At 68.4% G+C, this 55,658-nt stretch carries 55 protein-coding genes and 1 tRNA gene (2 of these 56 running past the window's edge); 24 read left to right on the forward strand and 32 right to left on the reverse strand.

Annotation, left to right across the window (positions count from 1 at the left end):
- Window positions 1–94, forward strand: partial view of an NUDIX hydrolase gene (locus CFREN_RS10265; protein WP_209652123.1) — the final stretch only. It extends 458 nt beyond the left edge of the window; the window shows 94 of its 552 coding nt (coding positions 459–552); its start codon lies beyond the left edge, outside the window; its stop codon occupies window positions 92–94.
- Between the two features lie 689 nt (window positions 95–783).
- The gene (locus tag CFREN_RS10270) at window positions 784–2,529 is read left to right on the forward strand and encodes a hypothetical protein (RefSeq protein WP_209652121.1); all 1,746 of its coding nucleotides are present in this window, start codon (window positions 784–786) and stop codon (window positions 2,527–2,529) included.
- On the opposite strand, the gene CFREN_RS10275 is transcribed toward CFREN_RS10270, so the two are convergent.
- Window positions 2,513–3,022: a hypothetical protein gene (locus CFREN_RS10275; protein ID WP_209652120.1), complete on the reverse strand. Its 510-nt coding sequence runs from the start codon at window positions 3,020–3,022 to the stop codon at window positions 2,513–2,515. The genes CFREN_RS10270 and CFREN_RS10275 overlap by 17 nt on opposite strands.
- A complete protein-coding gene (locus CFREN_RS10280; RefSeq protein WP_209652118.1) occupies window positions 3,019–3,903 on the reverse strand; it encodes a hypothetical protein in 885 nt (294 codons plus the stop codon). The genes CFREN_RS10275 and CFREN_RS10280 overlap by 4 nt, the downstream gene beginning before the upstream one ends.
- Before the next feature lie 497 nt (window positions 3,904–4,400).
- Here CFREN_RS10280 and CFREN_RS10285 point away from each other — a divergent pair, with 497 nt between their 5' ends.
- Entirely contained in the window at window positions 4,401–5,210 is an 810-nt protein-coding gene (locus CFREN_RS10285; protein WP_209652116.1) for a hypothetical protein, read from the forward strand.
- Between the two features lie 187 nt (window positions 5,211–5,397).
- On the opposite strand, the gene CFREN_RS10290 is transcribed toward CFREN_RS10285, so the two are convergent.
- The 4 genes from CFREN_RS10290 to CFREN_RS10305 form a co-directional block, all read right to left on the reverse strand.
- The gene (locus tag CFREN_RS10290; protein ID WP_209652113.1) at window positions 5,398–5,676 is read right to left on the reverse strand and encodes a DUF1540 domain-containing protein; all 279 of its coding nucleotides are present in this window, start codon (window positions 5,674–5,676) and stop codon (window positions 5,398–5,400) included.
- Between the two features lie 197 nt (window positions 5,677–5,873).
- The gene (gene rsmA, locus CFREN_RS10295; protein ID WP_209652111.1) at window positions 5,874–6,809 is read right to left on the reverse strand and encodes a 16S rRNA (adenine(1518)-N(6)/adenine(1519)-N(6))-dimethyltransferase RsmA; all 936 of its coding nucleotides are present in this window, start codon (window positions 6,807–6,809) and stop codon (window positions 5,874–5,876) included.
- Window positions 6,810–7,949, reverse strand: coding sequence for a resuscitation-promoting factor (locus tag CFREN_RS10300; protein WP_209652109.1), 1,140 nt, complete (start codon window positions 7,947–7,949; stop codon window positions 6,810–6,812). It lies immediately after the preceding gene.
- 305 nt (window positions 7,950–8,254) lie between these two features.
- Complete coding sequence (locus tag CFREN_RS10305) at window positions 8,255–9,094, reverse strand: TatD family hydrolase (protein ID WP_209652107.1); 840 nt, start codon at window positions 9,092–9,094, stop codon at window positions 8,255–8,257.
- A 37-nt stretch (window positions 9,095–9,131) separates the two neighbouring features.
- On the opposite strand from CFREN_RS10305, the gene CFREN_RS10310 reads away from it, so the two are divergent.
- Entirely contained in the window at window positions 9,132–9,938 is an 807-nt protein-coding gene (locus CFREN_RS10310) for a DUF1707 domain-containing protein (protein WP_209652105.1), read from the forward strand.
- Window positions 9,939–9,942: 4 nt separating this feature from the next.
- Here the strand turns inward: CFREN_RS10310 and metG are convergent, their stop codons facing one another.
- On the reverse strand, window positions 9,943–11,796 hold the full coding sequence (gene metG, locus CFREN_RS10315; protein WP_244979488.1) for a methionine--tRNA ligase: 1,854 nt from the start codon (window positions 11,794–11,796) through the stop codon (window positions 9,943–9,945).
- A 170-nt stretch (window positions 11,797–11,966) separates the two neighbouring features.
- Here metG and CFREN_RS10320 point away from each other — a divergent pair, with 170 nt between their 5' ends.
- Window positions 11,967–12,428 carry an ankyrin repeat domain-containing protein gene (locus CFREN_RS10320; protein ID WP_209652103.1) on the forward strand — a complete coding sequence of 154 codons (462 nt, stop codon included), beginning with the start codon at window positions 11,967–11,969 and terminating at the stop codon, window positions 12,426–12,428.
- An 81-nt stretch (window positions 12,429–12,509) separates the two neighbouring features.
- A complete protein-coding gene (locus CFREN_RS10325) occupies window positions 12,510–13,832 on the forward strand; it encodes an aminodeoxychorismate synthase component I (RefSeq protein WP_209652101.1) in 1,323 nt (440 codons plus the stop codon).
- Here the strand turns inward: CFREN_RS10325 and CFREN_RS10330 are convergent.
- From CFREN_RS10330 to rsmI, 5 genes are all read right to left on the reverse strand, one after another.
- A complete protein-coding gene (locus CFREN_RS10330; RefSeq protein ID WP_070521684.1) occupies window positions 13,816–14,154 on the reverse strand; it encodes a hypothetical protein in 339 nt (112 codons plus the stop codon). The two genes, CFREN_RS10325 and CFREN_RS10330, sit on opposite strands and share 17 nt — an antisense overlap.
- Entirely contained in the window at window positions 14,154–14,744 is a 591-nt protein-coding gene (locus tag CFREN_RS10335; RefSeq protein WP_070521687.1) for a hypothetical protein, read from the reverse strand. The genes CFREN_RS10330 and CFREN_RS10335 overlap by 1 nt, the downstream gene beginning before the upstream one ends.
- Before the next feature lie 103 nt (window positions 14,745–14,847).
- A complete protein-coding gene (locus tag CFREN_RS10340) occupies window positions 14,848–16,500 on the reverse strand; it encodes a BCCT family transporter (protein ID WP_244979487.1) in 1,653 nt (550 codons plus the stop codon).
- Between the two features lie 68 nt (window positions 16,501–16,568).
- Window positions 16,569–18,377, reverse strand: coding sequence for a BCCT family transporter (locus CFREN_RS10345; RefSeq protein ID WP_209652099.1), 1,809 nt, complete (start codon window positions 18,375–18,377; stop codon window positions 16,569–16,571).
- A 214-nt stretch (window positions 18,378–18,591) separates the two neighbouring features.
- Entirely contained in the window at window positions 18,592–19,554 is a 963-nt protein-coding gene (rsmI, locus tag CFREN_RS10350) for a 16S rRNA (cytidine(1402)-2'-O)-methyltransferase (RefSeq protein ID WP_209652097.1), read from the reverse strand.
- Window positions 19,555–19,592: 38 nt separating this feature from the next.
- Here rsmI and CFREN_RS10355 point away from each other — a divergent pair, with 38 nt between their 5' ends.
- Complete coding sequence (locus CFREN_RS10355) at window positions 19,593–21,125, forward strand: dolichyl-phosphate-mannose--protein mannosyltransferase (protein ID WP_246580223.1); 1,533 nt, start codon at window positions 19,593–19,595, stop codon at window positions 21,123–21,125.
- Between the two features lie 73 nt (window positions 21,126–21,198).
- Here the strand turns inward: CFREN_RS10355 and CFREN_RS10360 are convergent, their stop codons facing one another.
- The 7 genes from CFREN_RS10360 to CFREN_RS10390 all read right to left on the reverse strand — a co-directional run bounded on the left by CFREN_RS10360 (window position 21,199) and on the right by CFREN_RS10390 (window position 27,153).
- Entirely contained in the window at window positions 21,199–22,026 is an 828-nt protein-coding gene (locus CFREN_RS10360; RefSeq protein WP_209652094.1) for a zf-HC2 domain-containing protein, read from the reverse strand.
- Window positions 22,027–22,037: 11 nt separating this feature from the next.
- Window positions 22,038–22,442: a DoxX family protein gene (locus CFREN_RS10365; protein WP_070521696.1), complete on the reverse strand. Its 405-nt coding sequence runs from the start codon at window positions 22,440–22,442 to the stop codon at window positions 22,038–22,040.
- 95 nt (window positions 22,443–22,537) lie between these two features.
- A tRNA-Ala gene (locus CFREN_RS10370) sits at window positions 22,538–22,610 on the reverse strand.
- A 98-nt stretch (window positions 22,611–22,708) separates the two neighbouring features.
- Entirely contained in the window at window positions 22,709–24,091 is a 1,383-nt protein-coding gene (sepX, locus tag CFREN_RS10375) for a divisome protein SepX/GlpR (RefSeq protein ID WP_209652091.1), read from the reverse strand.
- Between the two features lie 79 nt (window positions 24,092–24,170).
- Window positions 24,171–24,884 (reverse strand): GNAT family N-acetyltransferase, encoded by a 714-nt coding sequence (locus CFREN_RS10380; RefSeq protein ID WP_244979486.1) that lies wholly within the window; start codon window positions 24,882–24,884, stop codon window positions 24,171–24,173.
- 23 nt (window positions 24,885–24,907) lie between these two features.
- Entirely contained in the window at window positions 24,908–26,158 is a 1,251-nt protein-coding gene (glp, locus tag CFREN_RS10385) for a molybdotransferase-like divisome protein Glp (protein WP_070521704.1), read from the reverse strand.
- Window positions 26,158–27,153 carry a UTP--glucose-1-phosphate uridylyltransferase gene (locus CFREN_RS10390; RefSeq protein ID WP_209652089.1) on the reverse strand — a complete coding sequence of 332 codons (996 nt, stop codon included), beginning with the start codon at window positions 27,151–27,153 and terminating at the stop codon, window positions 26,158–26,160. The genes glp and CFREN_RS10390 overlap by 1 nt, the downstream gene beginning before the upstream one ends.
- A 61-nt stretch (window positions 27,154–27,214) precedes the next feature.
- On the opposite strand from CFREN_RS10390, the gene CFREN_RS10395 reads away from it, so the two are divergent.
- From CFREN_RS10395 to mscL, 3 genes are all read left to right on the forward strand, one after another.
- Window positions 27,215–27,907, forward strand: coding sequence for a 5-formyltetrahydrofolate cyclo-ligase (locus tag CFREN_RS10395; RefSeq protein ID WP_209652087.1), 693 nt, complete (start codon window positions 27,215–27,217; stop codon window positions 27,905–27,907).
- A gap of 153 nt (window positions 27,908–28,060) precedes the next feature.
- Entirely contained in the window at window positions 28,061–28,699 is a 639-nt protein-coding gene (locus tag CFREN_RS10400) for an SAF domain-containing protein (protein WP_209652085.1), read from the forward strand.
- Between the two features lie 230 nt (window positions 28,700–28,929).
- Complete coding sequence (mscL, locus tag CFREN_RS10405; RefSeq protein ID WP_209652083.1) at window positions 28,930–29,367, forward strand: large-conductance mechanosensitive channel protein MscL; 438 nt, start codon at window positions 28,930–28,932, stop codon at window positions 29,365–29,367.
- A 314-nt stretch (window positions 29,368–29,681) separates the two neighbouring features.
- On the opposite strand, the gene CFREN_RS10410 is transcribed toward mscL, so the two are convergent.
- The 6 genes from CFREN_RS10410 to CFREN_RS10435 form a co-directional block, all read right to left on the reverse strand.
- On the reverse strand, window positions 29,682–30,263 hold the full coding sequence (locus CFREN_RS10410; protein WP_070521718.1) for a MogA/MoaB family molybdenum cofactor biosynthesis protein: 582 nt from the start codon (window positions 30,261–30,263) through the stop codon (window positions 29,682–29,684).
- Between the two features lie 90 nt (window positions 30,264–30,353).
- Window positions 30,354–31,778 (reverse strand): S1C family serine protease, encoded by a 1,425-nt coding sequence (locus CFREN_RS10415; protein WP_244979485.1) that lies wholly within the window; start codon window positions 31,776–31,778, stop codon window positions 30,354–30,356.
- A gap of 84 nt (window positions 31,779–31,862) precedes the next feature.
- A complete protein-coding gene (locus CFREN_RS10420) occupies window positions 31,863–33,524 on the reverse strand; it encodes a HAMP domain-containing sensor histidine kinase (RefSeq protein ID WP_224370373.1) in 1,662 nt (553 codons plus the stop codon).
- Entirely contained in the window at window positions 33,524–34,216 is a 693-nt protein-coding gene (locus tag CFREN_RS10425) for a response regulator transcription factor (protein ID WP_070521723.1), read from the reverse strand. The genes CFREN_RS10420 and CFREN_RS10425 overlap by 1 nt, the downstream gene beginning before the upstream one ends.
- A gap of 140 nt (window positions 34,217–34,356) precedes the next feature.
- The gene (rpmF, locus tag CFREN_RS10430; RefSeq protein WP_035119544.1) at window positions 34,357–34,530 is read right to left on the reverse strand and encodes a 50S ribosomal protein L32; all 174 of its coding nucleotides are present in this window, start codon (window positions 34,528–34,530) and stop codon (window positions 34,357–34,359) included.
- Window positions 34,531–34,548: 18 nt separating this feature from the next.
- On the reverse strand, window positions 34,549–34,818 hold the full coding sequence (locus CFREN_RS10435) for a type B 50S ribosomal protein L31 (RefSeq protein WP_035119546.1): 270 nt from the start codon (window positions 34,816–34,818) through the stop codon (window positions 34,549–34,551).
- 609 nt (window positions 34,819–35,427) lie between these two features.
- On the opposite strand from CFREN_RS10435, the gene rpmB reads away from it, so the two are divergent.
- The 6 genes from rpmB to CFREN_RS10465 all read left to right on the forward strand — a co-directional run bounded on the left by rpmB (window position 35,428) and on the right by CFREN_RS10465 (window position 38,351).
- The gene (gene rpmB, locus CFREN_RS10440) at window positions 35,428–35,664 is read left to right on the forward strand and encodes a 50S ribosomal protein L28 (RefSeq protein WP_035119548.1); all 237 of its coding nucleotides are present in this window, start codon (window positions 35,428–35,430) and stop codon (window positions 35,662–35,664) included.
- Window positions 35,665–35,829: a 50S ribosomal protein L33 gene (rpmG, locus tag CFREN_RS10445; protein WP_209652081.1), complete on the forward strand. Its 165-nt coding sequence runs from the start codon at window positions 35,665–35,667 to the stop codon at window positions 35,827–35,829. It begins immediately after the preceding gene.
- Window positions 35,830–35,832: 3 nt separating this feature from the next.
- Window positions 35,833–36,138 carry a 30S ribosomal protein S14 gene (gene rpsN / locus CFREN_RS10450; RefSeq protein ID WP_035119550.1) on the forward strand — a complete coding sequence of 102 codons (306 nt, stop codon included), beginning with the start codon at window positions 35,833–35,835 and terminating at the stop codon, window positions 36,136–36,138.
- Window positions 36,139–36,153: 15 nt separating this feature from the next.
- Complete coding sequence (rpsR, locus tag CFREN_RS10455) at window positions 36,154–36,405, forward strand: 30S ribosomal protein S18 (protein ID WP_035119551.1); 252 nt, start codon at window positions 36,154–36,156, stop codon at window positions 36,403–36,405.
- Between the two features lie 241 nt (window positions 36,406–36,646).
- Window positions 36,647–37,585 carry an AEC family transporter gene (locus tag CFREN_RS10460; RefSeq protein WP_209652079.1) on the forward strand — a complete coding sequence of 313 codons (939 nt, stop codon included), beginning with the start codon at window positions 36,647–36,649 and terminating at the stop codon, window positions 37,583–37,585.
- 52 nt (window positions 37,586–37,637) lie between these two features.
- On the forward strand, window positions 37,638–38,351 hold the full coding sequence (locus CFREN_RS10465) for a TIGR03089 family protein (protein WP_209652077.1): 714 nt from the start codon (window positions 37,638–37,640) through the stop codon (window positions 38,349–38,351).
- A gap of 90 nt (window positions 38,352–38,441) precedes the next feature.
- Here the strand turns inward: CFREN_RS10465 and CFREN_RS10470 are convergent, their stop codons facing one another.
- From CFREN_RS10470 to CFREN_RS10490, 5 genes are all read right to left on the reverse strand, one after another.
- Complete coding sequence (locus CFREN_RS10470; protein ID WP_209652075.1) at window positions 38,442–39,347, reverse strand: hypothetical protein; 906 nt, start codon at window positions 39,345–39,347, stop codon at window positions 38,442–38,444.
- A 124-nt stretch (window positions 39,348–39,471) separates the two neighbouring features.
- A complete protein-coding gene (locus tag CFREN_RS10475) occupies window positions 39,472–40,233 on the reverse strand; it encodes an ABC transporter ATP-binding protein (protein WP_209652073.1) in 762 nt (253 codons plus the stop codon).
- Window positions 40,234–40,312: 79 nt separating this feature from the next.
- Entirely contained in the window at window positions 40,313–42,022 is a 1,710-nt protein-coding gene (locus CFREN_RS10480) for a DUF222 domain-containing protein (RefSeq protein WP_209652071.1), read from the reverse strand.
- Window positions 42,023–42,359: 337 nt separating this feature from the next.
- Window positions 42,360–43,136, reverse strand: a complete 777-nt coding sequence (locus tag CFREN_RS10485; protein ID WP_209654538.1) for a response regulator transcription factor — start codon at window positions 43,134–43,136, stop codon at window positions 42,360–42,362.
- A gap of 41 nt (window positions 43,137–43,177) precedes the next feature.
- Entirely contained in the window at window positions 43,178–44,578 is a 1,401-nt protein-coding gene (locus CFREN_RS10490; protein ID WP_244979483.1) for a sensor histidine kinase, read from the reverse strand.
- 130 nt (window positions 44,579–44,708) lie between these two features.
- Here CFREN_RS10490 and CFREN_RS10495 point away from each other — a divergent pair, with 130 nt between their 5' ends.
- The 6 genes from CFREN_RS10495 to CFREN_RS10520 all read left to right on the forward strand — a co-directional run bounded on the left by CFREN_RS10495 (window position 44,709) and on the right by CFREN_RS10520 (window position 50,696).
- Window positions 44,709–45,821 carry an ABC transporter ATP-binding protein gene (locus CFREN_RS10495; RefSeq protein WP_209652068.1) on the forward strand — a complete coding sequence of 371 codons (1,113 nt, stop codon included), beginning with the start codon at window positions 44,709–44,711 and terminating at the stop codon, window positions 45,819–45,821.
- 214 nt (window positions 45,822–46,035) lie between these two features.
- Window positions 46,036–47,292, forward strand: a complete 1,257-nt coding sequence (locus CFREN_RS10500; RefSeq protein WP_070521751.1) for an ABC transporter substrate-binding protein — start codon at window positions 46,036–46,038, stop codon at window positions 47,290–47,292.
- Between the two features lie 131 nt (window positions 47,293–47,423).
- Entirely contained in the window at window positions 47,424–48,374 is a 951-nt protein-coding gene (locus CFREN_RS10505) for a carbohydrate ABC transporter permease (RefSeq protein WP_239252448.1), read from the forward strand.
- Window positions 48,371–49,213 carry a carbohydrate ABC transporter permease gene (locus tag CFREN_RS10510; RefSeq protein WP_209652064.1) on the forward strand — a complete coding sequence of 281 codons (843 nt, stop codon included), beginning with the start codon at window positions 48,371–48,373 and terminating at the stop codon, window positions 49,211–49,213. Before CFREN_RS10505 ends, CFREN_RS10510 begins: the two co-directional genes overlap by 4 nt.
- A gap of 97 nt (window positions 49,214–49,310) precedes the next feature.
- Window positions 49,311–49,526, forward strand: coding sequence for a hypothetical protein (locus tag CFREN_RS10515; RefSeq protein WP_209652062.1), 216 nt, complete (start codon window positions 49,311–49,313; stop codon window positions 49,524–49,526).
- A 108-nt stretch (window positions 49,527–49,634) separates the two neighbouring features.
- Complete coding sequence (locus CFREN_RS10520) at window positions 49,635–50,696, forward strand: S41 family peptidase (protein ID WP_244979482.1); 1,062 nt, start codon at window positions 49,635–49,637, stop codon at window positions 50,694–50,696.
- Window positions 50,697–50,723: 27 nt separating this feature from the next.
- Here CFREN_RS10520 and purE read toward each other — a convergent pair whose 3' ends face one another.
- Both purE and CFREN_RS10530 read right to left on the reverse strand, forming a co-directional pair.
- Entirely contained in the window at window positions 50,724–51,248 is a 525-nt protein-coding gene (gene purE, locus CFREN_RS10525; protein WP_209652060.1) for a 5-(carboxyamino)imidazole ribonucleotide mutase, read from the reverse strand.
- Between the two features lie 70 nt (window positions 51,249–51,318).
- Window positions 51,319–52,608, reverse strand: coding sequence for a 5-(carboxyamino)imidazole ribonucleotide synthase (locus CFREN_RS10530; RefSeq protein ID WP_425321480.1), 1,290 nt, complete (start codon window positions 52,606–52,608; stop codon window positions 51,319–51,321).
- 68 nt (window positions 52,609–52,676) lie between these two features.
- On the opposite strand from CFREN_RS10530, the gene CFREN_RS10535 reads away from it, so the two are divergent.
- Together CFREN_RS10535 and CFREN_RS10540 are read left to right on the forward strand one after the other, a co-directional pair.
- Complete coding sequence (locus CFREN_RS10535; RefSeq protein WP_070521757.1) at window positions 52,677–54,185, forward strand: DUF1846 domain-containing protein; 1,509 nt, start codon at window positions 52,677–52,679, stop codon at window positions 54,183–54,185.
- A 115-nt stretch (window positions 54,186–54,300) separates the two neighbouring features.
- Window positions 54,301–55,658, forward strand: partial view of an RNA/DNA-binding domain-containing protein gene (locus CFREN_RS10540; protein WP_070521760.1) — the 5' portion only. It continues 406 nt past the right edge of the window; only the first 1,358 of its 1,764 coding nucleotides appear in the window; its start codon is at window positions 54,301–54,303; its stop codon lies off the right edge, out of view.

Consider the following 55,658-nt stretch of genomic DNA (forward strand, 5'->3'; position numbering starts at 1 on the left):
GAACCGGGAGCATTCCGATTACATGTGGGCCACCCGGGAGCAGTTGGCGGAGCTGCCGTTGGCCTGGCACGTCAGTCGCGTTTTGGGACTATGACGCCGAATACTCATCCCCCAGGAACGAATAGACGCTTCTCCTGGCGGCTTCGCGTCTCAAACTTCCAAATTTCAGCGAGCGCCCCCATTCAGGGACAGGGAAGAACTTTAGGTTGCAGATCTCAGCCACTTGAAGATGATTGACCTATGGGCCCGATACATTCGAAGGCGACCGCCCCAGTTAAGGAAGCGGCCAAGGCCGGTGACTCACCGGAGCCGCCGAAGTGGACGGTGACCCCCGAGGTGTCCAAACACTTCGGGTCAACGTTGAAGCGCTATCCATCGGAACGGGACGATCGCGCGAACCGATTCAGAGTCGTCCTGATGTCCGTGATCCTGCCCGTCCAAGTCCCACTCGTTGACAATCAATCGCGGCAAAATAACCAACGCCCGAACATTGGCGGATACTTCCATCGGGGACGATACCGTGGCATGTCGTCAATCGAGTTCCCGCACTTGGACGAAAATGGAACCGTCGATTCAAAACGTCGCGACAAGCTTTCCGCCCCTCACCAAGATCCCCAAAGATGGCTTTCCCGTCGCCTGTGGTCCGCTACAGGAGGAATGCGGGATACTCCGATAGTCACAATCGGAGAAAGTCGCATCTCAGACCCAGCCCGATCTCTAACAGACGCGGGCCACACCGCTGAAGATCCGACGTTCTACAGTTCCAGCCGATGGAATACCGCAATGGACAGCCATTGCGTGACGTTCAAAGATTACCGAATCGCCTTCCTTCCCGAAGAGAGAGACAGGTCAGACAACCCAGTTTCCGGTTTCGTCAGTTTGCGAGCAGTCGAGACGCTGCGATTCACTGGAGACGACCGACATCATAGTGACGATTTCGTCGTAATGCACATCGCGATCGAAAATCCTTCCCCAACCGACGTGATTCAGTTCGCTCAGAGCTTGCGAACAGGCGAAGTAATGGATTCCCTCCAGCCCTCGCCCGATATCGTCAGGAAATCTGGGAAAATCAACCACACGAAGGCATTCACAGTTTTCGACCTGGGCGAGAAAGAAACGCATAAAGGGAATTTTCGTAAGATTTCGGCACTTCAGCTCCTTGAGTATCACGCCAAACTTGCCGTGATCGGGGAGAACCCGCCCTCTCAAATCGGCAAAGATCCCGAAACCGACAACGAGGAGATCGCCAACAACAGCCCCACAGTAGGCGCCTCCGCAACACCGGCAAATAAGCCATGGTATCGCGCACTCAACGACGGAACATTCGAAATAGACGAGACCGTCACATCGCCGAACGGAAACGTAAAATTCCACTTTAGTTTGGACGCTGGCTACACGACGGTCGCCGAAGAAAATCGCTCGGCAAACGACGCATGGGATCGTCGGCGCATCTTCACGTTGAGCTGCGCTATCCCCTACCCCGATGTCGGCCTACCTTCGTGCCCCATGTCCGAACTCGCGGGATTCGAGTACTGCTCCGAAGAGTGGACTCCTGAACGCCAGTGGTCATATGTCTTAGCTTCGGGGTGCCGTCCAACGTCCGCGCTGCCGCCGGACGACGCCGACGGCGCCAAGGCGCATGCCGTTGCCGCACCCGCGGGATGGACGGACAGTGCCACCGAGTTTGGCTTTGCCACCGTGCGCACCGCCGGGTGCTTTTCGCTTCACCCGGACCCATTTCGACTTTGCCAAACGAGGTACGTGGAGCTGGCGATCCTGGCCATAAGGCAGCTTTACGCACTAGAATTCCTTTCCGAAGAGGAAGCGCAGATTCCAGGGTTCGCTTCCGCGGCAGACGGAACGCATATCAATCCCTATGGAGACAGTTGGTCTATTCCCGCCTCTAACCACAGCTTGAACAAGACGGAAGAGTCCATTGCCGCCATCAATCACGAACTAGCCCGGGTCCAGCAAGAACATTTGGATTTCCGGCGTGAACTTTGGTTTTCTCACATCCCTCGCCGTCCTGCGGCGACACGTTTTCTAAACGCCGTGCAAGAACAGCTCGGCGTTCCGCAGCAGCTCGAGGAACTAAGTGAAGGCTTATCACTCCGCTATGAGATTTTGACAAGTCTCGCGCGCGAGCATGAGGAACGCGAACGCGTAGCGAGGCAGGAACAAAAGGAAGAAGACCGCCTACTTGAGGCTAGTCGGGAGTCGAAGAAGAGAGAGCAGATTGCAGAACAACGTCGAAGGCGAGAGGAAGCCGAGGAGCGCAGTCGTCGCCAACTCGATCTCAGTTTGGCTTTGGTTTCGATCCTCATCGCGATTCCCTCATTCAGCGCGATTACGGCGGGCCCTTCGTTAGCGACTCTCAGCGGCACCGTCGGTATCACGCTCGTCATCGCCGTACTTATCGTGTGGGCCTCACGAAAAGGGTGGCTGACGAAGTTCACGCGGGTGCTCTTCACCCGCGATGACGGTGAAAGAGCCGACATATGGGAACTCGAACCTAGAACCCCGCAGTGATGCCGGTTTTCACGTCGACGTCGTCTCGCCAACGATCGAGTCTGGCGCGTCGCTCCTCCGTCGACAGCCGGTCTCGGAATACGCCACGGCGGCGCAAGAACCTGTATCTCTCCGAATCGGGAATCGGCGCATCGTGGTCCGCGTCGCCCCACACGACGACTCCGTTGATGCACTCCGGCTCGCCGATGACGGTCGTCTCCACGGCGCTTTCGCGCACTGCCAGCACAACGGCTGCGACATCGGCGACGATCTGCGCTGCGGTGGCCGCCGCGGATTCGGCGTCGGACACACCCCATCGACTGTCCCTTCCTTCCACGAAAACGTCGGCGACTCCGGTGTGCGCCGCGGTATCAAACTCGAACTCCGCCCGGGGAAACCGGGCGAGGTGGTGACCCAGCTCCGCCCCAACCCCGTTCTTCAGAACGGCGCCGACAGCGTTCTCCGCCGTCACGCGAAATCCGACGCGCACGCGCCACACATCCATGCTGGTCACGCTGGGGTCCCGCCGAACGACTCACGATTCTCGTCGTCCCAATCGAGGATCGCCCGAACGCCGGCGTCGCCTATGAACTCAGCGGCGTCGCTGCTGTCGACGCGGCAACCCTTCAGATCCTCGGCCCCGTCCCCGAGGCAGGTCAGATCCAGCCACATCACGCGGAGCACGTCGCGGCCATTGATCCGGTACCTGACCACGGCATACGCCAGCTCCGGTTCATCGAAACCGTCGAGCCAGTGATACCCGTCCAGGTCGCCGCGGTGAGACTCCCGGTCACCGGATGCCAGCGCCCAGTGCAGATCCTCGAGCCACGCGATCGCCTTCGCCCGGTTCTTCTCCGTCAATCGCTTCAGCTGGTCGCGCTTCCGGGTGCGCGCCCTGCGCATCTCGTCGGTGACCCAGCCAGCGAACATCCGCGCAACCGTCTTCCGCAACCCCTCTGCGGTCTTAACGGTTTTCGTCATCGCCGCGGCCGACCCCAACTTCGAGACACCCACCGGCACGGGGGAACCGTCTGCGCCGAAAGCCTCGATAGCCCAGCCGGCACCACCGGCCCGGGTTCGACCCGAACGATGCCCCAGCTCAATTACCGTGTACGACAATCTCAACGTCTCGCCGGTTTCCGCGAGGAGCGTGACGCGTGTGCCGTCGTCGTCACGCCACAAGGACCTGAGATTCGGCAGCTCCGGACGCATCTCGTCGACGACGTCGAAGGCGTCGGCCACCCCGAAATCGTCGGGGCGAAAGTCGAGGTCGGCGTCCGGGCAGATGAGCCCGCTGTCGGCGAACGAGTCGTCGCCGCAGGCATCCGCGAGCATATCGCGAAGCGCCCCCGCGCGGGTGAACAATCGGTCGTTGGTTTCATTCGTGAAAGTCATGCCCCGAAGTTAGAACACGGTCCGGATGACCTGGCCGGAAAGAAGGCCAATCATTCGAACATGCCAGTTCACGGACAGTTTTCACCAAACGGCGACGTGCTGCCCCGATGGGTGCGCCCGTCTTTCACTCGCACCGGGCGGCGCCCAGGAACCCGCCGACCCGCACGGGAGCCGCCCCCACCACCGGAGCCGATGGGGCCACAGAAGATACCGGGCTCGACGGCCATGCACTCCCCGAGGTCGTGCTGAACCGGGAGCATTCCGATTACCTGTGGGCCACCCGGGAGCAGTTGGCCGAGCTGCCGTTGGCCTGGCACGTCGACCGGGTGTTGGGGCTGCGTCAACCGCCCACCGACGAGTAGACGCACCACCGACGAGCAGGCACCACCGACGAACGGGCACGCCACCGACCAGCAAGTAAGCGCAACCACCCCCTCCATTGACAGCCAAAGACAATGACTTTAGGCTAGCCTCACCTTGACCACGATGGAGGTTTCATGGACCCCGCATTCTCGCACGGTGAGGGCCTCGGACGCCGGATGCTCGGCGGCGCCGGGGCCCTGTCGCTGACCCCCTACCGGGTCGACGTCGCCGCGACGATTCCGGTCGTGTCGCACCGACTCAGCGACGGCGGCCGGTTGATCGTCGTCTGCCCCGCCGCGGATGCGCAGTACTACGGGGATGCGGAAGTTCGGGTCGACGGCGTGAAGAAGGCCCCGGAGTTGGCGGCCGACATCACCGTCGCGGGTCTTCATGCGCTCGGGCGGGTCGAATGGCTGCCCATCCGCGACGATTCGGTCGACGCCGACGCCTCTTTGGCCGGTCTCGGCTTCCACCCGAGTTCCCCGGGCTCGTATGTCCTGGGCGTGGTGGAGCTGGACAGGGCCTACCTGCATGGCCCGTGCGGCGTGGTCAAGCTTCCAGTGGACGAACTTTGCCCCCATCCCGGAGATCTCGAGCTCACGTCGCGCGAATTCGACGCCCGCGACGAAGTCGGCCGGCTGTCGCAGGAGCAGCTTCGTCAGCTGCTGTCCGACGCCTTGGTGGGCTTCGTCGACGGCTTCCGCTGCTCGGAGTTCGAGCTGGATCCCTCCGCTTCGCTGCACGCCGGCGAGGCCCTGGGCGGCGAGGTCTGGGTGTCGGACATCGACGTGGCCGGTTTGATGCTGTCGACCATCTACGGCACTCGGCTGACCAGCGTTTTCATTGACTTTCCCGAAGAGATCCGGGAATTTTCGGACTTGGTCGGGGCCGTTTCGGCCCTGGCCGCCACGACCTCGGCCCGGCACGCATCGCCGCGTATCTGACACCGGGTCGAGGGGCGCGCGGGGTTCTTCGCCGAACCCCGCGCGTTTCCCATTTCCCAGTTCCCGCCCCCAATCCCCCATTTTCCCCGCCAACCCCGGTTTCCCCATCCCCGCTGGCCCCGCGACACGACGAAGGCCACCGGGCCCCGCCGGAAGAAGCGGGTCCGATGGCCGTCGAAAATCGTGGTCAGCGTGCTTCGTAGCTGGCACACAGCGCCGTGTCACCGGTGACGCTGATGTCGTCCAGTCCGCACATGAGATCTTGGTTGTGCGCACAGTCGAGGCGCTTGCACGCCCCCACTTGACCTTCGGCATTCGCCAGGCCGGCGCGAAGGTCGACCGTGGCGAAGGTGGTGCAGGCGGCGTCGCCGTCGCCGCCGACGTTCACCGCGAAGGCCGTGCAGCCGCCGTTGTTGAAGGAGCAGGCGGTGGTGGCGCAGGAAGAAATCTTGGTGATGGTGGACATGGTGCGGGTCTCCTCGAGATCGTAAAGCGATGATCGATGGTTCCGCGTATCTGACACTTCCAAGAATAGCCCCCTGACCAGGAAAAACAAGCAAGGGCAGCCTTCACTGTCAACGTTCAGGTACCTTGTCCTTGCCTCCGGATGAGCCCCGCCCCGACTCCCCGTCGACCACGGTCCCCGAGCTGTGATCCGCCAAGCTACAGCCCCGCGAGCCGGACGAAATCGGCGACGCCGAGCTTTTCGCCCCGCAGCTTCGGGTCGATGCCGGCGGCGACGAGGGCCTCTTCGGCGGCGGCGCCGGAGCCGTACACGCCGGACAGTGCCGCGCGGAGGGTCTTGCGGCGCTGGGCGAACGCGGCGTCGATGAGCGGCCACACCTTCGCCCGCGCTTCGTCGGTGACGGGCCACGGGGCCTCGCCGGCGGGCGATTCCTCGCCGTTCGGCCCGGGCACGCCGAAGACGTCGATGCGCACCAGTCCGGAATCGACCTTCGGCACCGGCCAGAACACGTTCGGGCCGATGACGCCGGCGCGCCGCACGGTGCCGTGGAAGGCGGCCTTGACGCTGGGCACGCCGTAGATCTTCGACCCCGGCTCGGCGGCCAGGCGCTCGGCGACCTCGAGCTGCACCATCACCAGCACCCGCCGGATCGACGGGAATTCGCGCAGCATGTGCAACAGCACGGGCACCGACACGTTGTACGGCAGGTTCGCCACCAGGGCGGTCGGCTCCGGGAACTCCGTGTCGTCTGCGGTGCCCGCAGTGCCCGCACCGTCGTGCTTTCCGACGATGTCATCTCGCGTCACCGTCAACGCGTCCTTCACGACGAGGTTGAGATGACGTCCCGGCGCGAATTCCCCGACGGTCGTCGGCAGGCGTTCGGCCAGTCGAGGGTCAATCTCGACGGCGGCCGCGCGGCCGCAGTGTTCGAGCAGACCCAGCGTCAGCGATCCGAGGCCCGGGCCTACCTCGACCGGGTAGTCATCCGGCGACAGGTCGGCCGCGGCGATGATCCGACGCACCGTGTTGGGATCGTGGACGAAATTCTGGCCGAGCTTCTTCGTGGGCTGCAGGCCCAGCTCGTCGGCGAGCCGACGGATCTCGACGGGCCCGAGGAGACGGACCTCGGCCACTTAGAGCAGTCCCAACTGCGCGGAGCACGCCGGCCAGGCGCCCCAACCCTGGGAAGCCTGGACCTTCTCGGCCACGGCGATCTGCTGCTCGCGGGTCGCCTGACCCGCGGTCGGGGCGTACTGGCCGCCGCCGTGGGCGGTCCAGGTCTGCGGGTGGAACTGCAGGCCACCGGAGAAGCCGTTGCCGGTGTCGATGCTCCAGTCGCCGCCGGACTCGCACTGCGCCAGCGCGTCCCACACGGAACCGTGGGCCACGGCCGGGGCGGCGCCCGGGCGGGGCTTGGTGCCCTGGCGGACGACGGTGACGGACGGGGCGGTCCGCTCGTGCTCCGAGAGAACCTCGCGGGACAGCTCCTCGCCGTCGCGGGACAGAACCTTGACCTTGAGCAGCTTGACGCCCGGGGCGCCCTCGGTCTCGACGACGCGCTCGTCGTCGTACATCTCCGGGTCCTCGATGATCTCCTCCGGGGAGGGGATCTCGACGTCCTCGGTGAGGACCTGGTCGATGAAGCGGGACACGTCGATGCGCAGTCCCTCGGTCACCGGGGTTTCCGGAGCCGGGGTGACGGTCTCGCCTTCGCCCAGGACGATGCCGCGCTGCTCGAGAACATCGGCGACGGTGGCGGCGGCCATCTGCAGGCGGCCCTCCCGGCCGGAGTCGTTGAGGACGACGTCCTTCGCCGTGACGATGTCCAGCTCGATGCCCTCGGCCGGAATGCGCTGCGACGACGGCGCCTTCACCGAGTCGGCGGCCTTGACGTTCGGCAGGGACGCGATGAGCTCCTCGACCGTGACCGCGGTGGTGGTGGTCTCGGTGGTGCGGCCGTCGATGGTCAGCGACACCGGCTTCGCGGAGCGGTAGACCAGCGTTCCGCCGTCCGAGATCTCGCCCTGGCGCACGACCCGGTCGCCGTCGCCGAGCTCGACGCCGGCCTTGTTCAGGATGCGGGTGTCATCGCCGAAGATCGTGGAGATCTGCTGGATCTCGCCGTCGACGTCGACGGTGACGCTCTTCTGCGCCGCCGCAGCCGTGCCGCCGCCGGCGACCAGCGCGACCAACAGGCCACCGGTGGCGACGCGCCTGGTTGTGGTGGCCTTGTTGTTCAGCTGGTTGACGCGGCTCTTGGAGTGCTTGCTCACGGTACTGCGGTTCCTCTCGATGATCCCCGGGGCGGTCGGGCGGGCATGGGCATGGCCCGGCGTTCCGGTGACGGTTCGCGCGGGCCTGGTGCGGGCGAAAAATGCACCCCGATGGAAGTACTTGGGTCACGTTACGGTAAAGGACCCTCGAAAGTCCACCAAATGCCCAGGTTGATCCGCAAATCGAACGTAATTCGCGCCACAGCTGCCGCAATCGTCCCGTTATACGACCATGCGGCGAAACCGCTGGGGCGACTGGGGCGGATGTGACGAAGACTCCGGCGGCGCCGCCACGCCGCGCTCACCTACGGGGCGGGCACCTCGATGCCGTAGATCCGCTCGGCGTTGGCGGTCAGCTGCGCCGCCATCTCCTCGGCCGGCACTCCGCGGGCCTCCGCCATGCAGCGGGCCTGCCAGCCGACGAACGCGGGCTCGTTGCGGGCCCCCCGGTACGGCTCGGCGGTCATGTACGGCGCGTCGGTCTCCACCAGCAGCTGCTCCGCGGGCGCCTCCGCCACCGCCAGCCGCAGATCCGAGTTGCGCTTGAACGTGACGTTGCCCGTGAACGACAGCACGTACCCGCGCTCCAGGGCCTCACGCGCCACCTCGATGGGCGAGCTGAAGCAGTGCAGGATCACCGGCCCGTCGAACCCGTCGAGCTCCCGCATGAGGTTGTCGTCGGCCTCGCGGTTGTGGATCATCAGCGGCTTGTCCACCGACTGCGCCAGCTCCATGTGCCAGTGCAGCGCCTCGATCTGGACGTCCAGCGGCGCGCAGTCGTCCATCTTGCCGATCCAGTATTCGTCCAGGCCGGTTTCCCCGATGGCGACGACCCGCTCTTCCGCAGCCAATTCGGTGAGCCTCGTGCGGGCGGCGTCGTCAAGCTCGGTCGCCCGGGTCGGATGAATCGCCGCAGCCGCCCACACCCGCGGATGCGACCGTGCCGCGGCGACGGCCAACTCCGTCTCCGGCAACCCGTCGCCGATGGTGCACACGCCCGCCACGCCGGCGGCGACGGCGCGGTCCATCAACTCGGCGATCGCCGCCTCATCGCGGGCACCGCACGACGCCAGGTGCGTGTGCGCGTCGAACAGCGGCGCGACGTACGGGGCCGGGCTTGCGACGGGGCGCTTCTTCTTTCCCATGGTCGCCCAGTGTAGGCCCGCCGATATCATTGGCCACATGACGGCCGGCCACGGACAGTTCCCAGCAGACGACGCCAACTACCGCATCAGCGACGCCGAACGCGAAGCGGCGATGGCGAGTCTGGGCCGCGCGTTTTCCGAGGGCCGCCTGACCATCGACGAATACGACGACCGCGTCCAGCGCGTCGCATGCGCCGACACCGGCGCCGACCTGGTGCCGCTTTTCGACGACCTGCCGCCTTCCCGCAGGGGCGGCGTGCCCGGACAGGCGCCCGCCAAACTCTACGCCGGGGAGGAAATCGACGCGGCGTATCAAAGCGGCAAGAAAACCCGGCTCGGACTGCTGGGACTGACGACGGTCGGCACCACCGCCGGGGCCATCGTCTGGTCCTCCATGATCGCCTCTCCCCTGCCGACCGTGCTGTTGCTGCTGATTCCGACGGTGTGGCTGCTGTTGTACGTAATGAAGATCGGCCCCGACTCCTGGCACGTCCCCAGCCCCCGGGCCGTCGAACGGCAGCGCCTGCGCGAGCTGCGGTCCGCCGAGAAACTGCGCGCCGCCGAACACAGGGCCGCGGAACAGGAACGCGCCGCCAAGCAGAAGATCCTCGAGGAGGAGCGCCTCGCCGAACTGCGCCTGGAGCGCAAGGCGCGGACCGAGCAACTGACCAGCCGCGCCATCGGCTTCATGAGCCGCGCCCTGGACGGCGGAACCGGCGGCGGCCGGGATCGCGACGGCGGAACCGGCGACGACCGCAACGACGGCGACCGCACCGGCGGCACCAGCGGAGCAACCGACGGGAAATCCGAGGGCAGCCCCGACAACCCCTACCGCCGGGGTTGACCGGTTACTGCTCCGGGTTGACCGGCGCCCACTCCGGGCCGGTCTCGGCCAGCTCCGGGTCGAGCTTGGCGAACAGCGGCTTCGGCTTCGACAGCGGCGTGCCCGGCACCATCTCCACGCGGCCCCAGGTGGCCAGCTGGTCGGAGTAATCGCCCATGATCACCGGGTACGTGCGACCGGCCGCGGGCAGGTCGACGCCCACCGGCTCGACCGGCATGTCGTCTTCGACCTCGCGGATCTCCGGCATCGCCGCCCACACGCCGTCGCGGCCGAGGGTCTCGTGGACCTTCTGCGCCGACGCCGGCAGGAACGGGGTCAGCAGCGTGTTGCAGTCCGACACCACCTGCAGGGCCGTCCACAGCACGGTGGCCAGACGCTCGCGCTGCGACTCGTCCTTCGCCAGCTTCCACGGCTCCTGCGCGGCGATGTAGGCGTTCGCTTCGCCGACGACGTGCATCGCGGCCGTCACGGCGGTGCGGAAACGGGATGCGCCCAGCGCCTTGCCGGCCTCGTCGAAGGTGCGCTCGGCCAAATCAAGCAGCGCGACGTCGTCGTCGAGCAGCGTGCCCGGCTGCGGGACCTCGCCGAAGTTCTTGTGGGCCATCGACACCGTGCGGTTGACCAGGTTGCCCCAGCCGTTGGCCAGCTCGTTGTTGACGCGGCGGACGAACTCGTCCCACGTGAAGTCCGTGTCCTGGTTCTCCGGGCCCGCGACCGCGATGAAGTAGCGCAGCGGGTCCGGGCCGAACTCGGCGAGGAAGTCCTTGACGTAGATGACCACGCCCTTCGACGACGAAAACTTGGAGCCCGACATGGTCAAGTACTCCGAGGACACGACCTCCGTGGGCAGCGCCAGCTCGCCGAGCTCCCCGGCCTCGCCGCCTCGCGACCCGGCTCCCGCGTAGCCGAGCAGCTCCGCCGGCCAGATCTGCGAGTGGAAGGTGATGTTGTCCTTGCCCATGAAGTAGAAGGACTCGGCGCCCTTGCCGTCCTCGCCGCCGCCGACGTTCCAGAACTCGCGCCACGCCTCCGGCCGGCCGACGCGGTACGCCCACTCGATGGACGCCGACAGGTAACCGACGACCGCGTCGAACCAGACGTAGAGCTTCTTCGCCTTGTCGTCCGACCAGCCGTCCAGCGGGATGGGCACGCCCCAGTCGATGTCGCGGCTCATGGCGCGCGGACGGATGTCCTCCAGCAGGTTCAGGGAGAACTTCAGCACGTTGGGGCGCCAATCCTCGCGGCCCTTCAGCCACTCCGACAGGGCGTCGGCAAGCGCGGGCAGATCCAGGAGGAAGTGCTCCGTCTCGACGAACTTCGGCGTCTCGCCGTTGATCTTGCTCACCGGGTCGATGAGATCGGCCGGGTCGAGCTGGTTGCCGCAGTTGTCGCACTGGTCGCCGCGCGCGCCGGATGCGCCGCAGATGGGGCAGGTGCCCTCGATGTAGCGGTCCGGCAACGTGCGCCCCGTCGACGGCGAAATGGCGCCCATGGTCGTCTGCTTGACCATGTACCCGTTGTCGTGCAACCCGCGGAACAATTCCTGCACCACCGCGTAGTGGTTGCGGGTGGTGGTGCGGGTGAACAGGTCGTAGCTCAGCCCCAGGCCCGCGAGGTCCTCGACGATCTGCCGGTTGTACCGGTCGGCGAGTTCCTGGACGGTGACGCCCTCCTTCTCCGCCTGGACGAGCAGCGGGGTGCCGTGCTCGTCGGTTCCGGAGACCATCAGCACCTCGTTGCCCGCCATGCGCTGGTAGCGGGCGAAGACGTCGGACGGCACGCCGAATCCGGCGACGTGACCGATGTGGCGGGGTCCGTTGGCGTACGGCCAGGCGACGGCGGTGAGGATGCGAGACATGATGTCCAGGGTAAACCATGGTCCGGACCGGGTCGCGCAGTGCGCCCTCCTGCCGGGGCGGGTGCGCCCCCTTTCCTCCCCTGTGGCCGGGGCTCGGTTTCCGTGGGAAAATCCCGCGGATGGCGCGGTGCTCCGCGCATGGCCGCCGACGACATCGAAAGGAGCCGGACATGCCCGACCAGAAGCCCGTCGATTACGGGGTGTTCGTCTCGTTGCTCGGGGCCGAGCCCGGCCCGGGCCTCGACGGGATGCTCGACGAGTTCGTCGCCGACCATGGCGTCGATTGCGTCGACTGGGACGGGCGCACCCTGTTGATGAACGCGGTGACCCGCGGCCGCCCGGACCTGGTCGCGGGCCTCGTGGCGCGGGGCGCCGACGTGGACGCCAAGGACGGCAAGGGTTTCCGGGCGCTGCATTTTGCGGAGCTGGAGGGCGACGTCGCCTGCACCGAGCTGCTCGCCGACGCCGGCGCCGACCTCGACCCGCGGGATGGCTGGGGCAATACGCCGCTATGGCGGGCCGCGATGACTTTCGACGCGGACGCGCCCGTGATCGTCGTGCTCCTGGCCCGTGGCGCAGATCCGGCCGTCACCAACGACCATGGGGTCGCGCCCGCAGACCTGCTCGTGTAGCCACCGCCCCGCCACGGCCCCTGCGCCGAGTGCCCCGGGGGCGCCTCGACGGCCCGCCCAGCCCCGCTACCATCTTCATCCGTGATCCCCTCGCCCGCGCAGTTCGTCGCCCATCTCGTAGCCGTCGGCCATCGCCCGGCGGCGGTGGTCGGCGATTGGTTCGGGCATGGGGCGGTGGTGGCGCCGGATCTGGTGGCTCGCCGCACCCCGCTCGCCGACGCTTTCCCCGCCGGCCCCGAGCCGACGGATGGGGCGACCGCGAGGGATTCGGCGCGGGATTCGGCGCAGAGTTCCACGCCATGGCATTTCGGCTGGCTCCCCTACTGCCCGCCGGAGGTGGAGCCCGCCGCCTTCGCGGCGTCGACGCGCGACGTGGTGGTCTTCGACGACGGCAGGTGGTCCATCCCGGATGGTTCCGGCGTCGACCCCGAGTGGTTGACCGCCGTGCTTTCCGACGCCGCCCACGCCGCCCACGCCGCCCACGCCCACGATCCCGCCATCGAATGGGACGGCGGCGACCGCGCCGCCCACGAACGCGGCGTCCTCGATTGCCTGGCGGCCATCCGCGCCGGCGACGTCTACCAGGCGTGCGTGTCGACCAGGTTCCACGGGACCGTGACCGCACCCGAGCCCGCGCCCGCCCCCGCCGCGGAACCCGCCGCCGAGCCCGCCACCCCGAACCCGACCGTGCGGGCCGCTGCGGCGTGGTGGGCGCGCCGCGTCGTCAAGCATGAACCGGTGCGCGCCGCCTTCCTCGCCGGAACCGACGCCGACGGCCGGGACGTCGTGGTCGCGAGCCTGAGCCCGGAGGAGTTCCTGGTGCGCGACGGGGCGACGGTGCGCGAATCGCCGATCAAGGGCACGGTGCCGCTGAGCGCGGACCCGGCGGAGCTGGCGGCGTCGCGCAAGGACGTCGCGGAGAACATCATGATCGTCGACCTCGTCCGCCACGACCTCGGCCAGGTCGCCGTCACCGGTGGCGTGCGCGCCACCGACCTGCTGGCGGTGCGGCCCGCCCCCGGCGTGTGGCACCTGGTATCGGAGGTGACCGCCGAGCTTCCCGGCGGACTGCCGCACGCCGACCTCATCGACGCCTGCTTCCCGCCCGCCTCCGTGACCGGCACCCCGAAAATCCGGGCCGCGGAACTGTTGTCGGAATGGGAGCCGGTCGAGCGCGGCGTGCATTGCGGCGCCATCGGGGCGTCGACGGGCGAGATGCTGGAACTCAACGTCGCCATCCGGACCGCAGAGTTCCGGGGCCCGGGTTCCGTGCTTCACGACGCCAATGCGGACACCATCACCGTGGAAGTCGGCGTCGGCGGTGGAATCACCATCGACTCCGACCCCGACGCGGAGTGGGCGGAAATCCTGGCGAAGGCCGCACCCCTCATCGACCCTGCTTGACCGCCCGCCGGACCGAATCCACGACCTGCACCAGGGCAGCGATGGCAACGCCCACCACCAGGAACGCTGCGAAGACCCGGTACCACCGCACGACGGTCAATTCACCGGCGTCGCTCAGGCAGTAGTAGTCGAAGCTCACCGCCGTCTCGCCCGGTTCCGGGTGCGTCACGTCCCGAACCGTATGGACCTCGCCGCCGTCGCCGCCGCACAGCAGGAACGGCACGTGCTCGAAGAAAGCCGGATAGATGGGGAGGATGATGATCAGGGGCACCAGCAACGGCAGCACCCGGATAATCACGAAGATCCCGATGTCCCGCGCCATCAGTGCACCCCCATTCCGGCGCCGGTGGCCGGGTCGAACGACATGCTCGCCGAGGACCGCTCCGACGACGCCGATCCGCTCAACGGGGGAACGATCCGCTCATCGGCGCGATCACCCATGGTCAGCAGCGTCGCGGTGAGGCTGAAGCTTTCCGCCGGCTCGCCCAACTCTTCCGCCATGGCGAGAAACATCGGGCGGGGATCCCTGATCATGGCCGGAACATCGGCCGGCAGGAAGTGCGGGGACGGTTCGGTGTTCGACGGCGTCGTCCAGAGACTGCGCCCGTCCCATCGCACGAGGTCGCACTCGTCCGGGTTCGACGCCATCGACACTTCGCCATGTACGGCGTGAATCGAGTTGAGCGACAGGGTCCGCAGGCGAAGATCCTTCACGGTGGAATACCCCGCGTGCTCGGCGAAGCGGGACAATGCGTCGAGGATGAACCGGTCGCTGAACCCGCCGCCCCGGCGGAAGACTTCCGCGACCAGCTCGTTTTCCTCCACCGACCCCAAACACGCGGTCAGCGTCGACGTGGCCACCGCCGCTCCACCGAGGGCGAGAAACCCCCGCCTGCCGATCAGCACACCCATGCCCCTTTCGCCGAGACATCGAGAAACATCACATTTCCCGATGAATCTATCGGGTAGACGCGATTGGCGCAGCGCAGAGAGGTCCGCGGAGCGCCCCCCGGGCTCAGCGTCGAGTCTCCTTGCGGGCCCGCTTCCGTGCCTTTTGCTCGGCCTTCTCCCGCGTCCGCTGCTCCCGCAACATGCGCAGGTACACCGTGCGGGCCGCCTTCTCGTCCAGGCGGCTGGGGTCGTCGGCCACGCCGCGGATCAGCGACACCATCAGCGCGATGACCACCAGCAGGAACGGGGATCCGGCGACGATGATGATCGTCTGCAGCGAAGACAGGATGTCGGTGCCGCCGGACAGCAGCATCGCCACGGCGATGATGGTGGTCATCAGGCCCCACACGCCCGTCACCCACGGCGTCGGGTTGACGCGGCCACGCTGACTCATCGTGCCCATCACCGTCGACGCGGAGTCGGCGGTGGTGATGAAGAACGTCGCCAGCAGCACCATGGCGAAGCCCGACACGACGCCGGTCCACGGCAGTTCGCCGAACATCGCGAACAGCATCGCCTCGGCGGTGCCGTCGCCCCAGATCGACCGGCCGGTCTGCTCGAACTCGATGGCGGTGCCGCCGAAGATGGAGAACCACAGCAGGGTCAGCGTCGACGGCACCACGACGATGCCGACGACGAATTCGCGGATCGTCCGGCCGCGCGAAATGCGGGCCAGGAACATGCCGACGAACGGCGTCCACGACACCCACCACACCCAGTAGAAGATCGTCCACGAGCCCAACCAGTCCCCCGCGGTGCCGTCGGCGGACGCCGCGGACCGCGCGGTCATCTCGAACAGTTGGTCCAGGTAGGACCCGAGCGCCATGGGGATCGTGTCGAGCTGCGCGACGGTCGGCCCCGCGACGAGGACGAAGGCGGCGATGGCGGCGGCCGTCCACATGTTGAACTTCGACATGATCTGCACGCCCCGGGCCACGCCCGACATCGCGGAGGCCAGGTACCCGATGGCCAGCACGCCGATGACGGTAAGCATGACTCCCAGGCCCGGATCGGCGATCATCCCGGTGGCGCGGAAGCCTTCCGCGATCTGGGAGGCGCCGAGGCCGAGCGACATCGCGGTGCCGAAAACGGTGGCGAAAATGGCCAGCACGTCGATGAGCTTGCCCAGCCAGCCGCGGGCGCGGCGGTCGCCGATGAGCGGGGTGCATGCCGCCGAGATGAGCTGCGGGCGGCCCATGCGGAACGTGGAGTAGGCGATGGCTGCGCCGACGACGGCGTACGTGGCCCACGCGATCGGCCCCCAGTGCAGGAGGGTGTGGGCGAACGCGTCCTCCGCGCTGCCCGCCGCGTGCCCCGGCACGCCGTTGCGATAGTGGTACAGCGGCTCGTAGCCGCCGTAGAACAGCAGGCCGATGCCCATGCCGGCGGCGAACATCATGGCGATCCAGCCGGTGGTGGAAAACTCCGGTTGCTCGCCGTCGCGCCCCAACCGGATGTGCCCGAGCGGCGAAAACGCCAGGGCGATCATGGCGATGAAGAACACCACGGCGGCGATGATGAACGCCCACCCGAGCGTGTCGACGAGCCACGTGAACGCCGCAGAGGACGCTCGCCCGAAGCCCTCGGGCACCGCGATGGCCCACACGGCGATGGCGAGCACGAGGATCAACGCCGGCGCCGCCACACCCCAGTCGATGGCGCGTGCCGCGGATTCGCCCGCCTCGTCCCGCTTCGCTTCTTCCTCGTGCCCGTTCATCTGCCCATGTCCCGTCAGTCTCGTTGCCAAATCTTCGCGACCGGTGCCCGGCGGCCGGTTCCCCGCGTCTAGTTCTTCGCGGACTCGGCGCCGGACTTCGCTCCGACCTTCTTGACCCGATTGGCGCGGGCGGCCCTGCGCCCCTCGGCGGCCGCGGCGATGCGACGCTCGCGCGCCAACTTCAGGGCGAATCGGCGCTGTTCCTTGTCATCGAGGTACAGCGGGTCGTCGGAAAGCCCCTTCACCAGCGCGAACATCAGCGCAATGATGACCAGGACGAACGGGCTCGCGGCGAGAATGGTGACGGACTGCAGGTTGGACAGCGCATCCTCGCCACCGGTGAGCAGCAGCACGACGGCGATGAGGGCGGTCGCGATGCCCCACATCGCGGTGACGGGACGCGACGCGGTGAGTCGGCCGTTCTGGCTCATCGTGCCCATCACCGTCGACGCGGAGTCGGCGGAGGTGACGAAGAACGTCGCCAGCAAAATCATCGCGATGAACGCGGCGACGCCGCCGAGCGGGAACGAATCCAGCAGCGCGAACAGCTGGCCCTCGGCCGCGCCGTCGCCCCAGATGGACTGGCCGATCTGTTCCAGGTGAATCGCCGAACCGCCGAAGATGGCGAACCACACAAGGGACACCAGCGACGGGACGAGCACCACGGAGAACACGAACTCGCGGATCGTGCGGCCACGGGAGATGCGGGCCAGGAACATGCCGACGAACGGCGACCACGACACCCACCACGCCCAGTAGAAGATCGTCCAGCCCGACAGCCACTCGCCGGCGGTGCCGTCGGCGGAGGCGCCGGTGCGGGCGGCCATCTCGAAGAACTGCGACAGGTAGGAGCCCGCGGCGGTCGGGATGGTGTTGAGGATGACGACGGTCGGCCCGGCGACGAGCACGAACACCGCGAGAACCAGGGCGGCGACCATGTTGAAGTTCGAGATGTACTGGATGCCCTTGCTCACGCCCGACAGGGCCGAGACGAGGAACGCCAGGCCCAGCACGATGATGATGCCCAGCATCAGCCACGTGCCCGGGTTGTGCACCAGTCCGGTGTGCTCCATGCCGGCGGTGATCTGCAGCACGCCCAGGCCCAGCGACGCGGCGGTGCCGAAGACGGTGGCGAAGATCGCCAGCACGTCGATGACCTTGCCCAGGAAGCCCTCGGCGTTGCGCACGCCGATGAGCGGCACGAACGCGGCGGAAATCAGCTGACGACGGCCCAGGCGGTAGGTGCCGTAGGCGATGGACAGGCCGACGATGGCGTAGATGGACCACGGGTGCAGGGTCCAGTGGAACATCGTGGAGGCCATGGCCGTGCCGACCTGGTGGGGGTCGCGGCCCGGCACGCCGTCGCGGTAAAAAGTCAGCGGCTCGGCGACGCCGTAGAACATCAGGCCGATGCCCATGCCGGCGGCGAACATCATGGCGATCCAGCTGACCGTGGAAAATTCGGGTTTCTCGTCGTCACCGCCGAGGCGGATGTGCCCGAACTTCGACAGGGCGATACCGAAGATGAAGAAAATGAAAACGGTGCCGGCGAGCACGAACAGCCAGCCGGTGTTCTCGACGACCCACGCCAGCGCGGTCGAGGCGAAATTCGCGAAGCTGTCGGGCCACGCCAGACCCCACACCACGATGGCCAGGATGAGGCCGGCGGCGGGGATGGTGACGGCGAAGTCGACGCCCGAACCGGAGCGCCCGTCGGAATCTTCGCCGGGCAGATCATGGTCGGCGATGGCCGGCGGCGGCACGACGGGGCCGGAGGCCACGCCCGCGGCGTCGCCGAACCCGGAGGCTTCGAGATTCCCTTCCGTCTCGTGCGTTGGCCCGTGTTCGGGCCCGTGTTCACGGTCAGAGGTGGTCATGCAATCACCATGACGCCCTTTGACCTGCGATTTCAAATGAAAATCACGTAAATCTCAGGTTTTGCCAAGATTTGACGTGCTTTACGACGAGGCAATGTTTGACATATTCGCTGGTCAAACGGTTCTGCGGTGAATGCAAATCACGATTGCTTAACGATATCGGCGCCCCGCCGCATTTACACGCATATCGGGGTGGTCACGGGGCGGCGCCAACTCAATCGTCGTCGCCGAGCCCGTCGGCGAAGTCATCGTCGTCGGAGTCCCGGGCCGCCCGGGCGTCGAGCACCGCCTGGTAGAGCTCGCGGTGCTTGACCAGACCGGCGGTGCCGGCGACCGACCGGCACGCGTCCTTCAACCGTTCGCCGCCGGAAACGCGGAATTCGACCTCCTCGACCAGGTCCTCCGGATTGACCGGGGCGGTGGAGACGCCCGCCCCCTCGAGGACGACGGTGATTTCGCCGCGCACCCCGTCGGCGGCCCATGCGGCGATCTCCTCCAGGGTGCCGCGGCGGGTTTCCTCGTACATCTTGGTCAGTTCGCGGCACACCGCCACGCGGCGATCGCCCCCGAGAATGTCGGCGGCGTCGGCCAGCGTCGACGCCAGCCGGTGGGGCGATTCGAAGAAGCAGCATGCCCGTTGCTCGGTGGCCAGCGACTGCAGCCAGTCCCGGCGGGCGCCCGGTTTGCGCGGGGCGAAGCCGTCGAAAATGAACCGGCCGACCTTCAGACCCGACAGGGCCAGGGCGGTGGTCACCGCCGACGGTCCGGGCAGGCAGGTCACCGGCAGGTCCGCGTCATGCGCGGCGGCGACGACCGCCAGGCCGGGGTCGGAGACGACGGGCATGCCGGCGTCGGTGACCACCAGGACGCGCCGGCCCGACCGGGCGGCGTCGAGAAGCTGCTCGATGCGCTGCTCTTCGTTGTGGTCGAAGTTGGAGACGACCCGCCCGCGGATCTCCACCCCCAGCGCCGACGCCAGCTGGCGGGCCCGGCGGGTGTCCTCGGCGGCGATGACGTCGGCCTCGCCCAACGCCGCCCGGAGCCGGTCGGTGGCGTCGCCGATGTTGCCCAGCGGCGTGGCGGCCAGGGTGATGCCCGGTTGGAGGCCCCGGTTCCCCACGTCTCCCGGCGGGGCGTCGCCCGTCGGAATGCGGTCAGTGTCGCCGTTGGAAGCCATGGACGCGATCCTATCGGCCCTTGCCTATCATCGTGGGCGTGACCCAGCCTCTCCTCGAGCCGCAGACCGACGGTGCCGAACCGGTTTCGCCCCGGGAGCCGCGCGTGCCGGTCCGGTGGACGCCGTGGGACACCCGCGCCTTCGCGGTGCTGGGCGTCGTCGCCGCGGTGTCGCGGTTCGCGGGTCTGCACTTCCCCACCGACGACGGCACCCCGGTCTTCGATGAAAAGCACTACGTCCCGCAGGCGTGGCAGATCCTGCGTTCCACGGGCGATCCGATCGTCGGCGGCATCGAGGACAATCCGGGCTTCGGTCTGGTCGTCCATCCGCCGGTGGCGAAGCAGGTCATGGCCGTCGGCGAGTTGCTGTTCGGGTACACGCCGTTGGGGTGGCGGTTCATGTCCGCATTGTGCGGCGTCCTGGTGGTGCTGGCGATCATGGACATCACCCGCCGGCTGTCCGGTTCCGCCGCGGCCACGCTGGTGGCGGGCGTGGTGGCGATCGCCGACGGCGTGCTGTTCGTGTCGTCGCGCATGGGCATGCTCGACATCATCCAGACGGCCTTCATCATCGGTGCGGCATGGGCGCTGATGGTGGACCGGGATCAGGTGGCGCGCAGATTGGCGGCGTCGCCGCCTCCGCTTGACGACGACCTCGGCCCACCCCTGCCGTGGCGGTGGTGGCGGTTCACGGCGGGTGTGCTGCTCGGTCTGGCGCTCGGCGTGAAATGGTCGGGCCTGTACTACATGGCGGCGTTCGGCCTGTTCAGCGTGTTCTGTGATCTGGTCGACCGGCGTCGGGCGGGCGTCGGCAAGCCAACGCTGGGGGCCCTGGTCCGCGACACCCTGCCCGCGCTCGGGCACCTGGTGGCCGTGCCGTTGGCGGTGTACCTGCTGTCATGGCGTTCGTGGTTCGCCGAGGAAACCTCCGTGTACCGGCACCTGCCCGCCGACCAGCGCGACACCGGCATCCCCGGCGCCGACCGGCTGCCCGAGGCCGTGCAGAACTGGCTGCACTACCAACGCGGCGTCCTCGAATTCCACGGCTCGCTGACGACCTCCGGCGGCCACGAGCACCCGTGGGAATCCAAACCGTGGCAGTGGATCTGGTCCGGGCGGCCGATGCTGTACTACTCCACCGAAACGACCTGCATGGGCGGGCGGGAGTGCAAGGGCTGGCTGATGCTCTTCGGCACCCCGCCGATCTGGTGGTTGCTCGTCCCCGTCGTCGTCTGGGCCCTGTACCGCTGGGTGCTCCGCCGCGACGGCCGATTCGCCCTGCCCGCCATCGGATTCCTCGCCTCATGGGTGCCGTGGCTCATCGTCTACGACCGCCAGATGTACTTCTTCTACGCCACGGCGCTGATCCCCTTCGTGATCATCGCCATCGCCCTCATCGCCGGCGACGTCGCGCGCTGGCGGCCTCGGGGGCGATCCGTCGGCATCGGCATCGTCGCGGCGTACCTCGCCGTCGTCGCCACCGCATTCATTTTCTGGCTGCCCATCATGACGGGCATTCCCCTGCCGCTGGACACCTTCGAAATGCGCCTCTGGCTGCCGAGCTGGAAGTAACCGGAGCAGGGCAGGAAGTAACCGGGGCCGAGCTGCAAGTAATAGGAGCGGGGCTGGAAGCAACGGGCGGCGGTCAGTAGTCCACGTCGCCCGGCAGACCCTGCACGGGTCGGCCCGCCGCCGCACGCCACGCCTGCGCCATCGCCGCGGGGGTATGACCGCCGAGCCACACCAGCCCCAGGGCGAGCGCGGAGACGGCCATGAGGGCCAGACCCGCGACATCGGCGACGCCGAGGGTGCCCAGCACCAGATCGTGGGTGGCGAAGCCGATGGAGAACATCGCCGCCGCACCGTAGACGGGCGTCATGCCCATCGCCGCGCGCGGCCGCCACGCCGCCCAGAACATGCCCACGGCAAACGCCATGCGCAGCGCCACCACATCGATGGTGGGGGCCACCAACTCGTCGAGGGCGGCGGCCGCCGCCGCGGCGTCGTCACCCAACGCCTGCCCCAGATCCACGCCCGCGTCGGCGGACGCCTGATCCATCGCACCGCCCGCGCCGACCAACAAACCGATGCCCCACACCAGATGCAGGACGCCCAACAGCACGAGCAGCACCCGCGCGGAACCGGTGACGAAAAACCACGCACGCTCACGCCGGCGTCGCTCCGGTTCGACGGTCGACAAAATGCGCTCCGACAACGCGGCCATGTCGGCGGGGTCGGGAAGCGACGGACGTGCCGCCGGGCCGACCGCACCGGATGCCGAACCCGACGCGGTGCCGCCCGGTTCCCCCGCCGGGCCCATGAGCAGAGAACGATTCAACGCGACGGCTTTCTCGAACCACGCGCGGCACTCGTCGCAGGCGTCGAGATGCGCGTCGACGACGTCATCGTCGGCACCCGACTGCTCGCCGTCGAGACGCGCCGACAGCGCGGCGCGAACATCCTCGCACTTCATGCGGCCCCCTCCTACGCGGTGAACAGCCGGTCGAGACTGGCCCGCCCCGCCCCGAACGCCCACACCACGATCAATCCGCCGATGAGGGACAGCACCAGTTCCGCGCCATCGTCGCGCATGAACAGACCATTGCCCAGATGCACGGCCCACAGGGCGCCCAGCATGGTCACCACCAGCACCATCGCCACCGCCGGGGCCAACAGCCCCAAAATGAGCAGCGCACCGCCGACGAGCTCGACGATGGCCATCAACCACACGGTGATCTCCGCCTGCGGGATGCCCGCCGCCACGAAATAACCGGTCGTCTTGTCGACGCCGGTGATGAAGATCTTGTCCCACCCATGGGAGACGAAAATGACGCCCAGGATGAGGCGGAGCACGAGCAGCGCTCCATCGCGTACGGCGGGTCGGTCCATGGACGTCAAGAATAGCCGGGGTGCCCCAAGCGCGAAAAAGGGCCCTTCCGAACCCCTTCGGAAGAACCCTGTCGCTGACACCCGGGTGTCGAGCGTGGAGCTAAGGGGAATCGAACCCCTGACCTTCTCGATGCGAACGAGACGCGCTACCAACTGCGCTATAGCCCCTCGCGCCTACGGGATCCGGATTCCGGCGAAGGTACCGGCTTCCCGTCTGCGACGAAAGCAACTTTAACAGCCCCACCCCGGGGGCCAAAATCAGCAGGTCATTGGCCCGCGGCCCGGCGGATGTCCTCCTCCGGGAACTCATGGGTGGCGTAAGGCAGATCCGCGAAATCCGGGTCCTCGTCGTCAAGCTCGACGACGACGGCACCGGGGCGGCGCAGTCGCTCGGGAATGCCCAACTCCTCGTCCTCGGAGTTGCGCACGCCCATGCGGGCCATCTTCATTCGGCGGATGCGCCGGGCGCGCAGTTCCTTCTCCGCGATGACGGTGCGGCGCAGGTACACCAGGTACAGCACCATCAGCCCGGTGCCGGCCAGCGGCAGCCACCAGGTCCAGCCGCCGACGACGACGCCGAGGACGACCCCCAGCACGATCAGCGCGGCCAACACGCCGACGCTGCGGCGGCGACGCGCGAAGCGGGTCTCGGCGTAGCGGGCGTCGGACACCGGGTCGAAACCGCCACGACCGCGGCGACGCTCGGCGAACGCCAGATCATCGTCGGTGAGGGTGTCGTCGAGCTCGGCGAAATCGGCGTCGTCGACATCGAGGTCGGCGTCGGAACCGGCGTCGGCATCGGAATCGTCGGTGAGCACCAGCTCATCATCGGTCTCGGCGACGGCATCCGCATCCGCACCGTCCTCTGCGGTCTCGGCAGCGTCGGTGGTCTCGGCGGCCTCGGCGTCGTCCGCATCAGCGTCATCGGCGGCGGCTTCGGCAGCGGCGGCGGACTGCCCCGCCGAAGTCTCACCGTCGATGACCAGGAAGTCCTCCGGGGTCAGGTACGCGCGGGCGTCCTCGACCGACGCATCGGCGATGGCCTTGGCGGCCGCGGCGCGCGTGGACGGCTCCTCGGCGGCAAGGTCGGCGTCGTCATCGACCGCAGCGTCGGCGTTCACCTCACCGCCGGCCTCCGAGTCGGTGTCCGCGTCTGCCTCCGCGTCGGCGGCCGCATCCGCACCGGCATCGGCACCGGCATCGGCACCCGCCTCGAGCTCGTAGACGATGTCGCCGTCGACGACCGCCGGCACCTCATCGGCTGCGGCCGCGTCCCCGGAACCGGCATCGTCGCCACGCACACGGCGCCCGAGACGCGACCGCCCACCCCGGGCGTCGAGATCCCCGGCGCCCTCCTCCGTGTCGTCGATGAGGATGGCGTCATCCAGGTCATCGCGCGGATCATCCAGCTCGGCGTCGACGGTCTCCAGCGACTCGTCGACCTCCTCGCCCGGGGCGCGCACGTCACGCTCGGTCAGGGCCGGGCGACGGCGCCGCGTGGCCACGGACTCGCCGCCCTGGTGGAGCAGACGCGTGCGGCCAAGTGCCTCGGACGTGCGCCGGATGGGCTGCCTGGTGTTGACCACCAACGGCGCGAGCACGAACAGCCACACCACGACGATGAGCACGAGGAGCAGAGAGCTCGACATGGTCGGGATTCCTCCTGTCGTCGGAAATGTCCCCGGTGCCGCAGGCCCTTCCCCGACCCGGCATGGGTTTGGATCAACGTTAACGCCCGTCCCCGGGGTTTCGTTCCCGCCACGCCGATCCGTCGACGACGTCGCCGCGCAGCGTACGCACCGCCCCCGACGCCACGAGCGCATCGACCGCGCCACCCTGCGTCGTCAGCCGCTCCAACAGCAGGTGATCCCGCCAGGCGCCGTCGATGTGGAACGCCTCGCGGACCACGCCGACCTCCCGGAAACCGCAGCGCTCCAGCACCGTCCGCGATGCCGCGTTGTCGGCGAGCACGGTCGCCTCGATGCGGTGCATCCCCAGCGCCTCCGCATGGTCGCAGGCCAGGGCGAGCGCCGCGGTGGCGGCTCCCCCGCCCCAGTACGGCGACGCCACCCAGTACCCCGCCCAGCAGGTGGCCACCGGGAACGGGCGGATGGAGCCGAGAGTCATCTGCCCGGCGAACCGTCCGTCGAGCTCGATGGCGGCGGTGGCGGCGTGCCCGTCGGCGGCCGCGAACCGGGCACCGCGGAGCATCTTCCGAAACGCCCGCGGCGAGCTGGCCTTCTCCCAGTCCGGTTCCCCGGTGGGTTCGACGGCACGCAGGATCGCCTCGTCGCCCAGCCGCGCCGCCCGCCATTCAGCCAGGTCGGAGCGCCGCAACGGCCGCAGTCGCACGATGCCGGCGGCGGTGATCAGGCGCTGCGACCGCATCTCCATGTGTTTCGCCGTCTCCCCGCTCGCCGTCCGTCGTCGCGTCACGCTCATGCTTGACGACGTCCACGTGGACGCTACGCCTGCCGTGCCAGGAAGAGGACGTCGACGATGTCGCCGGGGCGCACGTGCGTGACGTCGTCGGGCACGACCACCAGGCAGTTGGCCTCGGCGAGACCCGCCAACAGGTGAGCCTGTGCGCCCGTGGCGCCGCCGAAGGGCTGCACCAGGTACTCGGAGGTCTCCCGGTCGCGCATGAGCTGACCGCGGATCAGGCCGCGGCGGCCGGCCACCGAGTCGACGGGGGCGATGGCGCGGGCGGGGACGGTGCGGCGGCGGGGGTTGCTCTTGCCCAACGCGATGCGGATCAGGGGGCGGACCATCACCTCGAACACGACCATCGCCGACACCGGGTTGGACGGCAGGAGGAAGGTGGGGATGCGGTCGTCGCCGAGCAGCCCGAAGCCCTGCACCGAACCGGGGTGCATGGCCACCCGCTCGACGTCGATCTCGCCCATCTCGGACAGCACGCGCCGGACTTCGTCGCCGGCGGCACCGCCCACGGCGCCGGTGATGACCAGCAGCTCGGACTTGATCAGCTGGCCTTCGATGATCTCGCGGATCCGACGGGGCTCGCCGGCGGCGATGCCCACGCGGTGGACCTCCGCCCCGGCGTCGCGGCCGGCGGCGGCCAGCGCGTAGGAGTTGACGTCGTAAACCTGGCCGAGGCCCGGCTCCCGGTCGACGTCGACGAGCTCGGCGCCGATGGACACCACGGACATGCGCGGCCGGGGATGCACGAGCACCTTCGACCGGCCGACGGCGGCCAGCAACCCCACCTGCGCCGGGGAAATCACCGCACCGGCGGACACGGCAACGTCACCGGGCTGGATGTCGTCGCCGACGCGGCGGACGAAGTCGCCCGACTTCACGGCCCGCAGGGCGGTCACGCGACGCTCGCCGCGGTCGGACCAGTCCAGGGGCAGCACGGCGTCGGCCAGGGTCGGCAGCGGGGCGCCGGTGTGGACGCGGACGGCCTGCTTCGGCTGCAGCCGCATCGGGTGGTGCGAGCCCGCGGACACCTCGCCGACGACGGGCAAGGTCACTTCGTCGAATTCCGCCAGGGTCTCCCCCGAGTCGCCGCGCACGTCGACGGCGCGGACGGCGTAACCGTCGATGGCGGACTGCACGAACCCGGGCAGGGGCGTCTCCGCGACGACGTCTTCGGCGCAGAGCAGTCCCAGCGACTCCGAAATGGCGATGCGCACCGGGGCGGGCATCGCCGCGTTCGCGGTGATCGTCGCGAGCTGCTCCTCGACTGAGCGCATCAGGCGTCCCCGGTTTCCTCGTCGCAGAAGTCCGGCGAATCACCCTGGGGCAGGCGGCGTTCCAGGTAGCGGCGCAGCGACGGGCCGTACGTCGGGTGGCGCAGGCCGAAGTCGACGCACGCCTTGATGAAGCCGCCCGGGTTGCCCAGGTCGTGGCGGAAACCGTCGTGGATGACGATGTGCACCGGGTGACCCTCTTGGATGAGCAGCTCGATGGCATCGGTGAGCTGGTACTCGCCGCCCTTGCCGCGGTCGATGCGGCGCAGGGCGTCGAAGATGGCGCGGTCGAGCAGGTAGCGGCCCACGGCGACGAACGTCGACGGCGCCTCCTCCGGGGAGGGCTTCTCCACCATGCCGCGCACGCGCTTGACGTCGGAGGCGGCGGCGCCACCGTCGGCACCGTCGGCGGGCTCCTCGATGTCGAAGACGCCGTAGTTGAACACGTCCTCGCGAGGCAGCTCGAGGGCGCACAGCACGGATCCGCCGTATTCGGCGCGGACGGCGGCCATGCGCTCCATCACGCCGACGGGCAGCACCAGGTCGTCGGGAAGCATGACTGCGACGGCCTCTTCGTCGTCGTCGAGAAGCTCTTCGGCGACGAGCACCGCATGCCCCAGGCCGAGGGGCTTTTCCTGCACGACGCCGCGGACCTCGATGACCTCGGTGGCGCGGTTGACCTTGTCGGCGATGTCGTTCTTGCCGCGCTCGCGCAGCGTTTCCTCCAGGTCGGGGCGGGGCTTGAAGTGCCCGAGCACGCCGTCCTTGCTGGGGGCGGTGACCACGGCGAGGCGGTCGGCGCCGGCGGCCGCGGCTTCTTCGGCGATCATCTCGATGCCGGGGGTGTCCACCACCGGCAGCAGTTCCTTCGGCACGGTCTTCGTCGCCGGCAGGAACCTGGTGCCCATGCCGGCGGCGGGGACGATGACCGTGCGGGCGGCATCACGTCCGGGGGCGTCGCTTCCGGCGTTGTCGTGGGCGTCGTGCGGAGTGGTCATGCGCCCACCCTACCGACTGTCGGGGCCCTGTCCCGGGAAGCCGGGCGGTAGTGTCGCGCACATGGGAAACGTGTCGGACGGGGCCTCGAAATCGGCTTTACGACGGTCGCTGCTTGAGCGGCGCAGCGTCTCGGACCCGGTGCGGCGGGGACGCGACGATGCGCGACTCGCCGCCCGGGTGACGGAGTGGATCGCCTCGCACACGGCGGGATCCACCGCACCCGGACCCTCTGCGTCCGGGTCCGGAACGCCGGTATCCGCGTCCGGCGGGGTCATCACCATCGCCGCGCACGTGCCGGTCGACGTCGAACCCGGCGCCACGTCGCTCGCCCCCGACCGGCTCCTCGACTCGCTGGCGACGATCGCCGGGATGCCGCCGGTGCGCCTTCTCCTGCCCGTGTGCCCGCCCGGGCCGCCCGCGGCCCTGCACTGGGCGGAGTACTCGGACGGCTCGACCCGGGGCAGCCTCGCGCCGGGCAAGTACGGGCTGCCCGAGCCCGTCGGCCCGAGGTTGGGGCCCGAGGCCATCGCCGATGCCGCGGTCGTCATCGTCCCCGGCGTGGCCGCCGACCGGACGGGCATGCGGATGGGCCGGGGCGCCGGCTACTACGACCGCAGCCTCGCCCACGCGACCGGCGCAGTCGCCGTGATCCTCCACCCGAACGAGGTCGTCGACGCCGTGCCCCACGACGTCCATGACCTTCCCGTCGACGCCGTCATCACCGCCGACGAACTGATCCTCCCCCGCCCCTGAGCGGCCCCCGCCCACACACCGCGGACACCCCGCGACCGAACGGGCACCCCCGGCCGAAAAAGATGGAACCGATCGTGCCCCGCGCGCGTCCAATGCATTGAGGAACAACGCACCGGGAACACACCGGAATAACACGAGGAAAGGGCGGGGATCATGCGGGGGACGGATCACGGACGGGGCGGCGGCGACACGACCACCGGCCGCACCCGGCGGGGAGGGCGGTTGACTCCCCGCAGGCGTCGTCAAGCAATCGCCGCGGGCCTGGTGGCGCTGGCCATCGCCGTCGCGGCGCGGGACCTGGCCACCCCGGACGCCGGCACGACCGAAGTCGTCGTGGCCGCCCGGGACGTCGCCGCCGGGACGGCCATTACCGAAGCCGACGTGACCGTCGCGGCGGTACCCGAGGAACACGTCCCCGACCGGGCGCTGGCCACCGTCGACGACGTCATCGGGGCGACGCCGGCCGGACCGTTGACGCGCGGCGAAATCCTCACCGAACCCCGATTCGCCGGAATGGCCCTGGCCGAAGCACTCACCGGCATCGCCGACGCGCACATCGTCGCCGTCGCTCCCCGCGACGCCGGACTCGCGCCGATGCTGCGCACCGGAGACATCGTGGACGTGCTCGCCCCCGGGCCCGAAGCGGGATCGGCGCGGCCCGTCGCCAACGGGGCCCGGGTCGTGCTTTCCGACGACGACGGCGTCGTCCTCCTCGCCCTCCCGCCCGGCGCCGCGGCGACCGTCGCATCCGCCGGCCTCGACCTGCCGCTGACGCTGGTGCTGTCCCGATGACCGGCACTCACCCCAACCGCAAATCAACAGAAACGGATAATTCGAACGACAGAGATGTGGTTTCGATGCGGGGTTACGCACTGGCCAAAACCCGAGGAAGCGTCGACGAAAACGCTGGTTAACAAAGGCGAAGCGAACGGCGTTTTGTGATGTTCACCCCAATGGGGTGCTTTTCCGAAGTTGACCGATTATGTTGTATTCGTCAAGTCTCCGCAACGAAGGGAAACACCATGCTTTCGGGCTTCAAGGAATTCATCATGCGCGGCAACGTCATCGACCTCGCGGTCGGTGTCGTCATCGGTGCCGCCTTCACCGCCATCGTCACGGCTTTCACCGACAGCCTGCTCGAGCCGCTGCTCAACGCCATCGGCGGCGCCGAGGTCACCGGCCTCGGCTTCGAGATCATCAAGGACAACCCGTCGACCTACCTCGACTTCGCCGCCGTCATCACCGCAGTGATCAACTTCCTGCTCGTCGCCGCCGTCGTCTACTTCGTCATCGTCGCCCCGATGAACAAGTTCAACGAGATGCGCGAGGCCAAGCTGCAGACCTCGGCCGAGGAAGAGGTCACCGAGGCCGACCTGCTCACCGAGATCCGCGACCTGCTGGCCAAGCAGTCCGGCACCCCGGACACCGCCCTGAACAAGAACCTCGACGGCGACGCCTAAGACGCGAGACGCCCGGCCCCCTTCGCGAGGAGCACGGCGGAGCCCCAACGAACGATGGGCCCGCGGCACGCGGACGCGGCCCGGAGCTCAGCCCCAGTGGGGCGGCATCTCGCCCCGCCAAAACCCCTCATCGAAATCCCGGACATCGTCCGGGGATTCCGGTGGGGGGTTTCCCCTTTCCAGCCGGGCGGTGGTCGCCGACTTCTTCGCGGCATTCTTCGCCGAATTCTTCACGGTGAACGCCGCCGGGGCCGCCCCCGCACGGCGACGGTGACGCCGACGACGGCGCCCCGAAGCACTCCCCCCTGCGTCGGTCACACCCGCCACCGGCCCAAATCCTCGATGACGTGCGAAACCAGCGGGCCCAACGTCGCCATGCCGTCACGGACGGCGGCGCGGCTGTCCGCAAGATTCACCACCACGGTCGACCCCGAAACGCCGGCCAGACCACGGGACAGGCCCGCCTCCGTCGAACCGGCCGCCAAACCCGACGCCCGCAGCGCCTGCTCGATGCCTCCGAGACGGCGGTCCAGGACCTTGCGGGTCGCCTCCGGCACCAGGTCACGCGGACCGACGCCCACGCCGCCGACCGTGACCACCAGATCGGCGCCGCCGACGACGGCGGTCTCCAGGGCCTTGCGCACCTGGCGCTTCTCCGACGGGGCCGTTACCACCGCATCGACGCGGTAGCCGTCCTCCTCCAGCAGCTCGACCATCAACTCGCCGGTGCGCTCATCATCCGCGGCACGGTCGCCCACCAACACCACCAACGCGCGGCGGGTCTGCGTCTCCGTGGCGATCTCCCGCTCGATGGCCGCGAGATTGCCCTCGTCCGGCTCCAAGTCGGCCTCCAGGGCCTCGCCGCCGTAACGCTCGGCGTCGTCCAATTCACCCATGTCGCATTCCTTGTCGCATATCAATCACGTCGCGTACCAGCCGCCGAACGGTTGCGGACCATCCGCCGTGACACCGTCTTTCCGCCGGCGTCACTCGCGGGCCGCCTCCAACGTGACATCGATGGTGCGCATTCCGCGCCCGTCTTCGTCCGTCACGGTCAGTGTGACAGTATCCCCGACCGCACGCGACCTGATCGCGGCAATCAGGGCGATGCCGGAGTCGACCCTGCGATCATCTACTTTCACCACCAAATCTCCGGGCCGCAAGCCCCCGCGCTCGGCCGCACCCCCGGGCGTGACGTCGCCGACGAGCGCTCCCGGCAACTGCGAACGGGTGTCGATGGCGGCGTTGATGGCCGGCATCTGCACCGATCCCTGGTCGATGAGCTCGTCGGCGATGCGGCGGGCCTGATTCACCGGGATGGCGAAGCCCAGGCCGATGCTGCCGGCCTCTTCGCCGGCGCCGTTGGATGCGATGACGCTGGGCACGCCGATGAGGTTGCCGGACAGATCCACCAACGCACCGCCCGAATTGCCCGGGTTGATGGCCGCGTCGGTCTGGATCGCGTCGATGACCGTCGACTCGCCGCCCTCGCCGCCGACCGCCACCGGCCGGTTGAGGGCGGAAACGATGCCCGACGTCACCGTCGACGTCAGTCCCAGCGGCGAACCGACGGCGACGACCTCCTGGCCGACCGACACCTTCGACGAATCGCCCAGCGAAATCGGGCGGAGGTCGTTGACGTCGCTGACCCGGATGACCGCGATGTCGCTGGGACCGTGGCCCGCGACGTATTCGGCCGGGTGGGTGGTGCCGTCGTTGAGCAGGACCGTCATGCGTGCGCCCGGTTGCTGGGCGTCGCCCACCACGTGCTGGTTCGTCAGCACCAGGCCGTCGGACGACAACACCGAACCCGATCCCGACGACGTCCCCCGGGGCGTGGACACCTGAATGGACACGACGCTGTCCAGCGCCGCCTGGGCGGCCGCCTCGATCGACCCCTCCGGCGCGGGTTCGGAGCGGGTGGCGCCTGGCTCTTCGAGAGCGTTGGTCACCTCCGAATCCCGAGCCGGCGACGAACCGGACTGGCCGGCGGTGACGATGGTCGCGGTGACGCCGCCGACGGCAGCGGAGGCCAGCATGAGCGCCGCGATGCCCAGGGCGCCGATGCCCTTCGCCTTCTTGGCGGTGCCGTTGCCGACACCGCCCTGTTCACCGAAACCGCCGGCCCCCATCGGTGCGCCGGATGCGCCCTGGCCGTGGTCGATGTGGCCGCCGTGGGAGGAAGGCGAACCGAATCCCCCCTGCCGCGAATTATTGGACCACGCCCCCCAGGACGAGCCGTCGCCCGCCCCCGCACCGACACCAGCACCGGCACCGGCACCGGCACCCGATCCCGGCCCCGGCGAGCCCGGAAATCCCGGTCTGCCCGACGTGGAGGAATGCGGTTCGATGCGCCCGGGGCCCGACGCGTCGCCGGTTCCCCCGTTCGGGCGAAAGTCTTCGTTTGCCATGCGGATAACCATGCCTTTTCGAACTGACAAGACGCTGAGAGCCCACTGCGTTGCGGCCATGAACTTGGCCCCTTCGGGGGGACTCTACGCTTCGATGACGGGCTCCCCGGTTCGGGTGGCGGAACCGGGAAGTCGAACCCGCATGAGCGTGCCGCCGTCGTCGGAATCCTCCACCGCGATGGTGCCGCCGTGGCGGACGATGACCTGCTTGACGATCGCCAGCCCGAGACCCGACCCCGGCATCGACCGGGACTGGATCGCACGGTAGAAGCGGTCGAAGATTTTGGCGCGCTCCTCCTCGGGAATGCCCGGGCCGGAGTCGGCGACGGTGAGTTCCACCAGGTTTTCGCTGACCGGCCGCAAACCGATGCGCACGGTGCCGCCTTCCGGCGACCACTTCGCGGCGTTGTCCATGAGGTTGAGCACCGCGCGCCCCAGGGCGGCGGGGTCGCCGAAGAGGAACCAGTCGTTGAGTTTGAGGATGAACGTCACGTCCGGACGGCGCCGCTCGACGCGTTCGAGGGACGTCTCGATGACGTCGACGACGTCGACCTCCTCGATCACCTGCTGCGGGCCGTCCTCGCGCGCCAGGTCGACGAGGTCGCCGACGAGCGTCGACAATTCCTCGATCTGGGCGATGACGTCGGCTTCGAGTTCCTCGCGGTCCTTCGCGGAAATGGTGGCGCCGGACCGCGACGCCATCATGAGCAGCTCGACGTTCGTGCGCAGCGACGTCAGCGGGGTCTTGAGCTCATGGCCGGCGTCGGCGACGAGCTCCGCCTGCTTGGTTCGCGACGCCTGCAGCGCCGCGAGCATTTCGTTGAACGATCGGGTGAATCGGGCGAGCTCATCCTGCCCGTGCACCGGGATGGGCCGCAGTTCGTCGGTCTCGGCGATGCGGTCGGCCGCCCGCCGCAGCCGCGCGATCTGCCGCAGGCCCGCCGTCGCCACCGTGATGCCGGCGGCCAGGGCGAAGAACACGCCGATCGCGGATATCACCACGAGGACGCCGCCGAGCGACCGCAGCACCGCATTCGTCGAATCGAGGCTGTACGCCAGCACCAGCGTCGCCCCCGACGGGTCGTGGATGGCGTAGATGCGCTTGTTGCTGAACTCGTCGGTGCGCAGCGACTCCATGCGGTTGCCGCTGATGACGGCCCACTCGGGCCCGCCGATGTTGATGGTGCCGCCGCGCCCGGTGACGCTGTCGCGGGCGAAGAAGATGGCGTCGAGGTCGGGGTTGAGGATCTTCAGCGAATCGGCCGTCACGATCGGTTCGATGGCGAATTCCGACGCGTAGGGCGAGTTGAGCAGCTGCGTCGCCTGCCTCTTGAGGTTCTCGTCGACCTCCCGGTACAGCGTCGCCTGCACCGTGACGAACGCGGCGAGCGTCATCAGGCCGACGGAGGCGGCGACGATGAGGGCGGTGAGCAGCGTCAGCCGCCACCGCAGCGACACCCGGTGACCGAATCCCGAGTTGAAGGCCCGGTCGAACGCTTCGTCGTCCACGCTTGACGACGATCTCCCCTTCTTGTCCTCCCGGCCGGCTTTCCCATTTTTGGCGGATTTCCCCGCCTTGTCGCCGTTGCCGTTGATTCCCGTCATTCCCTGCCACGACGGCTTCGACGCCGCCGGGCCGTCGGTCTCCGGCGCACTCGCCCCCGGGGCCGCTTCCGCCTCCGCGTCGGCGTCGTAAAGCGAATCGGCGGAGGACGAACGACGCCCGCCGCCGGAACGGCGCAGCATCACGGTGCGGTCTCCCGCAGGACGTAACCGACGCCGCGGACGGTGTGGATCAACCGCGGCTCGCCGTCGGCCTCGGTCTTGCGGCGCAGATACCCGATGTACACCTCCAACGCGTTTCCGGAGGTCGGGAAGTCATAGCCCCACACGTCCTCGAGGATCGACGTGCGCGACAGCACGCGACGCGGGTTGTTCATCAGCAACTCCAGCAACGCGAACTCCGTGCGGGTCAAACTGATGGCCCGCTCGCCGCGGAAGACCTCCCGCGTGTCCGGATCGAGGCTGAGGTCCTCGAACTTCAGGACCACCGGCTCCTGGCTCGTCGTGGGTTCCAACGCCGCGCGACGCAGCAGGGAACGCACCCGGGCCAGCAACTCCTCCAGCGCGAACGGCTTGGGCAGGTAATCGTCGGCGCCGGCATCGAGGCCCGAGACGCGCTCGGACACGGAATCGCGGGCGGTGAGCATGAGCACCGGCAGATCGTCGCCCTCGCTGCGCAGGCGGCGGCACACGTCGAGGCCGTCGAGCTTGGGCATCATCACATCCAGGATCGCCAGGTCGGGCCGGTCCGACGCGATCTTCGACAGCGCCTGCTCCCCGTCCTCCGCCAGGTCGACCGTGTACCCGTTGAACGTCAGCGACCTCCGCAACGACTCACGCACGGCCTGATCGTCGTCCACCACCAAAATCTTCATGGTCCCATTGTGCCGTGAACGGCTGAGTCGGCGCTGAGAGCAACGCCCGGGAAAGCCGAAGACCCGTCCCCCACGCGGGGAACGGGTCTTCGGGGCAAAGCCTGAAAAGCCTGCGGCCGACCGGGACCGCTCGAAGTCAGCTAGAACTGCTTGACGTCGACCAGGCCGAGCTGGGCGGCCTTGACCAGGCGGCGGGGCACCATGTGCACCTGACCGTCGATCTTGACCTCCTGGAGGGCGACGTTGTCAGCCTTCCACTGGGAACGGCGGGCGCGGGTATTGGCCCGCGACATGCGGCGCTTGGGGACTGCCATGTGGGTTTACCCTCCTTCTTAGTTCTTCTTGGACCGGCGCGGAACGCGGTTGCCGTAACGACGCTGGAACTTCTCGACGCGGCCGGCGGTGTCCATGACACGCTGGGCGCCGGTCCAGAACGGGTGCGACTCGGAAGTCACGTCGACGACGATGAGCGGGTACTCATTGCCGTCCTCCCACTGGACGGTGCGGCCGGAAGTGGCCGTGGAGCGGGTCAGGAACTGCGTTCCGGTACCCGCATCCTGGAAGACCACCGGGTGGTAGTCGGGGTGGATGTCCTTCTTCATGCTTCGATTCCCTCAGGATTGAACTTCGGGTCGCTTCCGGGCGGCGCGGGCGGACTTTTGCTTTGCGACGTATCATTCGCCGTGGAGCGTGAGTCACGCCGGGGCCCGGATCGTGCCCGAGTTGGGTTCGTATGCGTGCACCATCGCCGCTGCTGTCGGCGATGAACCCCTAGCACCCTACACGCAGGGGCGCCGATAAGGAAAAACGCCGGGGCGCCCCCATCCTCCCCGACGGCGACTCCCAGTCGACTGCCCCCATTCCTTAAGGGTTGCTTGCCGACGCGAACCGAGGCGCATGCACCCGCGCGGTTCCCGGCGCTCTTCCCCGCCCGCATCCCCGCCCGCTTCCAGGCGATTAGGAATCCGACGGGGGCCACCTGTAGGGTAAGTCCTCGCTGTTGTCTGTTCATTCGTTTTACGCCCAGTGCCCTGGCACGACGGCGCCCCGGATCAGAAGAGCACTCCCCCTCCGAGCACCTGAGCAGTGTTCACGCACGTACCGCCTCGCACCGCGACCGGCACCACGAGCAGGAGGGGAAGCCGCGATTCTGCCCCCGGCGTGGCGCGTTGGAGCCGGCTGATGGGCGGCTAGGAAGCAAAGGAAAGCCCATGTCGGCGATTTGCCAGGTCACGGGACGGAAGCCGAGCTTCGGCAAGACCGTCTCCCACTCGCACCGGCGCACGTCGCGCCGTTGGAACCCCAACGTGCAGCGCAAGAAGTTCTACCTCGCCTCCGAGGGGCGCACCATCACCCTGACGGTGTCCCCGAAGGGTCTGAAGACCATCGACAAGTACGGGATCGAGGCCGTCGTGGCCCAGATCCGCGCACGTGGGGAGAAGATCTAAATGGCCCGCAATGACATTCGTCCCATCATCAAGCTGAAGTCGACCGCGGGTACGGGTTACACGTACGTCACGCGGAAGAACAAGCGGAACAACCCGGATCGCATCACCCTGAAGAAGTACGATCCGATCGTCCGCAAGCACGTCGAATTCCGCGAGGAGCGCTAACTCATGGCCAAGAAGTCCAAGATCGCCAAGAACGAGCAGCGCAAGGAGATCGTCGCCCGCTACGCGGAGCGTCGCGCTGAGCTCAAGGCCATCATCAAGTCCCCGAACACCTCCGACGAGGATCGTGCCGAGGCGCAGTTCGAGCTGAACCGTCAGCCGCGCGACGCCTCCCCCGTCCGCGTCCGCAACCGTGACGCCGCCGACGGCCGCCCGCGGGGTTACCTGCGCAAGTTCGGCCTGTCCCGCGTCCGCGTCCGTGAGATGGCCCACCGTGGCGAGCTCCCGGGCGTCCGTAAGTCCAGCTGGTAAGAGGGAGACACTCACATGAAGCGCAACCACGGCAACAAGAAGGCGCGGATGGAGCAGTCCCGCCGCCCGAAGAAGAACCCGCTCAAGGCCGCCGGCGTTGAGAAGGTCGATTACAAGGACATCAACCTGCTGCGTCAGTTCATCTCCGACCGGGGCAAGATCCGCTCCCGTCGCGTGACCGGCCTGACCCCGCAGCAGCAGCGCCAGGTCGCCACCGCGGTCAAGAACGCCCGCGAGATGGCCCTCCTGCCGTTCACCAGCCGCTAAATCGGCTGGTCGGCGGGAGCCGATCGATCGACAACCGCCGCAAGGCCGATTCACGCGCTGGCCGCATGACGTTGAACATGCGATGACAGCGTAAACGGACCCGAGTCCGCCTCCCCGACGGGAGGTGGCCGGGTCCGTTTTCATATGCTCGCACTGGTTCCTCTCCCCTCCCTCCCCACCTTTCTTCTCACCCCTTCATCCCCCACTCCCTTCCTTTTCTTTCCCCGAAAGGCCCACCCCCATGCCCGACCTGATGCAGATCCTCACCGGCTTCGGTTCGGTGGCGGTGATCATCACCATCGGCTGGTTGGTCGGCCGGGCCGGGGTGCTGGGCAAGAGCGGCGGCTACGCGCTGAACATGGTCGTCTACTGGGTGGCCATGCCGTGCATGCTGCTGCACACGCTGGCGACGTCGGACACGGGCGCGGCCCTCGGGTCGGCGTTCGCGGTGGCCGCCGGGTCGGCGTTGACGGTGGCGGCCATCTACATGCTCATCGCCCGCCCGCTCGTGGGGCAACAGGAGCCGGAGCGGGTCGTGGGCGCGATGTCGTCGAGCTACAACAACGTCGCGAATCTGGGCATCCCCATCGCGACGGCGGTGTTGCACGATGCGACGGCGATCGTGCCGGCGCTGATCTTCCAGATCGCCTTCTATGCGCCGATCTGCCTGACGGTGTTGGACATTCTCACGTCGCGCCATGGCCGCCTGGACCTTCGCCGCACGCTGATGACGCCCCTGAAGAACCCGATCTTCGTCGGCGCGGCGCTCGGCCTGGCCGCCGGCACGTTGCCCGACGGCGTGCCGACGGTGCTGGCCTCCCCCATCGGCCTGCTCGGCCAGGCCGCCGTGCCGATGGCGCTGCTGGCGTTCGGCATCGGACTGCACGGGGCGGCGGTGCTGCGCAAGGGCACGTCGCCGCGGCGGGCGGTCGTCTTGTCGTCGGTGCTGAAGAACCTTGGCCAGCCGCTGATGGCATGGTTCATCGCGTCGGTGTTGCTGGGGATGGAGGGCCATGCGTTGCTGGCGGCGGTGGTCATCGCGGCGTTGCCGACGGCGCAGAACGTCTACACGTTCTCCTCCCGGTTCGGGCGCGGCACCGTCCAGGCCCGCGACTCGGCGGTGGTGACCACGCTCGCCTGCGTCCCGGTCGTGCTCGTCATCGCGTTGCTGCTGGGCTGACCGTCCGTCGACGCCCGCCGCCGGATTCGGTTTCGTCGCTACCCTTGGGGTCGTGGAACTGCTCAAGGAACTCCTGTCCGCCGACCCTTCCGTCCCGCGCATCACCTGCTACGACGAAACCACTGGTGGCCGCACCGATTTGAGTGCCATCACCCTGGACAATTGGGCGTCGAAGATCGCCAACATGCTTCACGACGAGTTCGACCTGGAGCCCGGAGACAGCGCCTGGGTGGATCTGCCGCCCATCTGGCAGGCCGCGTGCCTCGTCGTCGGGGCCGAGAGGGCGGGAGTGGAGCTCAACGACGAAGATCCCCTGGTGGTGTTCACCACCGTGGGCAAGTTGTCGGAGTGGGAGGAGAAGTTCCCCGACGCGTATCTGGCCGCCGTCACCGACGACGTCTTCGGCCGCGGCGTGGTAGAGACCGGCGGCGACATCCCGCCCGGCGTCGTCGACTTCGGGCCGGAGGTGCGGTTGCACCCGGACGCGTACATCGGCATGGGGCCCGATGAGGGACAGGTGCTCGTGGATGAATCGACGCCCGCCGAACTTGTGTCGCGGGCCCGCGACGTCGCGAAGAACGCCGGACTCGACGACGGCGCCCGCGTCATCTCCGCCGGTTGGTCCGGTGGCCCGACCGCCGACGACTGGATCCGCTGCGTGCTCGCCGCATGGTCCGTGGGCGGGGCGGCGGTCATCGTGCGCGGCGGCGACGACGAGCGAATCGCCCGCATCGCCGACATCGAGAAAGCCCGGCCGCTGGAGTAGCGGACGGGCCGTCGTCAAGCAATGCCGTGCAGCGGCTCGGGCGCATGGTGCCGTGAAGCGGTGCCGCCCGAGACGCCGTTTCTGCTTCTCCTACTTCACGTCGCGGCGGGCCGCCACGATGATGCCGCCGCCGATGACCGCGACCGACCAGGCCGCGAGCACGAGGCCGGCGTGGACGTTGGAGACGCCGATGTCCATCATGCCCAGGAGCTGACGCGACGCGGTCCACGGCAGGTACTCGGTCAGCTTGTTCAGGAACTCGATCGGCACCGTACCGAGCGCCACCTCGACGAGGAGAATCCACGCCACCGGCAGGCCCGTCGCCACCGCAGTGACCGGGACGAGCATGCCGACGGCCGAGCCGATCACCGTCCACAGCAGCAGAATGCCGATGTGCGCCGCCGCGCCGCCGAACCCCTCCGGCACGAGGGCCCCGACCGCGGCGAGGAACCCGGCCGCGATTGCGAACCCGGCGACGATGGCCACGCCCACGACGATGACCTGCGCCACCATCCGCGCGACATGCACGCCGGGGCGGCTGTTGGACGTCAGGTAACCGAAGGCGATGCGGCGTCCGGCGATCTCCGCCGCGGAGCCGCCGGCGGCGAAGATCATCGCCACGATCACCGCGAAGTCGGAGCCGAGCAGCACGTCGGGCAGCGTCGGTTCGAACCTGAACTCCGTCGCCGCCCCGCGCGTGCCCAGCCACATCAGCATCGGGATGCCCGCCATGATCGCCACGATGGCCAAGGCGTATCCCCACGTCGCCCGCAGATTGAGCAGGCGGCCGAGTTCCGAGCCGAGCAGGTTCAGCGGGCCGGGGACGGAGGCGGACGAGGCGCCGTTGGCCGAAGCGGTGTTGGCCGGGGCAGCCCCAGCCGAGGCGGTGTTGGTCGACGCAGTGCCACTCGGCGATGCCGCAGCAGTCGTGGAAGGGGCGGTCGTCGACGAAGGGGCGGTCGCGGATGAGGTGGTGGTCGAGGAAGTGGTGGTCATGATGGTTCTCCTGAAGTCGTGGCGTGGATTCCGTTGAGGCCGTGGATTCCGTTGAGGCCGTGGGTTCCGCCGGGGTTGTGCGACTGCGGCCGGGCCGCTCAGGCGACGGCCGCGCCCGGGCTGCTCAGGCGGCGGCCGTACCCGGGTAGTTGCCTGCGGTGGCGGAGTCGGCGGCGGTTCCGTATTCGGCGTGCTCGGAGGCGACGGACCAGTAAGCCTCTTCGAGGGAAGCGTGGCCTCGCAGCAGCTCGTCCTTGTCCCATTCACCGACGAGGCGGCCCTTGCCGATGATCACGAGTCGGTCGGCGGTGACCTCCATCTCGGACAGGAGGTGGGAGGACACCAGCACGGAGCGGCCTTCGTCGGCGAAGGCGCGGATGGACTTGCGGATCCAGCGGATGCCGTCGGGGTCGAGGCCGTTGACGGGTTCGTCGAGGACGAGGTGCGTCGGGTCGCCGAGCATCGCGGTGGCCAGGCCGAGGCGCTGCTTCATGCCGAGGGAGAATCCCCCGATCCGCTTGCCTGCGACGGATTCGAGGCCGACGAGGGCGAGGCAGTCGTCGACTCGGGTGTCGTCGAGGGCGGCGGCGCGGGCGACGGTCCGCAGGTGGCCGCGGGCGGTGAGCTTGGGGTTCATCCACCCGGCGTCGAGCATGGCGCCGACGACGCGCGCCGGCGCACGGTAGCCGGTCAGCGGTCGGCCATCGATGAGAGCTTCGCCGCGGTCGATGCGGTCGAGACCTAGCATGCAGCGCATGGTCGTGGATTTGCCGGAACCGTTGGGGCCGAGGAAACCGGTGACTGCCCCGTTGGGGACGGTGAAGCTGAGGTCGTCGATGATGCGGGTGCGGCCGTAGGACTTGGTGAGATTCCTGATTTCGAACATGACCCCATGCTCATCGAAATGCGGATGCGCCAAATCGCCCCACGGGATGGTTTCCGCAGGTCGATTTGGCGCTGCCGGGTCATACCGGGGTACTAGACGCATCATCCGGGTTATTTCGCCGGTCGTGCACGGGTTGCCGCCGCTGCTCCCGATCCGGTTCCCGATCACGCTCGCCGGTCCGTTCCCGTTCCCGTCTGCGGTTTTCCCTGCATTGTTCCCTGCGGTTTTCCCTGCATTGCTCCCTGCGGTTTTCCCTGCGGATCACCCGACCGGGGTTGCACCACCCCGCCGGATGCTCGTTTTCGGCCGGATTGCGCTCGGGATCCATCGATCTCGGGGGCTTCCACACCACGCGGGGCTCCCCGGGCCCGTTGCCCGGGCGGGACCACCACTTGTCGGGGTCGGTCCGCGAGTCGTCGGTGTTGGCGTGGGTAGCGGGGTCGACGAACGTGAAGTTCGGCAGGTCGGTCGTTCCGCCGAACTTCCATCCCCGGATGTGATGCATGTGGCACGAGGCGGCCGGCGCCGATGTCATGGGCGCCGAGCTCATCCCCTCCTCCCCGAAGAGAGCGAGGTACTGGTCCATCGACCCGAGCCTCCGCGACCGCCCGAAATACAGGGTCCGCCCCTGGAAATCGAGGACCTGCAGGAACAGGTTGCGGGCGTCGCAATGCTCGACGGCGTCCGCCACCGTCATCTGAACGTTCGTGTCGGTGGAGGCGGTTCCGTTGAGCGCCAGCAGCTCCGCCAACGTGGTCACCGCGACGATCGAGGTCGTCCCCCGGGCCGGCGCAAGGCGACCGCGTTTCCGCTTCCGCTTCTTTCCGTCTCCGTGGTCCGGGATGTCATAGAGGGTGTCGGCATCGGCGCCGAAGTTCGGGTCGACGACCTGGCCACAACCTCCCGACGGGGAATCATCCTCGGGCCCGCCGCCCTCCTCGGGCGCTCCGCCGTCCGGTTTCGAACCCCACCCTTCACCGCCGGTCGGATCGGCTCCGCGGCCGAACCCCGCGGCCAAAGCGGCTTCCACGGCGTCATGGAGTCGCTGGGACGGCGTGCGCGGGTCATCGGCGGCGTCGTCGAGCAAACCACCGGGCCGCCCGTGATCGGCCGCAAGCCTCTTGAACAGCGCGGCCAAATGCGGCGTGAGGTGGCCGTAGATCTTGCTCATCCCGTCGTAACCCTGCTTGCCCACGCGGATCGAACGGTTCCGCTTGCGGTCCTCGTCGGTGTACGGGTCATCGATCCCGAACAGCGCACGCAGCATCGTCCCGAGCTGATCGAGGTCATCGACGCGGACCTTCTCCACCAGCTCGGCGATGTGCGGATCCGCCTTTTCGGTGAGTTCCGCCTGAATCGCCGCCGGCATCGAACGAATCGCCCGGTCGATCTTCTCCACCGCGTCGGCGCCGATGACACCCTGTTCCACCTTCTCCCGCACCGCCGGCATGTACTCCGGATTGCCGGAGGAACCGGGCCAAGACTCCCACTGGTGCAGCCGATGGTGCGCCGCAGCCCGCCGACGCCCCTCGGCGCGCGACGTGTTCGCGCACTCCGCGAACGTGCGGCCCACTCCCCGATCCGTCACATGGTGGTGCGTCCGATGCGCCTTCATGAACTCCGCATCGATGATGGCCATCCGCTTGCGCGCCCGCTCCAGGGCCTCGTACGCATCGTCCACCTGCTGGCGGTCCAGCCGGTCCCAGCCGCCGGTCGCGACCTCCACCGCCTCGCCGATGGTGGCGATGGCGGCGAGGAGATCCGTGGCGCATTCCGCAGGTCCGGTCATGCCCCCATCATCAGGCAGCTTGACGACGACCACAACCCGAAAATCGCACTTTTTTTCGATTTTTTACGAGCCGCGAAAATCAATCCCCCAAATCGCGCCTCCCGCAAGAGTTTTATCATCGTCGCACGTCACGCGTGCGATTACCCCCGCCCACCACACCCGCTACTGCACTTTCAAAGAATCAGAGGCAGTTGTCACTCCCGTTCGAATACGAGTGCCGCGGCGGGCTCGATGTGGCTCCCGAAAACCCACCATCTGTTCGCCACACCCGGCCGGTTCCGGGCCCTTCCGATCCGGTTCCGGTCCCCTGCCAGCTCGAGGCCAGCCCCTCCGCCCCCTACTCCAGCTCGCCGACGCCGACGCGCCCGGTGCTCATCGCGAACAGCACGGCATGGACGCGGTCGCGGGCGCCGGTTTTCATCAGGATGCGCCCGACGTGCGTTTTCACGGTGGGCATCGCGATGTGCAGTTCCCCGGCGATTTCGGCGTTGGTGCGCCCGAGCGCGATGAGCCGCAGGATTTCCTCTTCACGCAGCGTCAGCGGGTCGGGCAGGTCGTCGCGGACGTGCACCTGTCCCGCCGTGTCGCTTGACGACGCCTCCGCCTCCCCGTCGTCCACCCCACCGGCGGCGGCGACCGGAGGCCCGTCCGCCACGGCACCGTCGGCACCGCCCAGCATCGGCCGGACCTGCGCGATCAGCCGCGCCGCCGACCGCGCCGACAGCGCAGAGTCTCCCGCCGCCACGTCCCGGATCGCGGCGAGCAGTTCCTCGGGGGCGGCGTCCTTGAGCAGGAACCCGGATGCGCCGGCGGCGATGGCGTCGGTGACGTACTCGTCGACGTCGAAAGTGGTCAGCACGAGAATCCTCGGCGTCGTGTCGTTGCCCGCCTCGCCGCCTTCAGCGAGGATTCGCCTCGTCGCCTCGATGCCGTCGAGGCCGGGCATGCGGATGTCCATGAGGATCACGTCCGGCGTCCGCTTCGCCGCCTGCGCCACCGCCGCGGCACCGTCGTCGGCCTGCCACACGACCTCCATGTCGTCCTGGGAATCGACGACCATCGCGAAACCGGCCCGCACCAGGGCCTGATCGTCGGCGAGCGCCACCCGGATCACGTCCACCGTCCCGTTCGCTCCGCTCATCCCGCTCACTCCACTCACCCCTTCGGCAACCGCGCGACGACGGTGAACTCGCCCGGCGCGTCATCGATCTCCAGAGTGCCGCCATGCAGCGCCACCCGCTCCCGCATGCCGGTGATCCCCCGGCCGATGCGTGGCTCGCCCCGGCTGCCCCGCGACGGCTCGACCTCCACGTTCCCGGTTCCCGCATCGTTGCGCACCGTGACGGTGCAGTCGCGTTTCCCCCACTCCAGTCGCACGTCGACGGCGACGTGGCCCGCGTGCTTGAGCGCATTGGTGAGGGACTCCTGCACGATCCGGTAGATGGTCAGCTGCATCGTCGCGCCGACCGCCGGCCTCGTCCCCTCCTCGGTGAACGTCACGCGCAGCCCCGCCCTCGTCGATTCGGCGACGAGCTGCGGCAACGCGTCCAGGCCGGGCATCGGGGCATACTCCGCAGCCGATGCCGCGACAGTCTTTCCCGCGCCGTCCGATGCGGCCCCCGCCTCCCCGGCCCCTGCCTGCGATGGGTCGCTCGAGGCCTGCGACGGGCCGTCGTCAAGCAAGGAACCGTCCCCGAAATCAGCCGGATCTCGCAACACCGACAGCAACTGCCGCATCTGCCCGAGGGAGTCGCGCGCCGTGGAGGCGATGTTCTCCAACGCCTCCACCGCCTTGTCCGGATTCTTCGCGGCGATGAAACGGCCGCCGTCGGCCTGCGCGATGACGGCGGTGAGCGAATGGGCGACGATGTCGTGCATCTCGCGGGCGATGCGGGTGCGTTCGGCGATGGCGGCGAGCTCCGCCCGATCGCGCAACGCCATCAACTCCCGGTCACGGCGGCGGCCGTTGAGGCCCAGCATCCAGAAAAAGCCCAGCACCGTCAGCGCAACCGGCGTCAACACCAGGCCGACCTCCGGGGCGATGACCAGGTACCCGCCCTTGACCACCAACGCCACCAGCACCCCGGCGGACACGGCGATCCACACCGGCACGGACCACCCGCGCGGCACGTGCCGGCCGAGGTGATGCATCGCGAAACAGGTGACGACGAACGACGTATACCCCGTCGGCAGCACCGCAAGGTGGAACGCGAGCAACGCCGGCAGCGCGATGTTCGCCACGTCCGGCCACACCCGCCGGACCGCGATGACGCCCCAGGCGACGATCACCCACGCCCAATGCACGCCGACCGCCCACTCCGGCACCGCGTCCTGCCCGGGCACGAACACCGGCGGGTCGTAGACGGAGGAATGGTCGAGGCCGACGCACAGGGCGAGCACCAAAGCGGCCAACACCGCATCGAACAGCACCCCGGACCAGGGGCGGCCGGGGCTCGCGGCGGCACCGGTGGCCGAGCGGACGGCCCGCACGGCGCGGGAGATGCGTGTGTCGCGGGCGGCACGGTCTGCACGGTCGGCGCGGTCGGATACGGACATGGCCCACACGCTAGCGCGGCGGCGCCGTCATGCCGTCGTCCCCGGGTATGAATTCCCGCTGATGCCGCCCCACCGGAACCGCCCGCCGATGCGGCCGTCCCGTGACGGACCCCTCTGCTAGCTTGATCCCATGGCGACCGTCACTTTCGAACGCGCGCAGCTGACGTATCCCGGCGCGGACGCGCCCACCGTGAAGGGCCTCGATCTCGACATCGCGGACGGCGAGTTTCTGGTGCTCGTCGGCCCGTCGGGCTGCGGCAAGTCCACGTCCCTGCGGATGCTCGCGGGACTGGAGGAGGTGACGGCCGGACGGATCCTCATCGACGGCCGCGACGTCACCCACGATGATCCGAAGGACCGGGACATCGCGATGGTGTTCCAGAACTACGCCCTGTACCCGCACATGTCGGTCCGCGAGAACATGGGTTTCGCCCTGAAGTTGGCGAAGGTGGGCAAGGCCGAGCGCAACGCCCGCGTGGAGAAGGCCGCGGCGATGCTGGATCTCACTCCGTATCTGGACCGCAAGCCGAAGGACCTGTCAGGCGGGCAGCGGCAGCGGGTGGCCATGGGCCGGGCGATCGTCCGCGAGCCGCAGGTGTTCCTCATGGATGAGCCGCTGTCGAATCTCGACGCGAAGCTGCGCGTGCAGACCCGCACCCAGGTCGCCGCACTGCAGCGGGAGCTGGGGGTCACCACGGTGTACGTCACGCATGATCAGGTCGAGGCGATGACGATGGGCGACCGCGTGGCCGTCCTCGATGCCGGTGTTCTGCAGCAGGTCGCGCCGCCGAAGGAGCTCTATGCCCGGCCGGCGAACGTGTTCGTCGCGGGTTTCATCGGTTCCCCGGCGATGAACCTCCTGCGGGCGCGGCTTGACGACGATGCCGTCCTCTTCGGCGATCAGCGCATCCGGCTCGAAGATGCCGTGGCGGAGCGTTTGCGGGGACGCGGCGGGGAGGTCGTCGTCGGCGTGCGGCCCGAGAATGCGGCGCTGGGCGACGGTCGCGAAGGCGGCGGGGGCATCGCGGCGACCGTCGCGCTCGTGGAGGAGCTCGGCGCGGATTCCTACGTGTACGCCCACCCGGACGAGGCCGTCGGCGGCGTCGGCGCGGATGCGGCCGAGCCGCTCATCGCCCGCGTCGGCGATGGCGCCGCTCCCCCGATCGGCACGCGAGTGTCCATCGTGGCGGATCCGATCAAGCTGCACCTGTTCGACGTCGAGACGGGCCTGCGACTGAACTGACCGGCCCGAAGGGCTTTGGCCGGGCTCTGGATGGGCTTTGGTCGGGCTCCCGTCGCGCTCCGGTCGGGCTCCGGCCGGCCTCCCGGACCTCGTCCGCGACACGCGGTCTTCGGCGAAACCTTAAATGACCCTGTGTTTTACCCCACATAGCATTTAAACTCGACGACGAACCCCGATTGCCGGGGACGTTCACGGACACGAAAGGACGACCATCATGGTCTCATTCCGCACGTCGCTGCTCGCGGGCCTCGCCGTTTCCGGCCTGGTCCTCGCGGGCTGCTCCTCCGACGACAACGGTGGCATGGACAATCCCGCGGCCGAGGAGGGCCAGGACGCCCGCGGCCCGATCACCTTCGCGATGGGCAAGAACGACATCGAGAAGGTCCAGAAGATCGCGGAGCGCTGGAACGCCGACAACCCCGACGAAAAGGTCACCGTCCACGAGCTCGCCGGTGAAGCCGACGCCCAGCACGAAACCCTCGTCCAGTCGCTCGAGGCGTCGTCCGACGAGTTCGACGTGATGGCCCTCGACGTCACCTGGACCGCCGAGTTCGCCGCCAACGGCTACCTCGTGCCGCTGCAGGACGCCATGAAGGTCGACACCTCCGGTCTGCTCCAGCCGGCCGTGGACTCCGCGACCTACAACGGCACGGTCTACGCGGTGCCGCAGAACACCAACGGCCAGCTGCTGTTCCGCAACACCGAGCTCATCCCCGAGGCCCCGGAGAACTGGGATGCCCTGCGCGAATCGTGCGAGCCGCTGCCGGAGGACAAGGGCTGCCTGACCCTGCAGCTGTCGCAGTACGAGGGCCTGAGCGTCAACACCCTCGACGCCATCCACGCCTGGGGCGGTTCCCTCATCGACGACGAGGGCAACGTCACCGTCGACACCCCGGAGGCCAAGGCCGGCCTGCAGGCGCTGGTCGACGCCTACGGCGACGGCACGATCACCAAGGCCTCCACCGGTGCCACGGAGGAGGAGACGCTGCAGGCCTTCACCAACGAAGAGTCCGCGTACGCCGTGAACTGGCCGTACATGTTCGACGCCGCCGAGGACACCCCGGTGGGCGGAAAGTTCGAGGTGACCCCGCTGGTCGGCCCGGACGGCGTGGGCGTGTCCACGCTGGGCGGCTACAACAACGGCATCAACGCCCACTCGAAGAACAAGGCCACGGCCCGCGACTTCATCGAGTACATCATCTCGGAGGAGAGCCAGATGGGCTTCGCCGAGGAGTCCTTCCCGCCGGTGCTCGCCTCCATCTACGACGACGAGTCGCTGGTCGAGCAGTTCCCGTACCTGCCGGCGCTGAAGGAGTCCCTGGAAAACGCGAAGCCGCGCCCGGTTTCCCCGTACTACAAGGCCATGACCAAGGCCATCCAGGACAACGCCTACGCCGCCATCAACGGCACCAAGGACGTCGACACGGCCATCGCCGACATGAAGGCCGCGCTCGAGCAGGCCGGCAACTAGAAGGAGAGTCGCGCGTGTCCACGTCGACCGTCGGCAAGCACCGACAGCAGCCGCCGCCAGGCGGCGCCGGGAACGAGGCCCCCGACGGCGACGGACCGCCGTCGACGTCGGCGTCGAAACCGGCGTCGAAGCTGAAGGCCCTGTGGCTCATCGCCCCGGCGCTGACGGTGCTGGCGGTGGTGATCGGCTACCCGATCATCCGCGCGATCTTCCTGTCGTTCCAGGCCGACCGGCACATCGACCCCGACACGGGCATGTTCGTGGAGGGCGGTTTCGCCGGATTCCAGCACTACCTCTACTGGCTGACGCAGCGCTGCATGCTCGCCGACGGCACCGTCGGCACGTGCGCGCCCGGCACCCTGTCCACGGACTTCTGGCCCTCGGTGGGCATCACGTTGTTCTTCGCCGTGGTCACGGTGTCGCTGGAGACGCTGCTGGGCCTGGGCATGGCGCTGGTGATGGCCCGCGACTTCGTCGGACGCGGCATGCTGCGCGCGGCGGTCCTCATCCCCTGGGCGATCCCGACGGCCGTGACCGCCAAGCTGTGGCAGTTCATCTTCGCAGACTACGGCATCGCCAACGCGATCCTCGCGCCCTTCACCGACGAGGCGATCCGCTGGACCACGGACCCGTGGGCCGCGCGATCCGCGGTCATCGTCGCCGACGTGTGGAAGACGGCGCCGTTCATGGCGCTGCTCATCCTCGCCGGGCTGCAGATGATCCCGAAGGACGTGCACGAAGCCGCCCGCGTCGACGGCGCCACCACGTGGCAGCGGTTCCGCCACATCACGCTTCCGCTGGTCAAGCCGGCGCTGATGGTGGCGGTGCTGTTCCGCACCCTCGACGCGCTGCGCATGTACGACCTGCCGGTGATCATGATCTCGTCGTCGTCGAACTCGCCGACCGCCACCATCTCGCAGCTGGTCGTCGAGGACATGCGCCAGGGCAACTTCAACTCCGCGTCGGCACTGTCGACGCTGGTGTTCCTGCTCATCTTCGGCGTCGCGTTCGTCATGATCCGCTTCCTCGGCGCCGACGTCTCCGGTTCCCGGGGCATGAAGAAGGTGAAGGTGAAGAAATGACCACCGGCAAACGCCTGCGCAGGTGGGCCGGCGATTACCTGGCCGTCATCCTCATCCTGGCGTGGGGTCTGGCCCCGTTCTACTGGATGCTGGTCACCGCCCTGCGCGACAAGGCGCACACGTTCGACACGACTCCGTGGTTCACGCACGTGACCACGCAGAACTTCGAGGACGCCCTGGCCACCGACAAGGGCAACGACTTCCTCGGGGCCATCGTCAACTCGCTGATCATCGGCGCGGCGACGACGCTCGTGGCGCTGGCGGTCGGCGTGTTCACCGCATACGCGCTGGCGCGGATGGACTTCCCGGGCAAGGGCTTCGTCACCGGCATCATCCTGGCGGCGTCGATGTTCCCCGGCATCGCGCTGGTGACGCCGCTGTTCCAGTTGTTCGGCGAGCTGAAGTGGATCGGCACCTACCAGGCGCTGATCATCCCGAACATTTCCTTCGTGCTGCCGTTGACGGTGTACACGCTGACCAGTTTCTTCCGCGATCTGCCGTGGGAGCTGGAGGAGGCCGCCCGCGTCGACGGCGCCACCCGTGGCCAGGCGTTTCGCATGGTGATCCTGCCGTTGGCCGCCCCAGCGCTGTTCACCACCGCGATTCTGGCGTTCGTGGCGACGTGGAACGAGTTCATGCTGGCCCGCCAGCTGTCGAACACGTCCACGGAGCCGGTCACCGTCGCCATCGCGCGCTTCACCGGCCCCAGCGCGTTCGAGTACCCGTACGCGGCGACGATGGCCGCCGGCGCGCTGGTGACCATCCCGCTGGTGATCATGGTGCTGATCTTCCAGAAGTGGATCGTCTCCGGCCTGACCGCCGGCGGCGTGAAGGCGTGACCGCGTTGGCATGACGGTATGTGCTCGTCGGCGCCTGCTCGACGGCATTGCTTGACGACGTCCGCCGCACCGCGCCAGCCGCCTAGACTGGTCTCCCATGACCGGAACGCATCAACCCCGCCACGACGCCAAGGCCCGCCGAATGCGGGTGGAGGCGGTGGCGGGGTTCACGTTCTTCTGGACCCTCGTCATCGGGGCGTGGGCGGCCTACCGCATCGCCGTCGGTGCACCGTCGGTGCTCTTGAGTTTCGTGCTGCTGGTCTTCGTCATCGTCGACGTGGTCATCTGGCGGAAGTGGCGTGAACTGCGCTGACGAGGTGAACCGGCTCATCCCCTGGTAGGACCCCGAGCCGGCCCCGGGGAAAGGGAGATCACCCCTCGGTTCGATGATCGAGGAACCGCCGGGTGCTGGAATGGGGGCATGAAGACATCGACGAAGATCCTCGCCTGGCTCGCCGGCACCGCCTCCGTGCTCATCATCGCGACGCTGGTCCTCGTCTACGCGTTCGGTCCGACGATGGGGGCGATGATCGTCGGAAAGCCGGTTTTCCTTCTGCCGCCGACTCCGGAGCGGTACGCGAGCGCGGCCCTCGACATCATGGAGGAGCAGGGCATCCACGGCGACTCCCCCGAGTTCGCAGCCGCGCGGGCCGAAGCCGAGCGCATGCTCGACGCCGCCGAACTCCGGGACTACTCAGACACGTGGCCGGCTCTCGACCTCGCCATCGACGCCGCCGGAGGCAAGCACTCGAAGGTGCTGCGGCCGGAGGGAACCGCGGACGGGAACGGGGATGGGGCCGGGGATGGGGCCGGGGACGGCGCGGACGCCATGCCGACGGTGACGTCGGAGGGGGCGGCGGGCGGGGCGCGGGTGCTCACCGCGACCGTCCCGACGCATGGCGGCGACGCCGGCGGTCCGGTGTCGCGACGGTACGCCGAAACGCTCGCCGACGGCATCGCCCGGGAAAACGCCGCCGGGGCCTGCGGCGCCATCGTCGACCTGCGGGGCAACGGAGGTGGGGACATGGGGCCGATGGTCGCCGGACTGTCTGCGCTGTTGCCCGACGGGGAAGTCCTGTGGTTCGACGGGCGCGGCTACTCCACGGCCGTGACGGTCGACGCCGGCGCGGTGCGGGGAGGCGGGACCCCCATCACCGTCGAGGCGGGGCCCAAAATGGACGTCCCGGTGGCCGTCCTCGTCGACGGCGGCACGGGCAGCTCCGGGGAAGCGACGATGCTCGCCTTCCGCGGCCTGGAGAACTCCAGGTCCTTCGGCACACCGACCGCCGGCTACGCCTCTGCCAACATGATCCACCCGTTCCCGGGCGGCGCGAGCCTCATGCTCACCGTCGCGAAGGACCGCGACCGCACCGGCGCCGCCCACATGGACGACCCCGTCCACCCCGACGAAACGACCGGACCGGCCCCCGAGAACGCGAAAACCGCGGCACTCGAATGGTTGTCCACGCGAGGCTGCGGTTAGGCGGAGGCTGCGGTCGGTCGGCGCGTACTACTCCCCCATCAGGCTGTCGCGCAGGTTCTTGTCCTTCTCCAGGACGGCGTCGCGCATGTCGGCCTGGTACTTCTCCATCGCCTCGACGAGTTCGGGGTGACCGGCCGAGAGGATGCGCACCGCCAGCAGGCCGGCGTTCTTCGCGCCACCCACGCCGACGGTGGCCACGGGCACGCCGCCGGGCATCTGCACGATCGACAGCAGCGAGTCCATGCCCTCGAGGTTCTCCAGCGCCCGCGGCACGCCGATGACCGGCAGCGGCGTCGCCGATGCGACCATGCCCGGCAGATGCGCCGCCCCGCCGGCGCCGGCGATGATGACCTTCAGGCCGCGCCCGGCCGCCGACTTCGCGTAATCCAGCATCCGCTCGGGCGTGCGGTGGGCGGACACGACGCCCACCTCGAAGGGCACGCCGAACTCGGCCAGCGCCTCGGCGGCCGGTTCCATGGTCGGCCAATCGGAGTCGCTGCCCATGATCAGGCCGACCAGCGGCCCGTCCACGCCATTCAACTTCGCGGTCATCTTTCCCATCCTCGTTTTCTCGGTTCGTTTCCGGTCCGGTCGGCCCGGTCGGTCCAGTCGGTCCGGCCCGCTACTCGACGTAGCCGTCGGCCCACACCGCGTTGACGATGTACCCCGCCGCCAGGTTCGCCTCGCGCCGGGTCGCCGCCACGCCCTCGGGCGAGTCGTCGGCGCCGGTCACGTTGACGTGCCCCAGCTTGCGGCCGGCGCGGTACCCCTTGCCGTACCAGTGGATCTTCGCGTGCGGGAAGCGGCGCCACACGGCGGCGAAACGGTCCTTCATCGGCATGTCCGGGTTTTCGTCCGCGCCGAGGGTGTTGGCCATCACCGTCACCGCGGCGGTCGGGGCGGCGTCGCCGAGCGGGTAGTCCAGCACGGCCCGCATGTGCTGCTCGAACTGGTCGGTCTCCGCCCCGTCCTGCGTCCAATGGCCGGTGTTGTGCGGGCGCATGGCCAGCTCGTTGACGAAGATCTCCGGCTTCCCGGCGGCGTCGCGGGTCTCGAAAAGCTCCACCGCCAGCACACCCGTCACGCCGAGTTCCCGGGCGATGCGCACCGACAGGTCGCGTGCGCGGGAGGCCAGCGCGTCGTCAAGCCCCGGAGCGGGGGCCACGGCCTCGACGCAGATGCCGTCGCGCTGCACCGACTCCACGACCGGCCACGACGCCACCTCGCCCGACGGGGTGCGGGCGCACATCGCGGACAATTCGCGGGCCAGGTCGACCTTCTTCTCCGCCATCAGCGGAACATCGTCGGCCAGCAGCTTTGCGACGAGGCCCGGCAGCTCATCGGCGTCCGGGAACCACACGCCGTGGCCGTCGTAGCCGCCGCGACGGGCCTTCAGACACACCTTGCCGTCGACGGACTCCGCGAAACCGAGGGCGTCGTCGACCGACTCGATGACCGCGAACGGCGGCACCGGGGCGCCGATGGACTCCAGCCGCCTGCGCATGACCAGCTTGTCCTGCGCATTGACCAGCGCATCCGGCCCCGGCTGGACCGAAATGCCGTCGGCCTCCAGCGCGCGCAGATGCTCGGTGGGCACGTGCTCGTGATCGAAGGTCGCCGCATCGACCGGGCGAATCGTGCCGCCGGCGCGCACGCGGGTGGCGCGACGCAGATCCTCGAGATCCCGGTAATCCCCGATCTCCACGTCACGGCAGATCTGCGCCGCCGACGAATCGCGCGAGCCGGCCAGCAGTCGGACGGACTGCCCGATTTCGATGGCGGCGGTCTGCATCATCCGCGCCAACTGCCCGTCGCCGATGACGGTGACGACGGGCATGCCGGGCGCATGCGCGGGATTGGCGGGAAGGATGCGGTCTGCGGGTTCGTTCTGGCTGTTCTCCGGTGCGGTCACGCGTCCATCATAGGCCGCCGCCCGCCGACGCCCGGCGCGGGATCCCGAAGGTAGTACGATGGGTGCCCATGCAAGATCATGCCGTGGGCCACGCAGTTGGATTCGATCGCGACGAATACATCAACCTCCAGTCCGAACACATCCGCCGCCGCCGGGAGTCCATCGGCGGCCGCCTCTACCTGGAGATGGGCGGCAAACTGTTCGACGACATGCACGCCTCCCGCGTCCTGCCCGGGTTCACGCCGGACAACAAGATCGCCATGCTCGAGCGCATCAAGGACGACATGGAGATCCTCGTGTGCATCAACGCGCGCGACCTGCAGCGCAACAAGGTCCGCGCCGACCTGGACATCCCCTACGAAGAGGACCTGCTGCGTCTCGTGGACGTGTTCCGCGAGCGGGGCTTCCTCACCGAGCACGTGGTGCTCACCCAGTACGAGGAAGGCAACGCGGCCGCCGCGGCGTTCCGCACCCGACTCGAACGCCTGGGCATGAAGGTGTCGCTGCACTACGTCATCCCGGGCTACCCGGCCGACACCGAGCGCATCGTCGGCGAGGCCGGGTTCGGCCGCAACGAGTACGCCGAAACCACCCGCGACGTCGTCGTGGTCACCGCCCCCGGCCCCGGTTCCGGGAAGCTGGCGACCTGCCTGTCGCAGATCTACCACGAGCACGTTCGGGGCGTGACCTCGGGTTACGCGAAGTTCGAGACGTTCCCCATCTGGAACCTGCCCCTCGATCACCCCGTGAACATGGCGTACGAGGCCGCGACGGCCGACCTCGACGACGTCAACATGATCGACCCGTTCCACCTGTCCGCCCACGGCGAGCAGGCCGTCAACTACAACCGCGACGTCGAGGTGTTCCCGCTGCTCAAGCATCTGCTGGAGCTGATCTCGGGCAGCTCGCCCTACCAGTCGCCGACGGACATGGGCGTGAACATGGCCGGGTTCGCCATTTCCGACGACGCCGTGTGCCGCCGCGCCGCCGAGCAGGAGGTCGTCCGCCGCTATTACAAGGCGCTGGTCGACGAACGCCGCGACGAGGCCGATCCCGTCGTCTCGGACCGGATCGCCATCATCATGGGCAAGCTCGGGCTCAACCGCCGTTCCCGGCCCGTCGTCGAGCCCGCGCTGCAGTTGGCGGAGGCCACCGGCGGCCCCGCGTCGGCCATCCAGCTCGCCGACGGCGAGATCATCACCGGCAAGACCTCCGCCCTGTTGGGCTGCTCCGCGGCGATGCTGCTCAACGCCCTCAAGCATCTCGCCGGCATCGACCCGAAGGTGGATCTGCTGGCGCCGTCGTCGATCACGCCGATCCAGACGCTGAAGACGCGCCACCTGGGCAGCCGCAACCCGCGCCTGCACACCGACGAGGTGCTCATCGCCCTGTCGGTGTCGGCCGACGGCGACGACAACGCACGCCGCGCCCTCGACGCGTTGGCGCATCTGCGCGGCTGCGACGCCCACACCACGACGATCCTCGGGTCCGTGGACGAGGGCATCTTCCGCCACCTGGGCATCCTCGTCACCTCGGAGCCGGAGTACCAGGTCAAGCAGCTGTACCGGAAGCGGTAAGGGACGGCGGCGGCGGTGGGGCGGCGGGCTCCGCCGCACCCCCATCTCTGATGGTATCTCTGATACTCCCCTCGTTCATCAGAGCTTCCATGCAAGAAGGAAGTATGCTGCAAGCATGAACAGCATCGATGTTCCCGCTCAGATCGAGTACCTCCGCGCAATTGGCGGGGACACCTGGAACATCGAAGCGAAAAGCGCCGACGGCGGATTCCCGGGCTCGCTGGACGAAACCCTCAGCGCGTTCGCGAACATGCCCGAAGGCGGTCTGATCCTCCTCGGAGTATCAGAGAACGAAGGCGGAATCGACGTAACGGGCGTCGCCGACCCTAAGGCCCTCATGGAGCAATTGGGATCCAAGGCTCGGCACCGTTTGCATCCGCCGTTGCAGCTTGGGGCGGTGGAAGTCCATGAGGTCGAGCACCGGAACGTCGTCGCGTGCATCGTTCCACCCCAGGACCCATCCTTGCGGCCGTTCAGGGTGGGAAAGAACGGGCCCGCATTCATTCGCTCGGCAGACGGCGACTACGAACTCAGCGAACCCGAAGTCCGGGTCATTCTCGCGCAGATGGAACCTCCCCGGTTCGACAGGAAACCGGTGGCCGGCGCCGACGTCGACTCCGACCTGGATCCGAGATTGCTGGAGGAGTACCTGAGCCAACAGCGATCCCGGGCACCCCGCCTAAGGGGCATGGACCGCCACGAGCTCTTGGTCAGGACGAACGTCATCGACCCCGAGAGCGGGAATCCGACCATGGCGGCGCTGTACGCACTGGGGATCCATCCGCAACAGTTTTTTCCCACGCTGTCGGTGAAGGCACGGGCCCTCCCGGGGCCCGACGAAACGCCGGGGGTGCGGCTGCGCAATCAACGGGAGTTCGCGGGCCCCATACCTGACCTACTCGAGTCGACCGTGGAATGGATCGTGGAGAACATCGGCTCGACGGTCGTTTTCGATGCGACGACGGGCCATGGCCGAAACGTCCCGGAACTGCCTTTGGTGGCGCTGCGCGAGGTGGTCGCCAACGCCCTGGTCCACCGGGATCTATCTCCGGCCTCGCTCACCAAGTACGTGAACGTCGTCCGGCGGCCGGGCAACGTGCTCGTGACGAACCCGGGCGGCCTGTGGGGTTTGACGGAACGGCAGCTTGGCACGACGCCCCCGAGCGCGCGAAACCCGGTCCTGTACGAAATGTGCAGATCGATCACGACCGCCGACGGGAATCGAGTGGTGGAAGCGAGCGCCACGGGCATACCGGCCATCCGCCGCGCGCTCCAGGAAGCGCACTTGTCCGCGCCCCGCTTCCGCGATCGGGTCATTTCATTCGACGCGGATCTTTCATCCACTTCGTTGCTGTCCGCGGACGAACTCGAATGGTTGCGTTCGATTCCCCAGCTCCCCCACTTGACCATCGGGCAACGCGTTGCGATCGTCGCCCTCCATAACGGGAGGGAAATCACGAACGGCGGGTTCCG

It is taken from the genome of Corynebacterium freneyi (assembly GCF_030408835.1).
Classification (GTDB): Bacteria; Actinomycetota; Actinomycetes; order Mycobacteriales; family Mycobacteriaceae; genus Corynebacterium; species Corynebacterium freneyi.

Coding starts and splice junctions, on each gene's coding strand:
- CFREN_RS10270 (WP_209652121.1), top strand. CDS start 784: ATGGACAGCCATTGCGTGACGTTCAAAGATTACCGAATCGCCTTCCTT.
- CFREN_RS10280 (WP_209652118.1), bottom strand. CDS start 3,903: ATGACTTTCACGAATGAAACCAACGACCGATTGTTCACCCGCGCGGGG.
- CFREN_RS10285 (WP_209652116.1), top strand. CDS start 4,401: ATGGACCCCGCATTCTCGCACGGTGAGGGCCTCGGACGCCGGATGCTC.
- CFREN_RS10290 (WP_209652113.1), bottom strand. CDS start 5,676: ATGTCCACCATCACCAAGATTTCTTCCTGCGCCACCACCGCCTGCTCC.
- CFREN_RS10305 (WP_209652107.1), bottom strand. CDS start 9,094: ATGGGAAAGAAGAAGCGCCCCGTCGCAAGCCCGGCCCCGTACGTCGCG.
- CFREN_RS10310 (WP_209652105.1), top strand. CDS start 9,132: ATGACGGCCGGCCACGGACAGTTCCCAGCAGACGACGCCAACTACCGC.
- metG (WP_244979488.1), bottom strand. CDS start 11,796: ATGTCTCGCATCCTCACCGCCGTCGCCTGGCCGTACGCCAACGGACCC.
- CFREN_RS10320 (WP_209652103.1), top strand. CDS start 11,967: ATGCCCGACCAGAAGCCCGTCGATTACGGGGTGTTCGTCTCGTTGCTC.
- CFREN_RS10330 (WP_070521684.1), bottom strand. CDS start 14,154: ATGGCGCGGGACATCGGGATCTTCGTGATTATCCGGGTGCTGCCGTTG.
- CFREN_RS10335 (WP_070521687.1), bottom strand. CDS start 14,744: ATGGGTGTGCTGATCGGCAGGCGGGGGTTTCTCGCCCTCGGTGGAGCG.
- CFREN_RS10340 (WP_244979487.1), bottom strand. CDS start 16,500: ATGAACGGGCACGAGGAAGAAGCGAAGCGGGACGAGGCGGGCGAATCC.
- CFREN_RS10345 (WP_209652099.1), bottom strand. CDS start 18,377: ATGACCACCTCTGACCGTGAACACGGGCCCGAACACGGGCCAACGCAC.
- rsmI (WP_209652097.1), bottom strand. CDS start 19,554: ATGGCTTCCAACGGCGACACTGACCGCATTCCGACGGGCGACGCCCCG.
- CFREN_RS10360 (WP_209652094.1), bottom strand. CDS start 22,026: ATGAAGTGCGAGGATGTTCGCGCCGCGCTGTCGGCGCGTCTCGACGGC.
- CFREN_RS10365 (WP_070521696.1), bottom strand. CDS start 22,442: ATGGACCGACCCGCCGTACGCGATGGAGCGCTGCTCGTGCTCCGCCTC.
- sepX (WP_209652091.1), bottom strand. CDS start 24,091: ATGTCGAGCTCTCTGCTCCTCGTGCTCATCGTCGTGGTGTGGCTGTTC.
- CFREN_RS10380 (WP_244979486.1), bottom strand. CDS start 24,884: ATGAGCGTGACGCGACGACGGACGGCGAGCGGGGAGACGGCGAAACAC.
- glp (WP_070521704.1), bottom strand. CDS start 26,158: ATGCGCTCAGTCGAGGAGCAGCTCGCGACGATCACCGCGAACGCGGCG.
- CFREN_RS10390 (WP_209652089.1), bottom strand. CDS start 27,153: ATGACCACTCCGCACGACGCCCACGACAACGCCGGAAGCGACGCCCCC.
- CFREN_RS10395 (WP_209652087.1), top strand. CDS start 27,215: ATGGGAAACGTGTCGGACGGGGCCTCGAAATCGGCTTTACGACGGTCG.
- CFREN_RS10400 (WP_209652085.1), top strand. CDS start 28,061: ATGCGGGGGACGGATCACGGACGGGGCGGCGGCGACACGACCACCGGC.
- mscL (WP_209652083.1), top strand. CDS start 28,930: ATGCTTTCGGGCTTCAAGGAATTCATCATGCGCGGCAACGTCATCGAC.
- CFREN_RS10410 (WP_070521718.1), bottom strand. CDS start 30,263: ATGGGTGAATTGGACGACGCCGAGCGTTACGGCGGCGAGGCCCTGGAG.
- CFREN_RS10415 (WP_244979485.1), bottom strand. CDS start 31,778: ATGGCAAACGAAGACTTTCGCCCGAACGGGGGAACCGGCGACGCGTCG.
- CFREN_RS10420 (WP_224370373.1), bottom strand. CDS start 33,524: ATGCTGCGCCGTTCCGGCGGCGGGCGTCGTTCGTCCTCCGCCGATTCG.
- CFREN_RS10425 (WP_070521723.1), bottom strand. CDS start 34,216: ATGAAGATTTTGGTGGTGGACGACGATCAGGCCGTGCGTGAGTCGTTG.
- rpmF (WP_035119544.1), bottom strand. CDS start 34,530: ATGGCAGTCCCCAAGCGCCGCATGTCGCGGGCCAATACCCGCGCCCGC.
- CFREN_RS10435 (WP_035119546.1), bottom strand. CDS start 34,818: ATGAAGAAGGACATCCACCCCGACTACCACCCGGTGGTCTTCCAGGAT.
- rpmB (WP_035119548.1), top strand. CDS start 35,428: ATGTCGGCGATTTGCCAGGTCACGGGACGGAAGCCGAGCTTCGGCAAG.
- rpmG (WP_209652081.1), top strand. CDS start 35,665: ATGGCCCGCAATGACATTCGTCCCATCATCAAGCTGAAGTCGACCGCG.
- rpsN (WP_035119550.1), top strand. CDS start 35,833: ATGGCCAAGAAGTCCAAGATCGCCAAGAACGAGCAGCGCAAGGAGATC.
- rpsR (WP_035119551.1), top strand. CDS start 36,154: ATGAAGCGCAACCACGGCAACAAGAAGGCGCGGATGGAGCAGTCCCGC.
- CFREN_RS10460 (WP_209652079.1), top strand. CDS start 36,647: ATGCCCGACCTGATGCAGATCCTCACCGGCTTCGGTTCGGTGGCGGTG.
- CFREN_RS10470 (WP_209652075.1), bottom strand. CDS start 39,347: ATGACCACCACTTCCTCGACCACCACCTCATCCGCGACCGCCCCTTCG.
- CFREN_RS10475 (WP_209652073.1), bottom strand. CDS start 40,233: ATGTTCGAAATCAGGAATCTCACCAAGTCCTACGGCCGCACCCGCATC.
- CFREN_RS10480 (WP_209652071.1), bottom strand. CDS start 42,022: ATGACCGGACCTGCGGAATGCGCCACGGATCTCCTCGCCGCCATCGCC.
- CFREN_RS10490 (WP_244979483.1), bottom strand. CDS start 44,578: ATGTCCGTATCCGACCGCGCCGACCGTGCAGACCGTGCCGCCCGCGAC.
- CFREN_RS10495 (WP_209652068.1), top strand. CDS start 44,709: ATGGCGACCGTCACTTTCGAACGCGCGCAGCTGACGTATCCCGGCGCG.
- CFREN_RS10500 (WP_070521751.1), top strand. CDS start 46,036: ATGGTCTCATTCCGCACGTCGCTGCTCGCGGGCCTCGCCGTTTCCGGC.
- CFREN_RS10510 (WP_209652064.1), top strand. CDS start 48,371: ATGACCACCGGCAAACGCCTGCGCAGGTGGGCCGGCGATTACCTGGCC.
- CFREN_RS10515 (WP_209652062.1), top strand. CDS start 49,311: ATGACCGGAACGCATCAACCCCGCCACGACGCCAAGGCCCGCCGAATG.
- CFREN_RS10520 (WP_244979482.1), top strand. CDS start 49,635: ATGAAGACATCGACGAAGATCCTCGCCTGGCTCGCCGGCACCGCCTCC.
- purE (WP_209652060.1), bottom strand. CDS start 51,248: ATGACCGCGAAGTTGAATGGCGTGGACGGGCCGCTGGTCGGCCTGATC.
- CFREN_RS10535 (WP_070521757.1), top strand. CDS start 52,677: ATGCAAGATCATGCCGTGGGCCACGCAGTTGGATTCGATCGCGACGAA.